The sequence below is a fragment of the Spiroplasma endosymbiont of Virgichneumon dumeticola genome, assembly GCF_964264745.1.
Classification (GTDB): Bacteria; Bacillota_I; Bacilli_A; order Mycoplasmatales; family VBWQ01; genus Spiroplasma_E.
Genome location: NZ_OZ183478.1, coordinates 519,043 through 576,713, shown reverse-complemented (window position 1 = coordinate 576,713; position 57,671 = coordinate 519,043). Strand labels below are relative to the sequence as shown.

Annotated in this window: 60 protein-coding genes, 1 tRNA gene, 1 other RNA gene and 2 pseudogenes (2 of these 64 only partly in view); 17 read left to right on the top strand and 47 right to left on the bottom strand. The window is 27.4% G+C overall.

The features are described from left to right. The 6 genes from ACFEL4_RS03665 to ACFEL4_RS03640 all read left to right on the top strand — a co-directional run. On the top strand, positions 1-365 hold the 3' end of the coding sequence (locus ACFEL4_RS03665; RefSeq protein ID WP_375318158.1) for a phage terminase large subunit. It extends 988 nt beyond the left edge of the window; only the last 365 of its 1,353 coding nucleotides appear in the window; its start codon lies beyond the left edge, outside the window; its stop codon occupies positions 363-365. 3 nt (positions 366-368) lie between these two features. Continuing rightward, complete coding sequence (locus tag ACFEL4_RS03660) at positions 369-584, top strand: hypothetical protein (RefSeq protein WP_375318157.1); 216 nt, start codon at positions 369-371, stop codon at positions 582-584. A 295-nt stretch (positions 585-879) separates the two neighbouring features. Continuing rightward, the gene (locus ACFEL4_RS03655) at positions 880-1,677 is read left to right on the top strand and encodes a hypothetical protein (RefSeq protein WP_375318156.1); all 798 of its coding nucleotides are present in this window, start codon (positions 880-882) and stop codon (positions 1,675-1,677) included. Continuing rightward, the gene (locus ACFEL4_RS03650; protein WP_375318155.1) at positions 1,640-4,504 is read left to right on the top strand and encodes a hypothetical protein; all 2,865 of its coding nucleotides are present in this window, start codon (positions 1,640-1,642) and stop codon (positions 4,502-4,504) included. Before ACFEL4_RS03655 ends, ACFEL4_RS03650 begins: the two co-directional genes overlap by 38 nt. A gap of 18 nt (positions 4,505-4,522) precedes the next feature. Beyond that, positions 4,523-4,969, top strand: coding sequence for a hypothetical protein (locus ACFEL4_RS03645; protein WP_375318154.1), 447 nt, complete (start codon positions 4,523-4,525; stop codon positions 4,967-4,969). A gap of 4 nt (positions 4,970-4,973) precedes the next feature. Next, positions 4,974-5,885, top strand: coding sequence for a hypothetical protein (locus ACFEL4_RS03640; RefSeq protein WP_375318153.1), 912 nt, complete (start codon positions 4,974-4,976; stop codon positions 5,883-5,885). Positions 5,886-5,925: 40 nt separating this feature from the next. Here the strand turns inward: ACFEL4_RS03640 and ACFEL4_RS03635 are convergent, their stop codons facing one another. Next, positions 5,926-6,747, bottom strand: a complete 822-nt coding sequence (locus ACFEL4_RS03635) for an IS1595 family transposase (RefSeq protein WP_375318152.1) — start codon at positions 6,745-6,747, stop codon at positions 5,926-5,928. A gap of 18 nt (positions 6,748-6,765) precedes the next feature. Here ACFEL4_RS03635 and ACFEL4_RS03630 point away from each other — a divergent pair, with 18 nt between their 5' ends. The 4 genes from ACFEL4_RS03630 to ACFEL4_RS03615 all read left to right on the top strand — a co-directional run bounded on the left by ACFEL4_RS03630 (position 6,766) and on the right by ACFEL4_RS03615 (position 10,229). After that, complete coding sequence (locus ACFEL4_RS03630; protein WP_375318151.1) at positions 6,766-7,113, top strand: hypothetical protein; 348 nt, start codon at positions 6,766-6,768, stop codon at positions 7,111-7,113. Between the two features lie 5 nt (positions 7,114-7,118). Next, positions 7,119-7,901 carry a hypothetical protein gene (locus ACFEL4_RS03625; RefSeq protein ID WP_375318150.1) on the top strand — a complete coding sequence of 261 codons (783 nt, stop codon included), beginning with the start codon at positions 7,119-7,121 and terminating at the stop codon, positions 7,899-7,901. Further along, positions 7,885-9,882 carry a hypothetical protein gene (locus ACFEL4_RS03620; RefSeq protein ID WP_375318149.1) on the top strand — a complete coding sequence of 666 codons (1,998 nt, stop codon included), beginning with the start codon at positions 7,885-7,887 and terminating at the stop codon, positions 9,880-9,882. Before ACFEL4_RS03625 ends, ACFEL4_RS03620 begins: the two co-directional genes overlap by 17 nt. A gap of 158 nt (positions 9,883-10,040) precedes the next feature. Beyond that, a complete protein-coding gene (locus ACFEL4_RS03615) occupies positions 10,041-10,229 on the top strand; it encodes a hypothetical protein (protein WP_375317139.1) in 189 nt (62 codons plus the stop codon). Positions 10,230-10,256: 27 nt separating this feature from the next. Here ACFEL4_RS03615 and ACFEL4_RS03610 read toward each other — a convergent pair whose 3' ends face one another. The 9 genes from ACFEL4_RS03610 to ACFEL4_RS03570 all read right to left on the bottom strand — a co-directional run bounded on the left by ACFEL4_RS03610 (position 10,257) and on the right by ACFEL4_RS03570 (position 14,340). Then, complete coding sequence (locus ACFEL4_RS03610) at positions 10,257-11,063, bottom strand: hypothetical protein (RefSeq protein ID WP_375318148.1); 807 nt, start codon at positions 11,061-11,063, stop codon at positions 10,257-10,259. Positions 11,064-11,065: 2 nt separating this feature from the next. Then, complete coding sequence (locus tag ACFEL4_RS03605) at positions 11,066-11,323, bottom strand: hypothetical protein (RefSeq protein ID WP_375318147.1); 258 nt, start codon at positions 11,321-11,323, stop codon at positions 11,066-11,068. 474 nt (positions 11,324-11,797) lie between these two features. Then, positions 11,798-12,313 carry a hypothetical protein gene (locus ACFEL4_RS03600; protein WP_375318146.1) on the bottom strand — a complete coding sequence of 172 codons (516 nt, stop codon included), beginning with the start codon at positions 12,311-12,313 and terminating at the stop codon, positions 11,798-11,800. A 68-nt stretch (positions 12,314-12,381) separates the two neighbouring features. Next, a complete protein-coding gene (locus tag ACFEL4_RS03595) occupies positions 12,382-12,516 on the bottom strand; it encodes a hypothetical protein (RefSeq protein ID WP_375318145.1) in 135 nt (44 codons plus the stop codon). 26 nt (positions 12,517-12,542) lie between these two features. After that, positions 12,543-13,301 carry a recombinase RecT gene (locus ACFEL4_RS03590; RefSeq protein WP_375318144.1) on the bottom strand — a complete coding sequence of 253 codons (759 nt, stop codon included), beginning with the start codon at positions 13,299-13,301 and terminating at the stop codon, positions 12,543-12,545. A gap of 15 nt (positions 13,302-13,316) precedes the next feature. Beyond that, positions 13,317-13,520 carry a hypothetical protein gene (locus tag ACFEL4_RS03585; protein ID WP_375316826.1) on the bottom strand — a complete coding sequence of 68 codons (204 nt, stop codon included), beginning with the start codon at positions 13,518-13,520 and terminating at the stop codon, positions 13,317-13,319. 6 nt (positions 13,521-13,526) lie between these two features. After that, the gene (locus ACFEL4_RS03580; RefSeq protein ID WP_375318143.1) at positions 13,527-13,697 is read right to left on the bottom strand and encodes a hypothetical protein; all 171 of its coding nucleotides are present in this window, start codon (positions 13,695-13,697) and stop codon (positions 13,527-13,529) included. After that, positions 13,684-13,986 carry a PD-(D/E)XK nuclease family protein gene (locus tag ACFEL4_RS03575; protein WP_375318358.1) on the bottom strand — a complete coding sequence of 101 codons (303 nt, stop codon included), beginning with the start codon at positions 13,984-13,986 and terminating at the stop codon, positions 13,684-13,686. Before ACFEL4_RS03575 ends, ACFEL4_RS03580 begins: the two co-directional genes overlap by 14 nt. 33 nt (positions 13,987-14,019) lie before the next feature. Then, positions 14,020-14,340, bottom strand: coding sequence for a hypothetical protein (locus ACFEL4_RS03570; protein ID WP_375318142.1), 321 nt, complete (start codon positions 14,338-14,340; stop codon positions 14,020-14,022). A 127-nt stretch (positions 14,341-14,467) separates the two neighbouring features. Between ACFEL4_RS03570 and ACFEL4_RS03565 the strand changes: the two genes are divergently transcribed. Then, positions 14,468-15,004 carry a hypothetical protein gene (locus ACFEL4_RS03565; protein WP_375317285.1) on the top strand — a complete coding sequence of 179 codons (537 nt, stop codon included), beginning with the start codon at positions 14,468-14,470 and terminating at the stop codon, positions 15,002-15,004. Beyond that, the gene (locus ACFEL4_RS03560) at positions 14,899-15,288 is read left to right on the top strand and encodes an IS1595 family transposase (RefSeq protein WP_375318141.1); all 390 of its coding nucleotides are present in this window, start codon (positions 14,899-14,901) and stop codon (positions 15,286-15,288) included. Before ACFEL4_RS03565 ends, ACFEL4_RS03560 begins: the two co-directional genes overlap by 106 nt. Positions 15,289-15,440: 152 nt before the next feature. On the opposite strand, the gene ACFEL4_RS03555 is transcribed toward ACFEL4_RS03560, so the two are convergent. Next, positions 15,441-15,650, bottom strand: a complete 210-nt coding sequence (locus ACFEL4_RS03555) for a hypothetical protein (protein WP_375318140.1) — start codon at positions 15,648-15,650, stop codon at positions 15,441-15,443. A 574-nt stretch (positions 15,651-16,224) separates the two neighbouring features. Between ACFEL4_RS03555 and ACFEL4_RS03550 the strand changes: the two genes are divergently transcribed. Then, positions 16,225-17,091 carry a hypothetical protein gene (locus tag ACFEL4_RS03550; RefSeq protein ID WP_375318139.1) on the top strand — a complete coding sequence of 289 codons (867 nt, stop codon included), beginning with the start codon at positions 16,225-16,227 and terminating at the stop codon, positions 17,089-17,091. Positions 17,092-17,162: 71 nt separating this feature from the next. Here the strand turns inward: ACFEL4_RS03550 and lon are convergent, their stop codons facing one another. From lon to ACFEL4_RS03515, 7 genes are all read right to left on the bottom strand, one after another. Further along, positions 17,163-19,550 carry an endopeptidase La gene (gene lon, locus ACFEL4_RS03545; protein ID WP_375318138.1) on the bottom strand — a complete coding sequence of 796 codons (2,388 nt, stop codon included), beginning with the start codon at positions 19,548-19,550 and terminating at the stop codon, positions 17,163-17,165. 264 nt (positions 19,551-19,814) lie between these two features. Next, the gene (gene tig, locus ACFEL4_RS03540) at positions 19,815-21,128 is read right to left on the bottom strand and encodes a trigger factor (RefSeq protein ID WP_375318137.1); all 1,314 of its coding nucleotides are present in this window, start codon (positions 21,126-21,128) and stop codon (positions 19,815-19,817) included. Positions 21,129-21,141: 13 nt separating this feature from the next. After that, positions 21,142-21,903, bottom strand: coding sequence for a DUF3196 family protein (locus tag ACFEL4_RS03535; RefSeq protein ID WP_375318136.1), 762 nt, complete (start codon positions 21,901-21,903; stop codon positions 21,142-21,144). 36 nt (positions 21,904-21,939) lie between these two features. Then, positions 21,940-22,015 (bottom strand) — tRNA-Arg (locus ACFEL4_RS03530). Between the two features lie 193 nt (positions 22,016-22,208). Next, positions 22,209-22,382 (bottom strand): hypothetical protein, encoded by a 174-nt coding sequence (locus tag ACFEL4_RS03525; protein WP_375318135.1) that lies wholly within the window; start codon positions 22,380-22,382, stop codon positions 22,209-22,211. Positions 22,383-22,466: 84 nt separating this feature from the next. Beyond that, positions 22,467-22,913 (bottom strand): hypothetical protein, encoded by a 447-nt coding sequence (locus tag ACFEL4_RS03520; protein ID WP_375318134.1) that lies wholly within the window; start codon positions 22,911-22,913, stop codon positions 22,467-22,469. A gap of 460 nt (positions 22,914-23,373) precedes the next feature. Beyond that, positions 23,374-23,610, bottom strand: coding sequence for a hypothetical protein (locus ACFEL4_RS03515; protein WP_375318133.1), 237 nt, complete (start codon positions 23,608-23,610; stop codon positions 23,374-23,376). A 253-nt stretch (positions 23,611-23,863) separates the two neighbouring features. Between ACFEL4_RS03515 and ACFEL4_RS03510 the strand changes: the two genes are divergently transcribed. Further along, positions 23,864-24,175, top strand: a complete 312-nt coding sequence (locus ACFEL4_RS03510; RefSeq protein WP_375318132.1) for a hypothetical protein — start codon at positions 23,864-23,866, stop codon at positions 24,173-24,175. On the opposite strand, the gene ACFEL4_RS03505 is transcribed toward ACFEL4_RS03510, so the two are convergent. The 3 genes from ACFEL4_RS03505 to ACFEL4_RS03495 form a co-directional block, all read right to left on the bottom strand. Continuing rightward, positions 24,172-24,561 carry an IS1595 family transposase gene (locus ACFEL4_RS03505; protein ID WP_375316929.1) on the bottom strand — a complete coding sequence of 130 codons (390 nt, stop codon included), beginning with the start codon at positions 24,559-24,561 and terminating at the stop codon, positions 24,172-24,174. The two genes, ACFEL4_RS03510 and ACFEL4_RS03505, sit on opposite strands and share 4 nt — an antisense overlap. Then, the gene (locus ACFEL4_RS03500; RefSeq protein ID WP_375318131.1) at positions 24,456-25,565 is read right to left on the bottom strand and encodes a hypothetical protein; all 1,110 of its coding nucleotides are present in this window, start codon (positions 25,563-25,565) and stop codon (positions 24,456-24,458) included. The genes ACFEL4_RS03505 and ACFEL4_RS03500 overlap by 106 nt, the downstream gene beginning before the upstream one ends. A 447-nt stretch (positions 25,566-26,012) precedes the next feature. Next, positions 26,013-27,743, bottom strand: coding sequence for a PTS transporter subunit EIIC (locus ACFEL4_RS03495; protein ID WP_375318130.1), 1,731 nt, complete (start codon positions 27,741-27,743; stop codon positions 26,013-26,015). Between the two features lie 75 nt (positions 27,744-27,818). Between ACFEL4_RS03495 and ACFEL4_RS03490 the strand changes: the two genes are divergently transcribed. After that, positions 27,819-28,190 (top strand): hypothetical protein, encoded by a 372-nt coding sequence (locus ACFEL4_RS03490; RefSeq protein WP_375318129.1) that lies wholly within the window; start codon positions 27,819-27,821, stop codon positions 28,188-28,190. A 58-nt stretch (positions 28,191-28,248) separates the two neighbouring features. Further along, a complete protein-coding gene (locus ACFEL4_RS03485; protein ID WP_375318128.1) occupies positions 28,249-28,638 on the top strand; it encodes an IS1595 family transposase in 390 nt (129 codons plus the stop codon). A gap of 115 nt (positions 28,639-28,753) precedes the next feature. Here the strand turns inward: ACFEL4_RS03485 and ACFEL4_RS03480 are convergent, their stop codons facing one another. The 25 genes and pseudogenes from ACFEL4_RS03480 to ACFEL4_RS03360 form a co-directional block, all read right to left on the bottom strand. Continuing rightward, positions 28,754-29,587 carry a glucosamine-6-phosphate deaminase gene (locus tag ACFEL4_RS03480; RefSeq protein WP_375318127.1) on the bottom strand — a complete coding sequence of 278 codons (834 nt, stop codon included), beginning with the start codon at positions 29,585-29,587 and terminating at the stop codon, positions 28,754-28,756. Positions 29,588-29,806: 219 nt separating this feature from the next. Further along, positions 29,807-30,637 carry a class II fructose-bisphosphate aldolase gene (locus ACFEL4_RS03475; protein ID WP_375318126.1) on the bottom strand — a complete coding sequence of 277 codons (831 nt, stop codon included), beginning with the start codon at positions 30,635-30,637 and terminating at the stop codon, positions 29,807-29,809. A 449-nt stretch (positions 30,638-31,086) separates the two neighbouring features. After that, positions 31,087-31,926, bottom strand: coding sequence for a Pr6Pr family membrane protein (locus ACFEL4_RS03470; RefSeq protein WP_375318125.1), 840 nt, complete (start codon positions 31,924-31,926; stop codon positions 31,087-31,089). Between the two features lie 31 nt (positions 31,927-31,957). Further along, positions 31,958-36,307 carry a PolC-type DNA polymerase III gene (locus ACFEL4_RS03465; RefSeq protein WP_375318124.1) on the bottom strand — a complete coding sequence of 1,450 codons (4,350 nt, stop codon included), beginning with the start codon at positions 36,305-36,307 and terminating at the stop codon, positions 31,958-31,960. Between the two features lie 242 nt (positions 36,308-36,549). Continuing rightward, on the bottom strand, positions 36,550-36,951 hold the full coding sequence (locus ACFEL4_RS03460; protein WP_375318123.1) for a GNAT family N-acetyltransferase: 402 nt from the start codon (positions 36,949-36,951) through the stop codon (positions 36,550-36,552). Positions 36,952-37,019: 68 nt separating this feature from the next. Beyond that, positions 37,020-38,147, bottom strand: a complete 1,128-nt coding sequence (locus ACFEL4_RS03455; protein ID WP_375318122.1) for a site-2 protease family protein — start codon at positions 38,145-38,147, stop codon at positions 37,020-37,022. A gap of 34 nt (positions 38,148-38,181) precedes the next feature. Continuing rightward, positions 38,182-39,204 (bottom strand): phosphatidate cytidylyltransferase, encoded by a 1,023-nt coding sequence (locus ACFEL4_RS03450; protein ID WP_375318121.1) that lies wholly within the window; start codon positions 39,202-39,204, stop codon positions 38,182-38,184. A gap of 31 nt (positions 39,205-39,235) precedes the next feature. Continuing rightward, positions 39,236-39,778, bottom strand: a complete 543-nt coding sequence (locus ACFEL4_RS03445; protein ID WP_375318120.1) for a ribosome-recycling factor — start codon at positions 39,776-39,778, stop codon at positions 39,236-39,238. A 769-nt stretch (positions 39,779-40,547) separates the two neighbouring features. Then, a complete protein-coding gene (locus ACFEL4_RS03440; RefSeq protein WP_375318119.1) occupies positions 40,548-41,228 on the bottom strand; it encodes an IS1595 family transposase in 681 nt (226 codons plus the stop codon). Continuing rightward, complete coding sequence (locus ACFEL4_RS03435) at positions 41,206-41,397, bottom strand: hypothetical protein (protein ID WP_375318118.1); 192 nt, start codon at positions 41,395-41,397, stop codon at positions 41,206-41,208. Before ACFEL4_RS03435 ends, ACFEL4_RS03440 begins: the two co-directional genes overlap by 23 nt. Positions 41,398-41,570: 173 nt before the next feature. Further along, positions 41,571-41,930 (bottom strand): hypothetical protein, encoded by a 360-nt coding sequence (locus tag ACFEL4_RS03430; protein ID WP_375318117.1) that lies wholly within the window; start codon positions 41,928-41,930, stop codon positions 41,571-41,573. Between the two features lie 254 nt (positions 41,931-42,184). Beyond that, complete coding sequence (locus tag ACFEL4_RS03425; protein ID WP_375318116.1) at positions 42,185-42,991, bottom strand: SDR family NAD(P)-dependent oxidoreductase; 807 nt, start codon at positions 42,989-42,991, stop codon at positions 42,185-42,187. Between the two features lie 2 nt (positions 42,992-42,993). Continuing rightward, positions 42,994-43,656, bottom strand: coding sequence for a CDP-diacylglycerol--glycerol-3-phosphate 3-phosphatidyltransferase (pgsA, locus tag ACFEL4_RS03420; RefSeq protein WP_375318115.1), 663 nt, complete (start codon positions 43,654-43,656; stop codon positions 42,994-42,996). A 155-nt stretch (positions 43,657-43,811) separates the two neighbouring features. After that, the gene (locus ACFEL4_RS03415) at positions 43,812-45,704 is read right to left on the bottom strand and encodes a VirD4-like conjugal transfer protein, CD1115 family (RefSeq protein WP_375318114.1); all 1,893 of its coding nucleotides are present in this window, start codon (positions 45,702-45,704) and stop codon (positions 43,812-43,814) included. A 32-nt stretch (positions 45,705-45,736) separates the two neighbouring features. Then, positions 45,737-45,865, bottom strand: coding sequence for a hypothetical protein (locus ACFEL4_RS03410; protein ID WP_308150134.1), 129 nt, complete (start codon positions 45,863-45,865; stop codon positions 45,737-45,739). 38 nt (positions 45,866-45,903) lie between these two features. Continuing rightward, a complete protein-coding gene (locus ACFEL4_RS03405; RefSeq protein ID WP_375318113.1) occupies positions 45,904-47,271 on the bottom strand; it encodes an Mbov_0396 family ICE element transmembrane protein in 1,368 nt (455 codons plus the stop codon). A 38-nt stretch (positions 47,272-47,309) separates the two neighbouring features. Continuing rightward, positions 47,310-47,609 (bottom strand): hypothetical protein, encoded by a 300-nt coding sequence (locus ACFEL4_RS03400; RefSeq protein WP_375318112.1) that lies wholly within the window; start codon positions 47,607-47,609, stop codon positions 47,310-47,312. Between the two features lie 214 nt (positions 47,610-47,823). After that, positions 47,824-50,541: an Mbov_0397 family ICE element conjugal transfer ATPase gene (locus ACFEL4_RS03395; protein ID WP_375318111.1), complete on the bottom strand. Its 2,718-nt coding sequence runs from the start codon at positions 50,539-50,541 to the stop codon at positions 47,824-47,826. After that, the gene (locus ACFEL4_RS03390) at positions 50,522-50,773 is read right to left on the bottom strand and encodes a hypothetical protein (protein WP_375318110.1); all 252 of its coding nucleotides are present in this window, start codon (positions 50,771-50,773) and stop codon (positions 50,522-50,524) included. Before ACFEL4_RS03390 ends, ACFEL4_RS03395 begins: the two co-directional genes overlap by 20 nt. A gap of 406 nt (positions 50,774-51,179) precedes the next feature. Then, entirely contained in the window at positions 51,180-52,535 is a 1,356-nt protein-coding gene (ffh, locus tag ACFEL4_RS03385; protein WP_375318109.1) for a signal recognition particle protein, read from the bottom strand. 116 nt (positions 52,536-52,651) lie between these two features. Then, positions 52,652-54,178, bottom strand: a complete 1,527-nt coding sequence (rny, locus tag ACFEL4_RS03380) for a ribonuclease Y (RefSeq protein WP_375318357.1) — start codon at positions 54,176-54,178, stop codon at positions 52,652-52,654. 198 nt (positions 54,179-54,376) lie between these two features. Next, positions 54,377-55,279, bottom strand: a pseudogene (recA, locus tag ACFEL4_RS03375) (recombinase RecA); the annotation flags it as partial. 142 nt (positions 55,280-55,421) lie between these two features. Further along, positions 55,422-55,889, bottom strand: coding sequence for a CinA family protein (locus tag ACFEL4_RS03370; protein ID WP_375318108.1), 468 nt, complete (start codon positions 55,887-55,889; stop codon positions 55,422-55,424). Positions 55,890-55,936: 47 nt separating this feature from the next. Then, an RNA gene (rnpB, locus tag ACFEL4_RS03365) (RNase P RNA component class B) lies at positions 55,937-56,281 on the bottom strand. Between the two features lie 30 nt (positions 56,282-56,311). After that, a complete protein-coding gene (locus ACFEL4_RS03360; RefSeq protein ID WP_375318107.1) occupies positions 56,312-56,629 on the bottom strand; it encodes a DivIVA domain-containing protein in 318 nt (105 codons plus the stop codon). A 78-nt stretch (positions 56,630-56,707) separates the two neighbouring features. Here ACFEL4_RS03360 and ACFEL4_RS03355 point away from each other — a divergent pair, with 78 nt between their 5' ends. Further along, positions 56,708-57,118: a Holliday junction resolvase RecU gene (locus tag ACFEL4_RS03355; protein WP_375318106.1), complete on the top strand. Its 411-nt coding sequence runs from the start codon at positions 56,708-56,710 to the stop codon at positions 57,116-57,118. Between the two features lie 197 nt (positions 57,119-57,315). On the opposite strand, the pseudogene ACFEL4_RS03350 reads toward ACFEL4_RS03355, so the two are convergent. After that, positions 57,316-57,671: pseudogene (locus ACFEL4_RS03350) on the bottom strand (IS256 family transposase); it runs 702 nt beyond the window's last position.

The following is a 57,671-nucleotide window of genomic DNA, read 5'->3' as shown; positions in this document are numbered from 1 at the left end:
TATTATATGAATATGGTTTAACTGTATATTGTGATTTTAGTAATTATACTTTTATTGAAATGTTAAATGATACAGCAATTAAATATAAGGTTCATACATGGCTTTATTTTAAAGATTGTGTGAAATTAAGACTTGAGTTTAGAATTGGTAAAAACATTGCTTTAATGGCAACAGAACGCTTAAATATAAGTATTCAAGCACAATTATTATTAGATGAATTTAGACTTGCTGTTTGAGACCCTAAAAGTATTAAACAAATACCATTAGCAGGGAATGACCATTTACGTGATGCATTTGATTATGCTATTGAACCATATATTAGAAATTTAAGTGCAAATATAAATCCTTATTTTGAAAGGAAATAACATATGAGTAATACAGAAATATTAACATCAAAGTGATGTATGCTTAATTTAACAGAAATGATTGCTAATCATGCTTCTAAATTACTTTGGGGTAATGGTTATACTTTAACAAGTGAACATCAAGAATATAAACAAGCAATTGAAAAATTAAAACAATGAAATAATTTAGATTCATTATTTTATCAAGATTGTCATATTAAATTCTGCTTATGGTTATAGTATTACTCAAATTGATAAAACTAAAACTGGAAGAATATCTTTAAATTTTGCTCAACCATATGCTCAATCAAGAGTAGCAAGAGTATTAGAAACTGAATATAGTGCAAGTACATGGTCAAGATTACAATATGATGACCAAAGTATATATGTTAAAACAACATATACTCAAAATCAAATCATAAGATATTTTACTAGTGATACAGTTACTTTAGATGGTTTACAAGAAAAAATAAGTAAAGATTTACAATTACCATTAATAGAAAATCATAATTTAGGTATTATACCAGTTAAATTTATGCAAAATTTACCTAAAAAGAATTTCTTTGGTGGAGTAGTTGGTGATTATTATCCAGATACAACACCTATTAAAGATTTACAAAAATTATTAAATAAAACCTTTGAAAGTATTGACCATGAACTTGAATTTAATATTACTCGTGTATTTTTAGATATTACTGAACAAGAAATAAATCAATCTAAAACTGCTTTTGATTTAAAGAAATTAATAGGTAAATTTATTTTACAAGCAAATTTAAGAAGTATGGGAAGTACTAGTGGTACACCACCAATAGCAATAATTCAAGGTAATCCAATATTAGATAAATATGGTGAATTTATACAATTTATTATTGATAAAGCATTTGAAGGGGCTGGATATAGTCCAGTAAATGATACTACAAGTCAAAAAACAGAAGCAGAAGTATTAATTACTAATTCAAGAGATATGGAAACTACAAGAATTAAACGTACTTTAAATCAAAGTGATTGAAATGAAATATTTCAAAGATGTTTTTTATTAATGGGATTAGATGGTGATAAATCTAAATGAACATTTGAAATTAAAGAAAATACTATTACAGATAGATTAAAATCATTAGAAATTGATGAAGTAGAATTAAGATTAGGAATTACTAATATTAAACGTATTATTGTAAAAAGATATGGTGTAAGTGAAGAAGAAGCAGAACAAATTATTGATGAAAATAGAAAATATCAAAAAGAAGAAATTAAATTTAATAATCAATTAGTAAAAGATGTTGATGGAGAAACTAAAAATGGGAATGATACCGAAAATAAATCATCAATTAATTAAAACTGTTTGAAAAAGTACAGGTGAAATTGAAAAAGATTTTACACAAAATAAAGATTTACAATTTCGTATATGTCCATTTACTATTATTTTAGGTGCTATAAATTCAACAGAAACAGGTTATAAACCCCCAACTAGTATTCCTAATGACTATACATCATTTAGTAAAATCTTTACTGGTAGAGAAGCAATACAAGCAGTTTGAGACCATTCTTATAAACCAATAAATATAAGTGGTGATATTAAATATAAGCAATTACAAGTTGGTGATGTATTTTATGGGAATATATTATCAGACCAATTAGGTATTACTTATTCAGCAACTCCCGCAAATAATGCATTTATTCAAGAACAAGCAATTAAAAATGTAGTTATTAATATTCCAAATGAAGAAAAGAATTTTGATTTTATTAATAATATTGTTTCAAATTTATATAAATTATATATGATACCAGAAGTTAATAAAGTTAAAAATACTGATAATACTTATAAAGTTGATAGACAATGATATATTCTTGAAGTTGCTAGTAAAACTTATAATAATGAAAATAAAGAACTTGCTTTTATTCAATGTACTTTTAGTTCATTAAATGATAAATTAGCAACAAGTGGTTTAGCAATTAATCAATATGTACAATTAGGCGCACCAGGTGACCCTGTAGCATTACCAACTTTAGATGAAAATAATAATATTATTTTAGATAGTAATTATTTAACACCATTACCAGTTACTCATTGTCAAATCTCTTTTTATGGTTCAGTAAAACCAATTAGTATTGCTTTATGGGGTAGAGATATTGACCATAATCCTGATAATATTAAACAACATAAATTTCAACAATTTCCAACTAAACTATTATTTCCATGACAATATCAATGTTCAACATATGACCCTATAAGTTTTCAAGCATTACCTGAAACAAATTATATATTAACTGTTCAAGGTCAATCAGTTATGGATAGTTATCAAGATTGACAAAAAGTAATTGCTCCAAATTATGATGATGGAGCGCTTAAACATTATGAAGGACATTTAAAAACTAATGTCAATAAAACTAAAAATACTAATAAAGTTGATGTTTCTAAAAGATTAGTAAATTATTGAGATGATAACTTTTTAAATAGTGCAGAAATTGAAGATTATAATTATGCAACAGCAGGTAATCCTTATTTTCAATATTATAATAAAAATACTAAAAAATTTATTGGCAATACTCATTATAATATGAATAATAATAAATTTAAACAATTAAATACTATTAATGCAATGCATTATTTTATATATAATCCTTTAAACGAAATACCTTTAACAGAACGAGAAACAATTAAAATTAATCTTAATACTATACCAATATTTGGGTCATTTATGAATGCTTTTGTGGGTGGTTTAGATATTGGTGCTAAATTATCAAGTAATTTATTAATACCACAATTTCCTTATATTAATGGTTTAATATCTGCTGAATTATATAGTTTTTATACAACTTTACTTTATAGTTCACAAAGTACTAATCCTGCATTAATTCCATTAGATGTATTTAGAAATGATACACCAGATACTATTCAATCAGTATTAGGTACAGCAAGTCATATGACATCATTTACATTTAATTTAACCGATAAAATGACAATGGCAAGGTTTGATATTAATAGTCAATCATTAATCTCTAATATTGACCAAGAAACAGTTAATTTAGGGCAAATAGAACCTATAAATAAAAATTTAATTAATTTACTTCCAATAGCAGATGTTGACAAACCTTTATTACAAGCACCAGATTTTACAAATAAAAATATAGTAAAATGAGCAATTGATATGATTGATATTAAAGTAGTTGGTAAAAGTAATTTTAAAATAACATTTTATTCAATGCCTGATAATAGAAATGGTGCTGTTAATGATAATTTTGCAATTTGAAGTGGTACTTATCAAACAGTAGGTAAAGCAAGTAATAATAGTAGATTAATTCAAAATACATTTTTATTAGCAAATAATACTTTTAAATTTGATACACCTTTTAATTTTCCAAAAGCAATAATTCCACCACCATTAATTGAAAGAGCGCACCCAATATTTATTGATTTAAGTAATCAAAGTAAATATGGAATTGTTAATAATATTAATGGTTCAGCACCAAATGAAGGTCAAGAAAATTTATATGAAATGAGAAAAAGACAAGGTGCAGCTGGTAGTTTTGATAATTTTACTAGAACTATTACAATAGATATTTTAGATTATGGTTATACTTCAATTTTACGTTTTAAAGAAGATTATGAAAGTTTAACTTTTAATTTTTCATTAACAGTAAATGCTATATGACGTTATAATAATGTTCATAGTACTTATACAAATTCTAAAAATTATTTTACACCAATAACAATTTCTTTAAATCAACTTGCTTCAATTAATCCACGTTTAAATGGTTCATTTTTTGATAATAATAATGAATATAATAATAATTCAGGTGGTCATAGTGATGCTAATGATAATTGACTTTTTAATATAAATAATACTATTACTCCAACTTTATTACCAAGTCAAAGCGCAACTTTAAATCCTAGTTCATTAATAAATTTAACTTATGTAAATAATTTAATTTGAACAAATGATAGTCCAACTAGTGGTTATACATTACCAAGTTCAGTTTGATTTAAAATTATTGCATTTAATAATACTACAAATCCAGCACGTCCAAATATTATAACTATTACTTATCAATTTATAGCGACATTTGATATTGAATATACAGATATTGCAAGTCAAATTCATTCTGCTAATTGAAATTTACAAACTAAATCATTGGTAATTAATCCAAAAAGTTCAACATAGAAAGGTGGTGATGAATTTATGTTAAATGAAAATGAAAAGAAAGAAGGTATAGATATGGAAGAAGAAACAAAAAAAGAACAAGAAGAAATTCAGGAACTTAAAGAAGAAGAAAAACCTGAAGTAATTGAAGAAACTAAAGAACCAACTTTAGAAGATAAATATAAAGAATTAGAAACAAAATATAAAGAATTATTTAAAGAAAAAACTGATAAAGATAGAGAAATTAGACATACAGAAAGTTATAAAAAATATGATTTATCGCAAGAAAATATTAATTTATTAAAAAAATATCTTGGTGATAAAGAAGATATTGATGAAGAATTATCAAATTTAAATAAAGATTTTCCACATTTATTTAATAAAACTAAAGATACAAATATTAGTAATTCTTTAAATGTTAAAGATAAATTTAAAGAAGATACATCAAATGAAATTGCAACAAATAAATTAGGAATGGTAGGTTAAAAATATGGCAATTATTACAACACAATCAACAACAATTAATGACCCTAGTACTGTTAGTGGCAAAGCAGATTTAAGTGTTAAATATATTAAAAATTTAAAAGTTTTATTATCAAAAAGAGTATCATTAATTAATGCTACAACCGAAAATAGAGAACAATTAGATTCAGGTACTGCTATTTATAATGTTACAAAACGTAATATTACAGATGATTATTCATCAGGTGCAGGTGCAAATGATGTAACAGCAATTAGAACTGTACAAATTCTTTTAGATAAAAGTAAACAAATTGAATTTGAATATGAAACATTAGACATGAAAAGATATGGTGCAAAATTTGAAGAAGGTGCTATTACTATTGCTGATAGTTATGTTAGTGGCTGAATTGATGGAAAAGCAAAATCAGTAGAGATATATTTAGTTGCTAAATTATTAGCATTAGGAGTTAAAACAGCAAAAGAGAATGGCATTATTAATATTGCTTTACCAAGTAATCCAAAAATAGATGATTATAGAATGTTATTATGATTAAAAATATCAAATACATTAGCAACATTAAAAGCACGTATTAATGATGAATATATTGGTACATATGAAGAAGATTATACTTTATGAGTATCTAGTTTTTTTAAACCATTAGTATTATTAGCAACTACTACATTAGGTAGTGATAGTGCAAGTCAATCATTAAAAGATGGTAAAATTGTAGAAATTGGTGGTATTAAAATTGTAGAATGTCCATGATTAGGTAGAAATTATCCAACAGGAGTAATTGATAAAAAAGAAGGATTTAATTTTTTAGGCTGTGATGCTGTATTAGTACATAAAGAAGCATTAGCATTTCCATTTAATCGTGGTCAAGATAATACTTTTAGGCTTTTCTCCCTTTATGTACTATTTTTAAATTTTATCACATAAATGCTGAGAAAAGCCTATCTACGGACTTCTCCCCACATTTTTAAATTAAACATAGCATTACAGTTTCAAAACTAGGTATGTTATTGAATTTATATGCAGCTTCTTTTGCATATAAATGAATATGATGTTTTGCAACTTTGATATGTGTTTTAAATGTTCTTCGTATATGTTTTCATACTGACTCAATTTGGTTGGTATTTACACCAGTTTTTGAAACATAGCCATCTTGATGGTTAACTGTTTCATGCTTAGTGAAAACCGATTTCAAATCGCGATATCCTTTTCAAGAATCAGTATGTACATCACACTTTGAAGAAATGTGGTTTATTGCAAACTGCAAAAGATTTTTACTGTTTGCGTTTTTCAATACTTTCACAATCAGATTGTTGGTTGTTTTTTCATAAATACCAACAATCAAGGTTTTGTTCAACAAGGATCTTCCTTGTTTTTTAAAACCCATATTTGAAAGATACATTTCATCCATTTGCACTATGCCCTCAACAATGAATTGAGGTTCTTGTTTAGCAATGGCACTTCGGATTTTATGACCCATTCTTCAAGCTGTTTTCAAGGTCACTCCCAATTCTTTTGCAACATCAGTTGATGGAATTCCATGTTTGGTGTTTATTCATCTAAAGATGAGATAAAACCAAGATATTAAAGGTGTTTGTGACTTTGAAAATATAGTGCCCGTGAGAATACTGAATGTTTGATGACATTTCAAACATCTCATTTTTCTTAAATTAGAAGTATTCAAATTAAAACTAGAACACCTAATACATTTGCTTTGTTTCAAACTTGCTATATATGCAAGACATTGTTTTTCAGTTTGAAAAGTATTATTGAACTCATTCAATTTCATTGTTTCCTCCACAAGTACATGTGGGGAGAAGTCCGTACTTTTATTTTACAAACTAATGGTAATGTTAGAAATTATCATAAATTTTTAGTAAGTGAAGGTAAAGCATTAAGACCAGATTTAGTTAAAGGATTTACAGTTACTTCAAGTATTGATATTGCAACAGCAATTGAATTTACTAATTTAGGAAAAATTGATATGGCTGGAGCAACACCAACTGCAGATGAAGTAGAAAAAGCAGTTATTACTAAAAATCCAAATTATGTTAAAGGTAATACTAATTATTCTAATTTAACAGTAACAAGTGCTAATGTAGAAGGTAAAACTTTATATGATGGTTCTTTACAAGTAACATTTACAAAGAAGTAATTTAAATGCCTATTATCTTACTTTTAAGAATAATATTAGAAACTGCTGTTAGTGATGTACAAACTGCTGAATATATAGAAAAACTTAAAAAAAATAGTTCATTATTTAATGCTTTTTTAAAAAATCCAGCCGGAATATTAAAAAATCAATTAATGTCAAAAGTATTAGGACATGGGAAATCACAAAAAGAATTAACTGAATTTCAACAAGGTTTACAAAAATTAACAAATTTACCAGTAATTCATAAAAAAATAATGACACATATTACTAATAATAATATTGCTAAATTACAACATATTCAAAAACAATATTTAAATGGTAAGTCATTAATGGATAAAGGTAAAGAAATAATAATGAATTCTTTAACACAAGAAGATTATGACAGTATGATTGGAGTTTATGTAAATCTTTCAAGTTCTGCTCTTGCTGGTGGTATATTAACACCAGTAGTACAACAACAATCTAGTACTTATGGTATTGCTACATTAACATATAGAACTAATTTAAGTAAATCATATGATTATTTTATGATATCAAAAGAAATGTGAATTGATATGTGTAAAGCAACTGGTGCTTATGGTACTGGGGCTAATTCAGTACTGATAAGACAATATTATCATGGTGGATTAGATAAAGAAGATAAAGAATACTTAGCACGTAGAAATTCTAAAAATATAGGTAAAAAAGTAATTCAACAAAAGAAATATAAATCAGTTATTGGTGTAGTTAATAAATCACAAGCAGTACAAGGATATGAAAGGTATAAAGATTATGGAAAACAAAAATAATTGAAATGTAAATTTAAATTATATTATTAAAGATGATTTAAAAACTATATATGGTTTTATTCCAGATGCAGACCAAACTACAACTGATACTAATAAAACTGATTTAACAGTAATGGCAATTGCTATTAGTAGTGAAAGAATTAATACAATTACTGGTAATCAAATTGAATTAACAGAATTTAAAAATCTTAATGAAACTCAAAAACAATTAGTTAAAAGAGCAACAGCAAGATTAACTATTCATTATTTAACTGATGGAATGGGGTTTTTAAGAAGTTCTGTATCTATTAGTGGTAATGGTTTATCAAGTAGTATTAGTCCACCAAGTGAACCAGATTACGTTTTAATGGAAGTATATAATTTATTACAACAAGCAAATTTACATACACCAAGAAAAGCAATATCTAGTAATATATCATGTAATAAAGATAATTTTAATACACCTAGTATTTTTGATGAAAGTGATACAAGAGTAATTACTTGAGATTCTGGAAATAAAACATTTTTACGAAAACAAGGAATTATTGCTGGTACTGGTATAACAATTCAAGATGTTAGTGATACTATACCTAAATTAAAAATTAATAGTACTGGTGGTGGAAATTTACCTGAATTTAAAAGTCCAAAAGAAACTATTGATATTACTTATGATAAAGAAACTCATATAGTTAATAGTGATATTAGTAATAAAATTGAAGAAAGAATATTTACTAATAAAGATAATCGTGATATTTCACAAATATTAAATGATATTACTAATCAAAATGTTTTATGAAAACATATTGATTATAGATATGTTAGTGAAGTAGACAAACCACATTGAGCATTTAATTTTGAACAATATACTACTGCTACTTTATTACCTAAAAAATATGCAGATGATAAATTACAAAATAAGTTAATTGCTGGTACTAATATAACTATTAATAAAGAAACTAATACTATTAGTGCTACTGGTGGTAAAACTGATTTAACTGATTATTATAAAAAAGAAGAAACAAATAAATTATTAGATAAAAAACAAGATAAAATAGAGAATTTACAAGATAAAATTTTTAATAATAAAGATGATAAAGATAGTACTACAAGATTATTTAATGATGTTATAAATGTTGGAAATAGAACATTAATTTATAAAAATAAAAGTGGTCCTTCAGTAACAGATGATAATGATATTCCAAATAAAAAATATGTTGATGAAAAAATAAAATCTTTAAATGTTATTAAATGAAAAAATGTTGGTACAAAAGAAAGTAACATTAAAATTAATTATGATTTTAAAGTAAATAATTTATATAGAGTTGGTTATTGTTGAAAAAATGTAGAAAAAAGTCCAATTATATATATGCAATTTTTATGACAAGGTGAAGGTGCTGTATTAGCTAGTTTTTTTAAAGGAATTAGTGGTAAAAGAATTACTGAAGCTTATGTTGATTTAGTAGTTATTTCAAATGCTATTGCAATGGATAGATTTAATGATGATGAAGGTAAAATATATTCATTAGAAGAAGAATTAAAAGAAAATACTTATAAAATCACTAGTAATACATTAGATATTACTTCACCAAGTATAATTAATATAGATAAACCAATTAAAATTAATTCAAAAAGTTTAGAAACTAATGAAATAGAAGACAATTGTTGAGATATTGAATTAAAAGATAATCCAACACCAAATCCTCCTAACCCAAGTGTTCCACAATGAAAAGAAGTAGCAGTTAGTACTGATTTAGTAACAATTAATTATAATTTAAAAAATAATAAATATTATCGAGTATTCTATAATGGACTTACTAGAGATTTAATTACTAATATTGGGAAAGGTACACATGAAATAAAAGAATTTTATTATCAAGATAATAAAGATTCTTTTATATTAGGTATTTTTAATATGATGTTATCTGTAATGCCTATGTATATTAAAAATAATGGAGTTAGTTTATATGCTGGAACACCGTGGTGTAATTTATGAAAATTATAAGAATTACAGGAATAATATTATGTTTAAATGACTAAAATTATTATTGAATATTATAAGTGCAATATTAGGTAGTGGTTTTACTATAATAATGTTATTTATAATGATAAAAATATTTTTAATAATCTATCATTATCATATTTAGAAAGGTGGTGATAAAAATGGGAATACATGAAATTTTACAAATTATTGGTGATTGTTTAATGGCTATTGGTGTAATATTAGGTGGACATCATACTCTTAAATCACATTTAAAAGATAAACAAAATAAAATTAAAATGTCTAAAAAAGATAAAAAAGAATTAAAATTAAGACAAAAATTAGAAAAATTAAATACTGTTAATAATTAAAAAAATGCCTATTAAAGGCATTTTTATTTATAAACTCATGTGATTATAATCTCAATTTAATGAATGATTATCAGCATTGTTTAATGGTACTTCACTCATATCACTACCATACTGACTACTTGTTTCACTATTAATTGTAAATCTATTATCATTAATTAATCTTGCAGCTTCATTTGTAAATGATGTTTCTTGCATTTCTCTATCATGATTGGTTTCTATTGGTAATAAACTATGTGTAATTTCACTTGCACCAGCAATAATAGTAGGAATAGCACTTGCATTATCAAAACCATTATTAATACCAATAGCAACACCAGTTGATATTAAACATCCACCATTTGCCATATTTGCTACTTTACGAATAGTTTCAAAACGATTAGGTATTAATTCTGTAATTCCTGCCATAAGATTTGAAATACCATAAGCATTTAATGAAATATAAGTATCTCAATCCATTAAATTATTATCAGTAGTATTATTACTAAATAATAAATCATCTGGAAATGGGTCTACTGTTGTTGTAGTTATTGGATTTTCAGTTGGATTTGGATTGATATTTGTATTAGTAAATTTTGCATAATTTGCTAACCCAATTGTTCCTAAACCTAATAATATTTTTTTAGAACTATTAATTAGTTTAGTTTTAGCAGAAGGTCTTTGATTTAAATTTCATATATCTAAACCTAATTTTTTACCAAATAATAAACTATTAATACTGCCAAGTATTGGATTACCTATTAATTGTCCATAATAAGCACTTGTACCTATCATTGCTGAAATTGGACTAATTCCAGTTCTTATTAATTTAGTTAAAGTATAATTATTTGTTTCCATATTTATTCTCCTTTTATAAATTTAAATTTCATATTTCCAATAGTATCTCTATTATTGCCGCAAATAATTAAATATCCAGTTTGATTATTTTCTAATATTCATGAATAATAAATATCTTGTGGATAAAATTTTGGATATAAATGTAATGCTAATAAATAACATAAAGCATCTTCTTTATTTTTTAATAATCATACTGTAGGACATTTAATAATTTTTGGACTTTCTTCACTATAAAATCATTCAAGTTTAATATTTCTCATTATTTACTCCTTATTTTCTCTTCTTTTATTTCTTTCAATTTTTAATTTATGTTTATGTAATTTTTTATAACCCATTTTCTTTCATTTAATTTTCATTTTTTACTCCTTTTATAAATTTTTTCTTATTAAATTATTAAATAAACTGTAATTTTACTTTTATGAAAATTTTGATGTAACATTGCTCTTCATAAACTAAGATAAACATTATCACAAGAACAAATAAATAAATATTTTTGCATTATTTATTCTCCTTCTACCATTTTATGTTTAATAGACATTGGTAACATTCACATTTATTACCATAGTTATTCATTACAATAGGCAATTTCGCATTCATTACATCAATATACTGTCATTTTATTTCACTTCCTTATTTAAATAATATCAACCAATTAATAAACTATCTGCTTCATCATGATTTGATATTTTTATATTTCAACCTTGTTTAATTATTAATTCATTTGCTAAATGTATTTAAGTATTTTTTATTCATATAAAGTTTTTTTCAAATTGACTAAATGATTTTTTTACATATCATTTTTTTCATTCACTTGGAATTATTAACATATCTTTTGTTATTAATTTATTAAATTGTCCAGCAATAAAACCACGTAAATGTTCTTGAGTTTCATAACCAATACCATTTTTACTATGAAAAGTACCACGTTCAATAACTAAATCTAAATTATTTTTAGAATTAGTTAATTCATTTTTTAATTCTAAAGTACCATATATAACATAATGCATATCTCTATAAAAATTATCAATATAATTTTTTTTAAAACTACAACTACTAATTAATATTGGTGTATGGTGATGACATATTTCTTTACCACATCCACCATGACATCATTTAACATCTCATAAAGTAAATCCAGTATTTTTCATACTTGGGTCTACTGAAAGTAAATAATTAGTCATATTAATGCTTCTTTCCATATGTGTAACAATAATCACATATTCTAATGTAATCACTTTCGCAATTATCATTTTTATAAATTGTAAATCATTTATTAACTTTTTCTTTACAATACTCACAAGTAATTCTTATTTGTTGATTATTCATTATCAAATTCTCCATTTTCTATTTTTTCTAATAAAATATTTAATTCATCAAATAATGATGTATAAGCGCAATTCAAATTTTCATTAATAATTTCATTTAATAATTTAAGTAATTTTTCTTTATTCATAATTAAATTTCAAAATTTTCTATTAATTATTCTTCTTCATTTAATTTATTTAATACTTCTTCATAATTTGTATTAGTATTTGGATTATCAATATATATTTTTTCAGTTTCAGTAATAACTGCTTGGTCATTTTCATAAGCAGTTTGTAATTCAACTGACATAATGCCCCATTTTCTTAATAATTGAGTTAGTACAGTTTTAAGTGCCATTGCTTCAAAACTACTAACAATAAATTTTTTATTTTTTTTATAAGTTTCACTATAAGTATTAAAATGATTTTCTATTTCTTCTTTACTCATATATAAATATTTTTCATAACCATTTTTTAATTTAAAATAAGCAACATAACCAATTACTGGTGCTTTTAAACGTTCTAATTCATTTTGTATTCAAGTAAATTTAATACCTTTTAATCTATCTATTTTTTTAATTTCACCAAGTCTTACATCACTAACATTAATTTCTTTATATTTTTGACTTCTTAATGCTAATTGAATATAACCTTTATAACCCATTTGAAATTGTGCTTTACCTTTAAAAGGTACAACTCAACAATAACCAAAGTTTTTTTCTAATGGTAAATTTAATAATGTTGCTTGATAACAACTTTCTAATATAGTTCCTAAATTAGCATTTACTAAACCTAAATTATTTTTAATTGCTAATACATTACTTTTAAATCTTTGTATTTCTTTTTCATTAATAATACTCCCTTGATTTTTATTAGTAAATCATTGTTCAATAGTTAATTGATTTTTATTAATATTACTTAAATTATTAGTCATTTTCTATTTCTCCTTCTACTTTCATTTTTTAAATTTTTTAAATCTATTATCTAAATGTACTTCAATATTTTTATTTAGATTAATAACTAAATGACTATTAATAATAATTCAATTATTTAGATTACTATCTAATTTTTTAGGTAATTTATCAAATTCAATTGAATTACAAGAATAAATAGTTTTTTCTTTAATTGTTTTTTCAGTAATCATTTTTATCATTCTTTTCTATTCATATTTATTTATCCTTGTTTTTAATAAACTTAATTCATATTTAATTTGTTTTCTAATTTCAAATTCAATTGCTTCATCCTGCGCATATTCTAATAATTCATTTAAATATTTAATTTTTTCTTTAATTTGTTCTATTTCTTCTTTATTTAAATTATTCATTTTCATTTTTAATTTCTCCTTTAAAATATTTTGTTTTTGCATTAAATCATTCAATTAATAATTCATTTGTTATTTCAATTTCTATTTCTTTTTGTTCATTTTTATTTGTTAAATATACATAAGTTTTATTAAATAGACTTATACCATTAGCCAGTAACATACAATAATAAGCAGTTAATTGTAATTTAATTCTTTTTAATTTATCTTTATCAATACAAGCATAAGTTTTATAATCAACTAAATAATACTTATTTTGTAATTTATCTAAATAAACTAAATCTGGTGTTCCGGCAATATTATTATGACTAATTGGTTTTTCAATAATAAATTAAAAATTATTTTTATCTTTAAATTTTTCTTTTAAAAATATTAATGATTTTTCACAATAAGAATAATTTATTTCATTTGTTAAAGGTTTTAATTTTTTTAATAAATCATTAATAATATTTTCTTTATTAATATTAATTAAATATAATTCATTAAGTTTATGAACTCATTTACCACGAACTGCAGCATTTTTTAAAACTTCTGGTGATATATGACTATAACCAAAACCTAAATAATTATCAATAATTCTAGAAACTGATATTAATTCTTTATCTTCTAAAAAATATTGATGTGTATCTTTTTTAAAAATTAAATTATTCATAATTACTTAACCTTTTAAAACATTTATTACATGTTCTATTATTTATAGATGATTTTTTACGACAAATATCACAACTATTAGTAATAATATTACGGACTTCTCCCCACATGTACTTGTGGAGGAAACAATGAAATTGAATGAGTTCAATAATACTTTTCAAACTGAAAAACAATGTCTTGCATATATAGCAAGTTTGAAACAAAGCAAATGTATTAGGTGTTCTAGTTTTAATTTGAATACTTCTAATTTAAGAAAAATGAGATGTTTGAAATGTCATCAAACATTCAGTATTCTCACGGGCACTATATTTTCAAAGTCACAAACACCTTTAATATCTTGGTTTTATCTCATCTTTAGATGAATAAACACCAAACATGGAATTCCATCAACTGATGTTGCAAAAGAATTGGGAGTGACCTTGAAAACAGCTTGAAGAATGGGTCATAAAATCCGAAGTGCCATTGCTAAACAAGAACCTCAATTCATTGTTGAGGGCATAGTGCAAATGGATGAAATGTATCTTTCGCATATGGGTTTAAAAAACAAGGAAGATCCTTGTTGAACAAAACCTTGATTGTTGGTATTTATGAAAAAACAACCAACAATCTGATTGTGAAAGTATTGAAAAACGCAAACAGTAAAAATCTTTTGCAGTTTGCAATAAACCACATTTCTTCAAAGTGTGATGTACATACTGATTCTTGAAAAGGATATCGCGATTTGAAATCGGTTTTCACTAAGCATGAAACAGTTAACCATCAAGATGGCTATGTTTCAAAAACTGGTGTAAATACCAACCAAATTGAGTCAGTATGAAAACATATACGAAGAACATTTAAAACACATATAAAAGTTGCAAAACATCATATTCATTTATATGCAAAAGAATCTGCATATAAATTCAATAACATACCTAGTTTTGAAACTGTAATGCTATGTTTAATTTAAAAATGTGGGGAGAAGTCCGTAGATAGGCTTTTCTCAGCATTTATGTGATAAAATTTAAAAATAGTACATAAAGGGAGAAAAGCCTAATATTATTTAAATAAGTTTTTTTATATTCAAGATTTTCTTTTCATAAATACATATATATTCTCCTTTTAACTATTTATATCTAATTCCATTACTAATATTTCATAATTTGTAATAAATGCTTTTGTAGTAACTATTCTTTCATAAGTATTATCATTTAATATAGGATGTTTATAATTTTTATGAAAATTAATAGCATTTTCAATTTTAGTAAATACTTTATATTTTGTTTCATCTGTATAATTAACTTTATATTTTAATAAATAAGTATATTTCATGTTATTTTTCTCCTTTCTTAATTATTTTTTAATACGTATATGTTTGCGGTTCTTGTTCACTAGTGGTGACAAGACCTAAATAAATTAAATATATATTACTAATTATTTAATTTATGTTAATATATAATTGATAAGGTATGTATGTAATATATAACCCCCTTTATGTGTAATGATTTAAAAATAGAAATAAAACAGGGTTTATGGTTAAACTATTTCCTATGCGCTAATATAAATCAATCTCAATTAGATAATTTAACAATTCTATTAATATTTTAAAATCACGCTTTTATCCTGATATAGAAGTATTTACATTTCGTACTCACAATTTGACTTCTACGACAGTGGATTTAATTCTTAACAAAAAAAGAACGATAGTTATATCGTTCTTTGTTATCCAATTATGAATCTAAGGGTTAAAGTGATGCGCCCACTGAACAAAAACAAATTTAAAAAATTTGCATGTTAACCAAAGTGTTAACCAAAGAAGAAATTAAAGTACTTTCTAGAGAAAAACTTAATGATTATTTACAATATTTTTCTCCAACACAAGTTTCATACTTAGAACCATCTCAAGTTGAAGATAGTAACTATTAGAATTTGGTTTAGACCTGTTATATTACGTTTACTTTCTCCAGAACAAATTCAAGCAATAGAACCAGAATCAATTCGAAAATCTTTGTTTAAAAATAATAAGTTGAATGAAGAAAGTTTAACTAAAAAAGTATTATCATCACTGTCTAATATTCAATTAGGATTTTTGTATGATGAAGGTTTTTTTAACACTATTACTACAGAACAAATTTCATGATTAGAACCCAAACAAATTACATACTTAACTACTGTTAAAAAAATGGAAATTAAAATTGAAGCATTAAGTACAGCTCAAAATCAACGCTTACAAAATTGACTAATTGAAGCATTAACTCCTAAGATATATCCTAGTCTTGAAGAGATGAAAAATAATCAGTATTCACAACCAACTATTAAATCAACAAAATTGGTCACTTCTGAACTTCATTCTCATAAAAACCATAGTGAAGTAGTACCAATAAATAAAGATCATACAGAAATTTGAACTCAAACTCCTGAGTTAAATTCTAAACCTGAAGAAGTGAAAAATAATACACACTTAACACTTCCTACTGAGATAGTAGTTGAAGATAATAAAAACAATAGTCAAACAACATTATTAGTAGATATTACTAACAGTGAAGTAGTACCAATAAATAAAGATCATACAGAAATTTGAACTAAAATCACTAAAAATACTATTAATAATAGTGAAGCAGTAAACATAAGCAGCAAATCAAAACAAAAAGAAAATAAAATTAAAATATCTTCAGAATACCAATTGGAAAAATTAAAAGTTTGTACCGATGAGTTACCAAAGCCATCAAGTTCTAAAGGCACTAAAAAACAAAAACAATTAGTAGCAGCCTAGCAATTAACTTTATAATTCTTAAATACTAAAAAGAGAGTGAACTGTACAGTTCACTCTCTTTAAGTTTCATCCTAACCCTCTTCAGATACTGAAGGCAAAGATTTAACTGAATTAATAGTTGAAGGATTAATTTTAGTTTTATGTTTATTAAAAATAAAATCAAAAACATCAAGATAAAATTCAACAGCAACAATATTAAGTTTTCGTTTTACTTCTTCAGGAATATCTTCTAAGTCCTTTACATTGGCTTTCGGAATTAAAATCGTTTTTAACCCACTACGATTTGCAGAAATTGATTTTTCTTTTAATCCACCAATTGGTAACACATGACCACGAAGCGTAATTTCACCTGTCATGCCAATATCTTTTGAAACTGGCTTTCTTGTAATAGCAGAAATAATAGCTGTTGTTAAAGTAATACCAGCACTTGGACCATCTTTTGGAACTGCACCTTCAGGCACGTGAATATGAATGTCTCGAGTAACAAAGAAAGTATCAGGGATATTAAAGGTAATAGTATTAGCTTTAATATAGTCAAGAGCAATCGAAGCTGATTCTTTCATTACTTCCCCTAGTTTTCCAGTTAAGACTAAGTTACCTTTTCCTTTAAAGTGGTTAACTTCAATCGGTAAGATATCACCACCATATTGCGTATAAGCTAATCCAGTAACAACCCCAACTTGCGATTCGTTTTCTTTTTTTGTATAATCAAAGATTTGTTTTCCTAAATAATCTTTAACAGTGTCAGCAACAACTTCATCAGTAGTGATTTGTTTATTTAAAAGTTTAACGATGAATTTACGAGCAACTTTGTTTAAAAGTCTTTCTAGTTGACGAACACCAGATTCTCTTGTATAGTATTTAATCATTTCTTCAATAGAATTAGGTTTAAACTTTAATAATTTATTAGTTAATCCAGTAATTTCAATCACACGAGGAATTAAATATTTTTTAGCAATTTCTAATTTTTCTAACTCTGTATATGAAGATAGTTCAATAATTTCCATACGGTCTTTTAATGGTTCGGGAATTCCTTCCATATAGTTAGCAGTTGCTAAGAATACAACTTGTGATAAGTCATAATTTTCTTCAATATAATGGTCAGAGAAGTTAGCATTTTGTTCTGGGTCTAAAACTTCTAACATCGCACTAGCAGGGTCACCACGGTAATCAGAAGACATTTTATCAATTTCATCTAGTAAGAATAGTGGGTTAACTACCTTAGCGCGTTTCATACCTTGGATAATTCTCCCTGGCATAGCTCCAATATAAGTCTTACGGTGACCACGAATTTCAGATTCATCTTTAACACCACCAAGTGATACCTTAACAAAAGTACGACCCATGGCTTCGGCAATTGATTTCGCTAAAGATGTTTTACCAACCCCTGGAGGACCTACTAAACAAATAATTTGTCCTGGCATTGATTTCGCCATTTTTTTAACGGCTAGGTATTCAATAATACGCTCTTTAACTTTTTCTAATCCATAATGGTACTTATCAAGAATTTTTTTAGCATTGATTAAATCAAATTTTTCTTTGTTTTTTTCAAATCATGGTAAGTTCATCATTCAGTCGATGTAAGTACGAATGATATTTGACTCACTAGAAGCTTGGGGCATATCTTCATAACGACCAATTTCTTCTTTAACACGAGTTTTAATAGCTTCTGGAAAGTTTTCGGTTTCTAAACGTTCTAAGTAACGTTTCATTTCATTAGACTTACCATCAATTTCACCTAGTTCTTCTTTAATAGCACGCAGTCTTTCACGTAAGTAGTATTCACGTTGTTGTTCATCGATACGGTCTTTAATTTTGGCAGTTAAATCTTTTTCAATAGCTCCCACTTGTTTTTGACCACCAACATCTTTTAGTAACAATTCTAAACGCTTTTGAACATCTTCTTCTTGTAAAATTTCTTGACGTTTATTAATTGTTAGATATGGTAAAAACTGAGCCATTTTATCAATGATTTCACTGGCTTTCATACCATCGGTAATTTGACTAATTACGCCTTGTGGGATTGAGCCATGAACATCTAAGATAAATTGTAAGTTATTAACAATTTTTTGAATTAATTCTTCCTCTAACTCTTGTGATACTTTGGTAATAACTAAAGTTTCAGCATCACCAGTGTAAAAATTAGCATCATTAAATTTAGTTACTTTAACCCGTTGTTGACCATAAAAGGCAACAGTAAGCGTTCCATCAGGATGGGTTTTTCTGATTTCTACTTTACATAACGTTCCATGGTTATAAACTTCACTTAATTGTGGATTGTCAACTTTTGGATCTTTTTGTGAAACTAAAATAATTTGTGAATTAAAATAAGTTTTTGATTCATTAATAGCAGCAACAGATTTATGTCTACCAACTTCTAATTCCACTTCAACTGTGGGGAATACAAAACTTCCTCTTGTTACTAGTACGGGAATATTGTTAAGATTTTTTACTTTCATTGTCTCACCTCGAATAATGTATTAACTGGATTATAATATAAAACGTTAGCACTTGCAATAGTTAATTGCTAAATAATCTTTTTTTGTTTTATACTATACTTATTCAACAGTTATTCCCTCTAATTTATTTAATTCGTACTAATATAATTTTAATATATTTATGTTATTTATGACAATATTTACTTATAGTAGCAATATTTTTATATTTTTATTAAAATAACCTAACTGCTATTTTAAGTAGTTAGGTTATATTTAGTTAATGGACTACGCGCTAGTTTCTACACTAGGGACTGTTCCATTATTGTCTCATAATAAATCAAATGCTTTATTACGTTTTAAAGTTGTAGTAACTAGTGATAAATCTTTAATGTTCTTTTTAACTTCTTCGATAGTTACTTTAAATTGGTTAGCAAATCCCAATAAATGATTTTCAAATTCTGCTTCTGTTACTTCAATTTTTTCTTTTTCAATTACCTCTTTAATAATTAAAAAATTTTGTAATTGTGTGATAGCATCTTTTTCAATTTCTTTTCTAATTTCTTCATGACTAATACCGGTTGCTGCAATGTAGTTTTCAATAGTAAAATTTTGACTAGCTAATTGTTTTTTGAATTCAGCTTCTAAACGATCAGTTTCTATTTTTACAGCATAATTAGGAATGAAAATTTTTGAATTTTTAACAATTTTAGCAATTAATTCTTCCATAAATTGTTCTTTAATAGTCATGGTTTTTTGTAATTCAATTTGTTGTTTAACATTTACTAATAATTGTTCATAAGTTGTAACATCAGGAATATTAACATCTTTTACTAATTCTTCTAAGTTATCATTAATAGTCTTAGTTTTAATTTCATGTAATTCAACTTCAAATTTCACTAATTGCCCTTTTAAAGTAGCAACATGATATTCTTCTGGGAACGTAACTTCAAATGTTTTTTTAGTACCTTTTTTCATACCAACCATTTGTTCTTCAAATCCAGGAATAAATTTTCCAGAACCAATTTCTAGTTCCATACCTTTACTTTCCCCACCAGCAAATTTTTCACCATCTAAAAATCCAGTGAAATCAAAGATAGCCGTATCACCAAGTGCTAAGTCACCGTCTTCTTTAGGAGCAAAGATGGCAAAACGATCTTGTAATAATTTAATTTGTTCATCAACTTCTTCATCTGTGACACTTGGAGTTGGTTTAGCGATTTTAAGGTCGCGATATTGTCCTAATACAATTTCAGATGGTAAATCAAAGAAAAATAATATTTCACATTCTTTATCAGTATTTTTTATAATTTGAACTTCAGGTTGGTTATTGGTAGGCATTAAATCTGGTTTTTGACTTAGAGCAAAATCATAAGCGATACCAACGGCTGATTGAGTGGCCGTTTTAATAATGCTTTCTGGTTTAACATGTTTTTTAGCTAGTTTAGTAGGTACTTTCCCTTTACGAAATCCAGGAATTTCTACTTGATTAATTAGTTTAGTTTCTGCTTTGTCTAATTGTTTTTTTCAAACTTTATCATCAAGAATGACATGTCATTTTCCTTGACCATTTTTTTCATCTTTTATAATTTCTAATTTCATATTTTAACGCTCCTTATGTAATTTTTTGTTGTTTGATAATATTTAAGTACTTCTTAACTAGATTGGTAGTTGTCTGAAACTTATTAGCACTCGTTATTAACGTTACAGTAATGGATTGAAAACTGCAAGCATGAACATATAATGCTGCAGCTAAAGCTGATACTTGATTATTATCAGGTAATTCTGGTAAAAGATTTTCGAGATAACTATTTAATAAAAATAAACAAATATCATAGATACCAGGATTATCAATATGAACTTCATCCTCAAATAACTTCATAACACTAATATAAATTGGTAATTCATGGCATGGCATTAACTGTTTGGGATTAATTTGAAATGTACCATGAGTTTTAACCACTGTTATTGTTTCATCAATCCCTTGATTGCTTAATAAAAATAATAGTTGTGTTTTGTTAATATTATTAAAGTCTTTACTAGCAAGATATTTTTTGATTGCTGGCAAAATTAACCTAACATTATGGCTTTGTAAATAATAAAATGCCACCGGATGAAGTTCTTCATCGAATGGATTCATTAATACTTTTGTGATTTCTGTTAAATTTCATTCATAAACTTGTGGCTTAGAATTTACTCTAATATTAGCAGCGATTTCATGATATAAATCTTGTAAAGTAACTTCGTAGTTGCTGGGAATATAAGGCATTTCTAATTCATTTTTGACCAATTTCATAGCTTGAACTCATTCATTGGCATTAATGTGATGGTTAATTTTACCAATAACGTCTTGGTAATAACTATCATGATTTACCATTTTTAGACCTTCTTAGTATAAACTTTTTAATTGTAATGGTGCCCAAGAGAAGACTCGAACTTCCGACCCTCGCCTTAGAAGGGCGATGCTCTATCCACTGAGCTACTTGGGCTTATTACCATTATTAATATTAACTTGTTTGTGATGAAATTGCAATTGGTAATGGGGTTAGTTTTTAAAATTTTATGGAAAATATAAAATGTTTAGGCTTAAAAATTTCCCAAACCTCGTTTATAATTACTATTTATTAACCTTTACTACTTATTACTCACACTCTAAAGTTAGATATGATTATAAATTTGAATTTATACTCCAAGTCCCTGCCCAATACTATTAACAGTACTTTTAACATCTGTAAATGTTTTATTTAAATCGATTGGTGCAACTAATATTGGATTTTTATCAGTTAAAACTTTATCTTTCTCTTTTTTTCCTACACAAATTCGGGTAGGTCATTCATAAGCAAGAGTAACACCCAATGCAGTAACCTTAACAGCTGATTTTGAAGCTTGATAAATATTTTCATCATTAAGATTTTCAGTATTTTATTGAGTAATTTTAAATTATATAAGTTTTTTAAAATTTTCTTCTTGTTTTTCTGGAATCAAATATTTATGATTCTTTAAAATAGGAATAAAATTATCTTCAGTTATATTATAATGATTTTCAGGTTTTTCATCTTTAATGAATTGCTTTTTAGAAGGTCCTACTTCTACATCTCAATTAACTATATCGTTTGATTTATATAAGTTTTCTAAGTTCAATTTTTTTGTATTTATTTTATCTTTAAGTCCAACGAATTTTTTAAATAGTTCAATATCTAATTTCTCTTCATCTTGTTGAACTGTAAGGCCATCATACTTTCCTTCTTGCTTCTTAACATTTTTTAATAACTCTTCTAACTTAGAAACATTTTCTTTATTTTTAGTTTTAATTTCATGTACTTCATTTTCCAATTGTTTTTCTAAATTTTTAATTTCTTCGTCTAAATTCTTTTTTTTCTTCTTCAATGCTTGTTTTTTTTGAACTAAGTGCTACTTCACTTGTTGCTAATTCTTGATTACTATAAATTTCTGAAATGATTGTTTCCACATTAACTTCAAACCTATTTTCTTTAAAATATTCTTTTACATCAAGTGTATATGCTAATTTTTCTCTAAAAAATGCGCCTCTTTTCTTAATATTTTTTTCAATTGTTTTATTTCATTCATTAATTTTATACTTATATTTATCACTTAAATATTTACCAGGATCAATTTTCTTGTTTTCTTTTTTTAATTCTTTTTTTAATTTAGTTCATTCACGTGATTTATCACGTGAATTTCTTGTAGGAAGTAGTCAAAACGGTAAATTTCTCTCAAAAAAATTTGGTCGTTTTGTTAATAATCCTTTAAGTAAGACAATATTTGAAATTCCAAATTTTTCTTTTAAGTCTAATTTAATTTTTTCTGAAGTTTTATTAAATTTATTTTATTTATCAATTCATTCGCAAATCTTTAATTTTAAATTATTTACAGAAATTTTTTTAATGTTATTATTATAAACTTCAATTTTTTTAAGTCATGTTTCATAAACACCTAATGATTTTTTGCTTTTTTCTTTGCTAACAATTTCTTTCACACATGTTGACCCATCCAATGTATCAGCAGTAGCTGAATCAAATTCCACTAATGAAAAACTTTGTTTTTGAGAATCATTAATAAACACTACTTCAGTTTCTTCTGCAAATTCATCTCTAAATTCTTGACTTAAATAATGTATTTTTTTTGAATTATGTCTAAATCATTGGTTATATCATTTTTAATTTTAATTGTTTGATAATTAATTCCTTTACGACGTTTTTTAAGTTTTTTTGCCATTATTCTAACCCTTTCTGTATCTAATCTTGGATTGACAATAATTTATAAAATTTATTAACCTTCAAAATATAAAAAAAATAACTTTTATCGAAAAAACGATAATGATTTATTTAAAACATACTATGAAAAGAGATAATACAACAAGATTAGTTAATGATATTATTAAAACTAATGTTGGTGGTAAAACTTTAATTTATAGAAATAATCCAGTTATAACTGATGATTTAGATATTCCAAATAAAAAATATGTTGATGAAAGAATAAAATATTTAAATGTTATTAAATGAAAAAATGTTGGTACAAAAGAAAGTAATATTAAAATTAAGGCTTTTCTCCCTTTATGTACTATTTTTAAATTTTATCACATAAATGCTGAGAAAAGCCTATCTACGGACTTCTCCCCACATTTTTAAATTAAACATAGCATTACAGTTTCAAAACTAGGTATGTTATTGAATTTATATGCAGCTTCTTTTGCATATAAATGAATATGATGTTTTGCAACTTTGATATGTGTTTTAAATGTTCTTCGTATATGTTTTCATACTGACTCAATTTGGTTGGTATTTACACCAGTTTTTGAAACATAGCCATCTTGATGGTTAACTGTTTCATGCTTAGTGAAAACCGATTTCAAATCGCGATATCCTTTTCAAGAATCAGTATGTACATCACACTTTGAAGAAATGTGGTTTATTGCAAACTGCAAAAGATTTTTACTGTTTGCGTTTTTCAATACTTTCACAATCAGATTGTTGGTTGTTTTTTCATAAATACCAACAATCAAGGTTTTGTTCAACAAGGATCTTCCTTGTTTTTTAAACCCATATGTGAAAGATACATTTCATCCATTCGCACTATGCCCTCAACAATGAATTGAGGTTCTTGTTTAGCAATGGCACTTCGGATTTTATGACCCATTCTTCAAGCTGTTTTCAAGGTCACTCCCAATGCTTTTGCAAAATCAGTTGATGGAATTCCATGTTTGGTGTTTATTCATCTAAAGATGAGATAAAACCAAGATATTAAAGGTGTTTGTGACTTTGAAAATATAGTGCCCGTGAGAATACTGAATGTTTGATGACATTTCAAACATCTCATTTTTCTTAAATTAGAAGTATTCAAATTAAAACTAGAACACCTAATACATTTGCTTTGTTTCAAACTTGCTATATATGCAAGACATTGTTTTTCAGTTTGAAAAGTATTATTGAACTCATTCAATTTCATTGTTTCCTCCACAAGTACATGTAGGGAGAAGTCCGATTTTTTATTTTCTATAATAATATTTTCTAATTTATTTTCTGCCATAAGTTGGTCAATATTATCATATTCACCAATTGCTTCACTTACTGTCATAGTACCATTATTTAATCTTGAATTAATAATTTGGTCTTGTATAATTTGGTCAGTCATTGCTATAGGTATAAATTTAAATGAATAAGGTATTTCACCAATACCATTTCATAAATTTTCACTAATAAGAAGTAAATCAAATATACGATAAAAATAAGCACTATAAAATGCTATTTTAATTTCTGTTGTTTCCATATCAAATTTATTATTAAACATACTTTGTGTTTTATTAGTATAAACATCATTACCATGTTCATCATAATCATAACCTGCACCATTAAATATGGCTTTAGCAGTACCATTATAATCTAATCAATATTCACTAAATTTAGGGTCACCTTGAATAATTTGCATACCACCATTACCATTTTTATCATACTCTGCACTACCAACATTAACAAACATATCTTTTTTAGGATTTTCTGCAATATTACCATTTTCTTGCATTTCTTTAATTACATCATTAGGTAATGAAGCAAATGAAGTAGTAACATTTAATTCTCTTTCTAATCTTTTTTGTCTAATAACACGATTTAAATCATATATTAAATCTCATACTGCTGTACAATCTGGATAAGCATTTAAAGTAGTTTTATTACCATATAAATTAATAATTGGTAAATTAGTTATTTCAAAAATAGGAATATAATTAAATGGATTTTTAATTTCATAAGTTTTTAATGGTGTTATATTTGGTTTTAATTTAGTTCTTGTAGAACCTAAAGTAATATCTTCATTATTATCTTTATATGTTTCATATTTAACTTTTCCATTTTGTATTGTTACTTATGTTAAAGTAGCACTATCTGCTTGTTCATTAATAAAATAAGGCTTTTCTCAGCATTTATGTGATAAAATTAAAAATAGTACATAAAGGGAGAAAAGCCTTAATTATTAAGTTTTAGTATCTGTTATTTTAGTTTTTATAGTTTTAACATCAGGATTTTCTTTTGTTTGTACAATTAAATCTTTCATCCGATCTGCTACGTGCTCGACATCATTTCCGATCACAATTTGCGTAGCATGGGTATTTAATTTAATTATATTATAAGCACCTGCTGCTTTAATACGTTGCTCATCAATTTTAGTATTATCTAATAAATCCATACGTAAACGCGTTGTACAATTCCCTAATTCACGAATATTATCAACACCAATGGCGCTAATAATTTCCGTTGCTAGTAAATCATACTTAGCATTACCTTTCAATTTAGTATTTGCTAATTGCGTTTTTACTTCATCGTCATTACGACCAGGGGTCATAATATTGAATTTATTAATTAATAGTGTGAACGTTCCAAAGTAAGTACCAAAGGCAGCAATCGCTAATGGAAACACTCATAATGGATTAGCCAATCATGTTGGTGCTCATGACACTTTAGCTGAATAAGTTGCCATTTGTCAACTACGATAAAATGAAATCGCATAATCAATAAATCCAGCTGAAAAACCAAATCCTAGTTTAATTCCCATAGCCACAGTAATACCTGAAATAATTCCAGTAAAAATAGCATGGACAACTCATAGCAGTGGTGCTGCAAAAATAAAGGCAAATGCTAACGGTTCATCAATTCCTGTTAAAAATGCCACAAAAGCAACTCCTGCTAAGAAAACAAATGTTTCTTTACGCTTAATTTTTTTCGCACAATATCACATCGCAGCAGCAGTACCTGGCAATCCTCCTAAGAACATTGGGAAAAATCCAGATTGTCAAATTCCAGAACCAACAATTCCTTGTGCAAAAGCATTAATATCACCATTAACCATTTGGTTAGGTGCACCATCATATCCAAATTGCGAAATATCTGTTAAACTCTTACCATTAATTGGTAATTGGAATCATAAAAAAGTATTTAAAATATGGTGCAATCCAAATGGTTGTAAAATTCGATTAACAACACCATATAAAGTAGCTGCAGCTGGGGCAGCACCTTTAGTACCACCAATTCAAGTTCCCATTTCTGATAGACCAAATTGACATCATGGTCATACCACAGCAAATAAGAAGGCAACAGGAACCATTACTAATCCTACTATCATTGGCACAAATCTTCTTCCCCCAAAGAAAGCAAGATAATCTGGTAATATAATACTACTAAATTTGTTATAACAAACAGCAGATAAAATTCCGACAGTAATGCCACCAAATACTCCAGTATCTAGTTGATAAGCAAGACTAGTTGTTCCTTTTGTTCCATCATATGAGGTTTTCAAAATATATAATAATCTTGAAAATAGATCTGAATCAACCAATCCACCAGTAGCAGGGTCTGTTACTCTACCTGTCGTTGTTAAAACATTACGGTACATTAATCAGGAAATTCCTTTATCACCTAAAAAGACAGATAAAATTAAAAATGCCAATGTTCCCACGAGGGCAGCTTCACCGCGATTATCTTTTGCCAAACCAAAGGCCACACCCACAGCAAAAATTAGTGGTAAGTTATTAAACACAGCAGCACCTGGAGCATTAATAACAAAACCAATTCAATAACCAACAGAATATTGGGTAGCAATCGTTGGGTCTAAGCCAATGGCACCTAAACGATTTAATATCGCAGCAAATGGTAATACGGCAATTGGAAAGATTAGTACTTTTCCTAAACGCTGTAATTGATTAAGCATATTATTTTCTTCCTTTCTAAACTATTTAATAAAAATAAAACGGACTTCTCCCCACATGTACTTGCGGAGGAAACAATGAAATTGAATGAGTTCAATAATACTTTTCAAACTGAAAAACAATGTCTTGCATATATAGCAAGTTTGAAACAAAGCAAATGTATTAGGTGTTCTAGTTTTAATTTGAATACTTCTAATTTAAGAAAAATGAGATGTTTGAAATGTCATCAAACATTCAGTATTCTCACGGGCACTATATTTTCAAAGTCACAAACACCTTTAATATCTTGGTTTTATCTCATCTTTAGATGAATAAACACCAAACATGGAATTCCATCAACTGATGTTGCAAAAGCATTGGGAGTGACCTTGAAAACAGCTTGAAGAATGGGTCATAAATCCGAAGTGCCATTGCTAAACAAGAACCTCAATTCATTGTTGAGGGCATAGTGCGAATGGATGAAATGTATCTTTCACATATGGGTTTAAAAAACAAGGAAGATCCTTGTTGAACAAAACCTTGATTGTTGGTATTTATGAAAAAACAACCAACAATCTGATTGTGAAAGTATTGAAAAACGCAAACAGTAAAAATCTTTTGCAGTTTGCAATAAACCACATTTCTTCAAAGTGTGATGTACATACTGATTCTTGAAAAGGATATCGCGATTTGAAATCGGTTTTCACTAAGCATGAAACAGTTAACCATCAAGATGGCTATGTTCCAAAAACTGGTGTAAATACCAACCAAATTGAGTCAGTATGAAAACATATACGAAGAACATTTAAAACACATATCAAAGTTGCAAAACATCATATTCATTTATATGCAAAAGAAGCTGCATATAAATTCAATAACATACCTAGTTTTGAAACTGTAATGCTATGTTTAATTTAAAAATGTGAGGAGAAGTCCGTAGATAGGCTTTTCTCAGCATTTATGTGATAAAATTTAAAAATAGTACATAAAGGGAGAAAAGCCAAATAAAAAATGGTATGTTATAATAGAAAAACTAGTCCATATGGATTAATTCTATGTTTTTACCATTTAGTTTACTTGCTGCATCTTTGTCTAGAACAAAAATACAATTTTTATGGTTTTGTAAAGCAGAAGCAGTAACTTCAGAGTTTACTGGTCCTTCAATCATTAGTCTTGTCATCTCGGCTTTTGATTTCCCAAAAGAAACCATGATAACTTCGTTCATTTTTTCTAAAATAGTTTTAACTCCGACTGTTAAAGCAGAAGTTGGAGTTGTTTCTAAACTATCAAATTTCTTTTGTGCAACTAGTTTTCTTCTTGTTTCAGGTGTTAATTTTGCTTCATGTGTTCAAGAATCTAATGGTGTCCCTGGTTCGTTGTATGCCATATGGCCATTAATACCTAATGAGATTAATTGTAATTCAATGTTTCCATTCTTAGTAATTTCATCTTCATACTTTTGGGCAGCTAATTTAATATCAATAGCATTACCATCAGGGAAGTGAATATTTCCTGATGGTAAATTAAGGTCTTTAAATAAATGTTCTTGCATATAGTTAAAAAATAATTCACGATGGTCTTTAGCGACACCGACAAATTCATCTAAGTTAAAGGTAATGACATTTTCTCATGAAACAGGATTTTTTAAATCAACAGATTGGTTATTTAAAAAATTTGTTTCAGATTTAAAAGTGCCTTTATTTAACTGAATTAAATATTTATACATTAATAACGGTGTAACACCAGTTGCAAATCCTAAAATAGTTTTTTTATTTAAACTATTATTTTTTGCAATCTTAGCAGCGAAAGTAATAGCCAAGTATTCTGAGGCTGATTGTTCGCTTTTAAAGACTAAAACTTTTTGCACAATTGTGCCCTCCTTTTCAAAAATGATTTCCCACTCATTTAAACAATAATCCCACTGATATTCTAACACTAAAAAATAAAAATTAGTATTTTTTATCTATTTTATAAAAAATTTTGGAGAAAATATTAATATTGGTTTTTTATTTAGGATTAATGTTAAAAATAGTATTTGTTTATATATAAACAAATACTATTTAATAAAATGACAATATACTTAAAATTATTTAGCTTTGTTATTAGCAAAACAAGCAATGATTTTAGTTCGTGCTACAATTGCTACAGCTTCAATTGCAGTTTGACCAAAGATTCTGGCATCAAATAATTTCGGGTCGTTTTTAAAACTATCTTTTAAACTTTGTGCATAAGCAATTTTTAAATCAGTTCCCATATTAACTTTGCAAATGCCAGCGTTAATAGCTAATGCTAACTGCTCATCATCAACACCTGAAGCACCATGTAGTACTAGTGGAATTTCTGGCATTTTGCTAGCAATTTGTTTAATTAAATCAATTTGTAATACTGGTTTACCTTGGTATTCACCGTGTTGGGTACCAACAGAAATGGCAAGAGCATTAATATTAGTTTTATTTCTAAAGAGGATTGCTTCATCAATATTTGTATAAATATTTGTATCACTGTTCATATCGTCTTCTTTGCCACCGACATGGCCAATTTCTGATTCAACAGCAATTCCTAAAGGAGCTGCAAATTGCACAATTTCTTTGGTTTTTTCAATGTTTTCTTTTAGAGAGTATTTAGATCAGTCTAGCATTACTGAGCCAAAAGCAGTAGTGACTTTGGTTTTAATAAAGTGGGGGTCAAAACAATGGTCTAAATGTAAGACCACAGGGACTGTGGCTGTGTTAATGGCATTATTGGCAATGGCTAATGTATAGTCTAAGCCCATGAATTTAATGGCACTAGCAGTGGCCATAATAATTACTGGTGAGTGTTCTTGTTCAGCAGCAAGGATAATACCTTTTAAAATTTCTAAGTTATCAAAGTTAAAAGCAGGGACAGCGTATTTGTTGTCTTGGGCGTGTTTTAACATTTTTATGAAGTTACCTTTCAGTTGAATCACCTATTCTATGAGTTAATAATTTAATTATATAACGAAAAAAGTAATTGGATTAACTTTTCAATGATTTTAGGGGAAAACATTTTAGATTTTATTGAGCGTATTAAATTTAGATTAATTTGTTTGTTAATTATACTTTCGAATATAAAATTCTCAACAACTTTATAAGAAACTACACTAACTACAAATACATATAAGATATTTTCATTAATTTCTTTAATCTAACCCTAAATGCAATACGTTCACATGTTTTCTTTTCAAAAAATAAAAAACCCCTAATAGCAACATCTAGTTACTACAAAGATTTTTCAATCACATAATTTAATTATCAAATGTTTATAATCTATAACACTTAATAATTAAATTATAATCTAAAAGTTCAAAAAGTAAACACTTATTTTTGTTATTTTATAAAAAAATATCTACTTTTTATTATCCTCTTTACTATGTTTATTCTTACTTTTTTTATCAAGTTTTCGTAATACCTTTTGGTAAAAATCATGAAGACGATGTTCACGGCTTTGATAACGTTTATACATTAAATTGTTAACTCAAATATAAAAATATTGCAAACCAAAACACAAACCAAACACAACAACCACAGTTGCTGCTGCCAATAATCATCCATCTGGTTCAACAGAATAATCAAAAAAGAAATATGGATATCACGTATCACGTGGGGGATGTGGAAAGACATCGCCTCGAGCAATGCTGTCCATATAGTCTAAATAACGTAAATGACCACGAATTAAAATCACGATACAATAAATAGCTGGATAAAGCACAATTAATCATAAATCAATTTTATGTTGCTTCTTTAAACTAACAAAATTATGACCACAAGTTAACACAAAACTAGTAATCATGGTTATGGGCATAATTAAATGTAAAATAACGGTTGATACTCAATTATAAAAACTATACTGCTTAGGGTCTTGTTCTGCAGTAAAAATTCCTAACCAGAACACTAACATCGTAATAGTAATATAAACTGTTACTGCTAATCGCGTTTGAAAACTAGGTTTCGTTCCTCGAAAATGAGCATCAAATAAATACAAACAAAAATATATTACGACCATATAATTACTTTCAGTTGTAAAATAAGAATAGTAACTTCCTACTCGCTCACTATAACCTAAATCTTTAAATTTATCCATGGGGAAATAAATGGCCGAAATCAAATCAATAATTAAAAATAAAATCAACATAATTAACGCCGACAAACGCATGTAAAAATTGGATTTATTACTTAATTTATACATAAATACACCTACACTTCTAAATTAGTTGTTACTATAATTCTAACATTAATTGATTATTTTCATCTAAATGTTCTAATACACCTAATGTTAACAATAATTGATAATTAGTTTTAGTAAGTCCTGTTCGTAATTGTAAATCATTTTTCGAAGCTATCGGTTTTTCATTACGAGCGTTAATAATTGAATTAGCCACAATTTCTCCTAAGCCATCTAAAGCAATGAAGGGTGGTAAAATTTGTTTTTCACCATCAATGGTTATTAATTGAAAACTTTTTGCTGCAGAATGTTCAATACTAATATTACTAAATTTAATATTACGTGCATGCATTTCTAATGCTACTTCTAATAGTGGAATTAGTTCTCGTTCTTTACTAGTAATAGCGGTTTTTTGATTAGTACTATTTTTTAATCGTTCATTAATGGATTTTAATTTATTAGTAATAGCACCAATTCCTTGTAACATTGTTTCAATATCAAAACCATCACATCTGGTTGTAAAGTAAGTAGCATAATATTCATGAGGATAATAAACTTTGTATCAAGCTACCCGTCATGCCATTAAAACATAAGCTGTAGCATGAGCTTTCGGAAACATGTATTTAATCTTTTTACAAGATTGAATGTATCAATTAGGTACTTTTTTTTCTTGCATCACAGTTTCATATTCTGGCTTTATTCCTTTACCTTTTCGCACATCTTCCATAATACTAAAGGCCATTTTGGCAGGTAAACCTTGATATACTAAGTAAGTCATAATGTCATCACGACAACCAATTACATCTTTTAATTTTAATCCTTGCTTACTAATTAATTCATCGGCATTATTTAATCAGACATCAGTCCCATGAGAAAGGCCAGAAATTTGCACTAATTCAGCAAATGAAGTTGGTAGCGTATCACTTAGCATTTTCCGAACAAAAGTAGTACCAAATTCAGGAATTCCAATTGCTCCGGTTGTTTCACCAAGCAAATCGTGTTTAGTAATATTTAAGGCACTTAAATTAGAAAATAATGATAATACTTTTGCGTCTTGATTAGGAATTGTTTTTGGATCAACTTCTGTTAAGTTTTCTAACATTTTTAAAGCTGTCGGGTCGACATGACCTAAAATATCTAGCTTTAATAAATTATCATGGATGGCGTTAAAATCAAAATGGGTAGTTTTTCAAGTAGAACTAGTATCATCAGCTGGATAATTAATCGGTGTAAAATCGGTAATATCATATGCTTTTGGTAGGACAATAATTCCGCCTGGGTGTTGGCCAGTTGTTCTTTTAATTCCAACACAACCTTGACTTAACATTTCTATTTTTGCTATGCGCATATCCGTTTGTCCAATTTTTTCAGCATAGGCTTTAACATAACCAAAGGCAGTTTTATTAGCAATCGTAGAAATAGTTCCAGCACGAAAAACATAGTTTTCGCCAAACATTTCTTTGGTAAAATCATGAGCTTGCATTTGGTATTCACCTGAAAAGTTTAAATCAATATCAGGGGTTTTATCGCCATCAAATCCTAAAAAGGTTTCAAAGGGAATGTCATGACCATCACTAATCATATTAACATTACACTTTAAACAAACTTGTTGTGGTAAATCATAGCCACATTTCACTGCCCCATTACTAATGAACTGACTGACTTTACATTGGGGGCATAAATAATGTGGTTGTAAGGGATTAACTTCCGTAATATTAGCAAATGTTGCTACTAATGAAGAACCAACCGAACCACGCGAACCAACTAAATAACCATCTTGCAATGACTTTGCTACTAACTTGTGAGCAATTCAATAAACCACAGCAAAACCATGCGTAATAATCGCATCTAATTCACGTGTTAAACGGTTTTCAACAATCGTTGGTAAGGGATTACCATATTTTTTTCATGCTTCTTCATAACAAAGATTCCGTAATTTTTGGTCAACATTATCAATATTTGGTGTAAATAATCCTTCTTTAATTGGTTTAACCATGGTAAATTGCTTGCTTAATTGTTGAGTATTGTTAATAACAATATCATTAATTAAATCGGGATTATCTAAAAAACTAAATTCTTTCAACATTTGACTTGTCGTACGGACATATTGGTCAGGGTATGAAGTAACTTTCCCTCTTCGATCATATAGTGGATGCAATACTCCGCCAATCCCTTTGCTATTAATAATAACATCACGGTACATTTTTTCATGAGGATATAAATAATGAGCATCACTAGTGGCAATCACTAATTTATTTAGTTTCATGGCAGTATCAATAATTTTTTTAATAATATCATGGAGTTGTTCTTGGGTAATATTACCCATTTGGACTAAGTTTTGATAAACCGAAGGTGGTTGTACTTCAATGAAATCAAATCATTGCATAATCGTTGTTAATTGTTCATCACTTTTATTCATAGCAGTTTCAAAAACTGCACCATTAACACAACTACTACCAATTAATAAGTCTTTTCGTAAATCATCAATCGCTTTCGTAACAATTTTTGGTGATTTATAAAAATATTGCGTGTGTGATAATGAAACTAATTGATAAAGACTTTTTAAACCTGTTTGGTTTTTAGCAAAAACAGTAATATGTTCACCACGAAGTTTATTGTTAATATCAGCAGAAATTAACTTATTAACATCGCTTAATAATAAACAATTAAATTCATCACGCAGTTGTTTTAACATTTTCCCAAACACTTGTGCTAGCACATTAGCATCATAGTCAGCCCTATGGGCAGTATCATCATCATATTTAATTCCATAAACGCGACAAATCGCACCTAAACGGTAATATTTTAATTGTGATTGCATGACACGTGATAATTGTAAAGTGTCTATCACGGGATTAGTTAATAAAGGAAGATTATGGTTTTTCATGGCAGCTTGTAAAAAGCCAAAATCAAAGTTAGCATTATGGGCAACAATTGTTCGGTCACCAATTAATTCAACAATGGTTGGTAACACTGTTGCTAGTTGTGGTTTATCTTTTAACATCACATTAGTGATATTAGTAAATTCAGTAATGTGTTCTGGTACTAACTCGTTAGGTTTAATGAGAATTGTATCTTGTTTAATAACGACATTATTTCTCATAATTACATATCCAAATTCAATAATTTCATGAAAGTTAACAGATAGGCCGGTTGTTTCTAAGTCAAGTACGATGTATTCAAGGTTTGCTATTTCTTCGTTTACAACATTTTTAACAATTCTAATATCATTAGGAATTAAATCCATTTCCACACCGTACATAACTTTTAAATTAGGATGTTTTTTAGCAGTACTAACAATATCAGGATAGGCTTGCACGTTTAAGTGATCAGTAAAACCAATAGCTTGGTGGCCTCATTTGACAATTTGATTAATATAATCTTGTGGCGAAGTAATGCCATCCATGGCGCTCATCTTGGTATGGATATGAAATTCAATTCGTTTTGAAACAGCATCATCATTAGCAATAATATTTAATGATTGGTCAACAATAATATCATCAATCCATAAAACTTGTTCTTTACTAAAGTTATCATAACGACTATTGCCAAAAATTTTAATTCAATCATCAACTTTAATACTATCTAATTTTTCATCAGGTTGGTCGCTATTAACAAACGATTTACAAGTGATAGCGTCAGTATCAGCAGCAATGGAAAATGAATAAAATCATTTTTGCGTTTTAGTTAAGAATTTATTAATTTTAAAAACTTTACCTGTCACAATAATGTTAGGTTCATCGTTAAGAATATCTTTAATTTGGTGTGTGTAATTAGTAGTTTCTAAGTTCACTTTGGATTTTTTGCGATAAGTACCATAGGTTGGTTTTGGTGGAGTAATAGTATTAGTAATTGGTTTTGCTTTTAAGGCTTCTGCTATTTTTTGCACTTGTGCTTTTGTTTCACTTTCGTAACTAGAAAATGGTTGTTGATTTGGATTAATGACAGTTGTAATTTGCAAACTAAGAAAACCATATTGATGAAAATAACTAATAAATTGTGTTAATTCATTTTTAACTAATTTTTCTTCAACACTATTGTGAATAGTAATAGTAAGCATGTTATTAGTATAACTAAGAGCAGATACTGGTAATGAATAATAAATACCAGCTAGTAAATGAAGTTTGTAGGTTTTAATGTATTCAAAATATATTAATACTAATTGTTCATCAAAATTGTTATTAACAGTAAAGTAAATATTAAGATTAGATACTCCTAGTTGTTTGAAGTGTTGTTCAAAGCGTTTTAGGGTAGTAATTGGTAAGAAGTTAGGTAAATTAATAGTGATGTTGGCTTGTTGATTATGATGAAAGTATTGAACACTATGGACAGTAGCGTTAGTAAAATCATTATCAAAATCATCAAATCCGATTTCATGGAAAAGTTTTTGTAAATCTTGGTTCATTGGTTTTATGTTTCCTTTCATCATAATTAGTGGGTTAATTATATCGTAATTTATGATAGATGTTTTAATTTTATTGTTGAATTGTTAATTGATATATTATTATTTTTATTAATATGTTCTACAATATCATTTGTAAATGGTTTTAATTCTTCAGTCATTTCTAAAGTTTTTTTTGAATTAGTTGGCGTTAAAATTTTAATATGTTACTATTATACTGTTAAAGGGAGTAAGCCCTCAAATTCCTAATCAAAAATGATTAGGAATTTTTTATTTTCTAATCCTGATATTTTTTCATATATGTTATAATATAATTGTAATCACATATAGTCATTTTCTAAACAATGACTTTCTATTCTTTTTAGAATTTCTGAAGCAATACCTTGCCTTTGAAATTTGTTTGCAACACATATTCAATTTAAACATGAACTACCAATTTCAAAATTATTTATTAATAAAGCAACACCTAATATTTTGTCATTATTTTCATAAACAAATTGAAATATTCTACTACCTTTATTTACCTTAAAACTATTTTGCTTAAGAAAAACTTCAAATTTAATTCTGCATTGTCCTTGTACTAATGGTTTATATACAGGTCATAATTCTTTTTTTAATATATTCTTCAGTCAAAAATAAATAATCATAAACCTTGACTGGCATATTATTTATTCCTTTCTTTCAACATTATTACTATAGGAGATAATTACTACTATTAAAAGAATATATCTTTAATCGTAATCGCAACAAAGATAATTAAAAATAGTAAGGCTCCTGCTATTGTCACAATTGTTTTATATTTAGTATTAAGTTTTTTTCTAGTGGCAGCTTCTACTGCATTCTCAACAAACTTATAACCATCCAGTGGTGGGATTGGTAACATATTTAATAAAAACAAGTTAGAAGACAGTAAGGCAGCTCAACGAAAATAAGTACTTGCCCCTTGGGTCGCTGACAAGTCAGGATTTAAAAAAATATTTGTGGATTTAACAATACCGACAGGTCCAGATATATTTTGTCAATGGAAAGTAACTAGTTGGCCTAACGCTTGTAATAAACTATAACTGTCTTTAAATGCATCAATGATACCTTCGCTAAAAACAGAACCTGAACTTAAATGATCACTACGTTGACTAACACCAATAAATAAGGTACCTTTTTGGTCTTCTGGTTTGAAGGTAACTAGTTTATTAACTTTATCATTGTCGAAGAAGGTAATTTGATAATCAGAAATAACATCATTGTATTTTTTATTATAACTATTCAATCATTTTTGTAAATCATAGTAAGATTTAATGTTTTTATCTGAACTGTGGTCACCATCACCAGTATTTCAAATATGAGTAATCTCAGAACTACTTAAAATCGGTATCGTTGTATTAGCCAAATTATATTTTTCCACAGCATCAGCTAATGGTCCTTTACTAGCATAAGTTGGTAGTAAATTAGGATCATATTTGTAAGGATAAATTCCATACCCAACCATCAGTAAAATAAATGCTAATAATAAGTTCATCAAAGCCCCAGCACTAATAAAAATTGCTTTTTTACCACGATGAAGATTTTCCATCATGCGCTTAGGATCAACAACTTCTGCTTCACGACCTTTAGGAGCATCAGCAATTTCCGATGCTACTGATACATAACCACCTAACGGTAATAGACGCAATGTATAACGAGTTTCTTTTTTTCCCCACTGGAGAATCTTGGGACCCATGCCAATGGCAAATTCATAAACATACGCACCAGATAATTTCGCAATTACAAAGTGAGCAAATTCATGAAGGGTAATTAAAAATAATATTGTAAATAAACCAATTAAAATGACTAAAAAGATATACATAACTTCATCCTTAATAATATTTTTTTATTAATTATTAAATGACACTTAAAAACAATAGTGCCACAATAAATCCGGCAATCGCAACCCCAGAAAATGAATCTAAACGATCTAACAATCCCCCATGACCAGGGAAGATATTAGAAAAATCTTTAACACCATAATTACGTTTTAAGTATGAAAACAATAAATCACCCATTTGACTAATCAGTGATAAAATAAAAACTACAGCAACATAAGCAATATAAATTGGCGCTTTACCAATTGAACCTTCATAGAAAGGTAACAGATTGTAATTACTTGTTTGTAAGAAAACAATAACTGTTATCATACTTAATACCATCGCAACTCCTATTCCAGTAATTGCTCCTTCTCAAGTTTTATTGGGTGAAACACGAGGTGCTAACTTATTTTTACCATAAATAACGCCACCGATAAAAGCACCAATATCATTCGACATGACAATTACAAATAAGAATAATAATGTTGGTCAACCTAATTTTTGAACAGAATTAATTTGTGATAACATCAAAAAGTTAACGGCTTTAAACGCTAATACTAAATAAATAACTCATAAAAACACAAATAACACATCACCTAATTGAAAGGTTTTAGCACGATAAGCGATTAAAAGAAAAATAGCAATAAATCCAAATAATACTATCATTGACATTCATGTTTCAAATCATAAATGATTATAAAGATATGGACCAAAAGTTTCTTTACCAATCGGAAATCATAAAAAGATAATTCCCATCGTAATAATTAATAGTTTTAAGACTAACGGTCATTTTGCTGCTTGTTTTAAATTAATGATTTCTCACAGACATCCAATTAAGATTAAAGTATTAATCACCATGAATGTATATACAGACCATAAAGGTTTGACACCAAATATTGGTTCTAAATACACAGCACCAATAAACATTCACACTGATACGGCCATAATTAGCACGATGCTAGTAATAATCCGTTGTTGATATTTTTTAAAAAAACAAGAATTATCTTTTAATACCTTGTTATCTTCATTTTGTGTTGAAGAATTTGCTTTTACTGTCACAATCTTAACCACCTAATTTACCTCTTCTGATTTAAATTTTCATTAATTCGGTAATTTTATTTTTTTCTACTTTCATTAATTCAGTAATTTTAATATCAGTTAATTTTTGAATTATTTCTTCACCTTTTTTATTTTGGTCTTCTGGTAACTCTTGTTTTTTAAGACTATGAATAGCATCACGTCTAACATTACGAATTTTAATTTTGTAATCTTCAGTAATCTTTGCTAAATCTTTTACTAGACTCTTACGAATTTCTTCTGTTAATTGGGGGAAAATTAAACGAACAGCATCAGCTTCAGTTTTAATTTGTAAACGTAAATCAGCAGCGGTAATAGCTTCGGTAATAGACTTAACTAAACTACGATCATGAGGACGTACTACTAATTGATGGGCACCTTCTACATTAATACGGGCATTATGACTTAGACGGTCCATGCTCCCATAACATCTAATGTTAATAGCATCTAAAATTGCTGGATTAGCTCTTCCAGTTCTAATTTTATTAATTTCTTGTTTATAATGTGAAATTACATTATCCATTTCTTTTGTTGTTGTTAAAACAATAATTTCCATTGTTTACCTCCAGTTACTTGATTAGTATTATGTTTTTTAAATCAAACTATAAAAATTATATAATACTTTTTTACAAAACCAATGGAAATTATTATAAACTACAAAAATAGCAGAATTATTCTATAATTCTGCTATCACGATTAATGCTTGTTGTTTTATTATTTAAATCAACAAGCATTAAGATGCCTCCAATAATACCTAGTAATGCTCCAAAAATAATTCCTAAAATTGCTAAAGCAATTTTTTTCTCTTCAGTTGCTTGGCCTTTATTTACTTTTTAGTACAAAATAAAACTAGGAATGGTTCAAAATAATGGAATAATAAAAATTGATTCAATAATAAAAATAATGAGAATTAAAATGCTTCCTGCTTTTGTCATAAATATAGTACCTGCTTTCATTGTTGTTAAATTAAATGTTTTTTATATGCTACCATTTTTATATAGTTTCTACAATAAGTTTCTTCATAATACTTTTTTATAAATCTCACCTTCATCTGTTCTAGCATAAACTGTTCCTTTACTATCAGTAGTTAAACTTAAAATGGCTTTTCTCCCTTTATGTACTATTTTTAAATTTTATCACATAAATGCTGAGAAAAGCCTATCTACGGACTTCTCCCCACATTTTTAAATTAAACATAGCATTACAGTTTCAAAACTAGGTATGTTATTGAATTTATATGCAGCTTCTTTTGCATATAAATGAATATGATGTTTTGCAACTTTGATATGTGTTTTGAATGTTCTTCGTATATGTTTTCATACTGACTAAATTTGGTTGGTATTTACACCAGTTTTTGAAACATAGCCATCTTGATGGTTAACTGTTTCATGCTTAGTGAAAACCGATTTCAAATCGCGATATCCTTTTCAAGAATCAGTATGTACATCACACTTTGAAGAAATGTGGTTTATTGCAAACTGCAAAAGATTTTTACTGTTTGCGTTTTTCAATACTTTCACAATCAGATTGTTGGTTGTTTTTTCATAAATACCAACAATCAAGGTTTTGTTCAACAAGGATCTTCCTTGTTTTTTAAAACCCATATGTGAAAGATACATTTCATCCATTTGCACTATGCCCTCAACAATGAATTGAGGTTCTTGTTTAGCAATGGCACTTCGGATTTTATGACCCATTCTTCAAGCTGTTTTCAAGGTCACTCCCAATTCTTTTGCAACATAAGTTGATGGAATTCCATGTTTGGTGTTTATTCATCTAAAGATGAGATAAAACCAAGATATTAAAGGTGTTTGTGACTTTGAAAATATAGTGCCCGTGATAATACTGAATGTTTGATGACATTTCAAACATATCATTTTTCTTAAATTAGAAGTATTCAAATTAAAACTAGAACATATAATACATTTGCTTTGTTTCAAACTTGCTATATATGCAAGACATTGTTTTTCAGTTTGAAAAGTATTATTGAACTCATTCAATTTCATTGTTTCCTCCACAAGTACATGTGGGGAGAAGTCCGCTTAAAATTTCATCTCGTAAATCCGGTTGTTTTGAAATTATTAAGTTTTTTTGACTAGTTTCACAACCAATAACATTAATAGTTGTTGTTGTGAATAAAGTTAAAACTGTTAAAAGATTTACTATTTTTTTCATATTTCAATAACCTCCAATTAACTTCTATCAATCAATAGATTTGAGATTATATTTTATATTATTTTTAAATAAAATTATAACTATCTATACATTTCAACCCATCAATGGCTTTATCTTAACGATGCATAATCAAAATTATGATGTTATATTTTAAATATTTTTGATTTAAAAAACTAGTTGAAAAACATTAAAGTTATTGTTCCGATATATAAATCATTACCAAAAATGTATAATCTATTAATTCAACCATTCGCTTCTTGTCAATTATTTACCAGAGTAACTGTCGTACCATCAAACTTAAATAATTTACCTTTATGATTACTAGTTTCTGTTCAAATATACAAATCATTACCAAACGTTGTTAAACTCGAAACATAACCATTTGTTTCTTGTCAACCAAATAATTGATTAAAAGAAGTGCTTATTTTTTGATTAGTGCAACTAAATTTAAAAATAATAACAAATATAATACCGCTAGCAATTAATATTGATGATAAAAAAATAGATAATCAAACCTTTTGCTTTTTTCTCATACAATCATCCCTTTCTAAAAATATGGAAATGCTAGTATTTATTCTTTTAGGTTTGTTAAATAATTAGTTTCATACATTATTAATTAGATTCCTTGCATAACTTAAATCATTTAAAACTTTTTATTAATAAAATCAAAACAATATTTAGTCTAATTTGGAGTTATGTTATACAAGAAATTTAATATACTCATAGTATCATTAATTAATAATTAAGATATTTAAAAGCAATATTATCCTTTTTTAAGTTGGACATTTTAACGTTTACTTTGATAATTGTAAACCATTTTTAATACTATTCTAAATGGTAAAATTTTCATAATCAATTTTGTGATTTTGTTAGAAACACCTACTACCAAAAATCCTTTTCTTTTTACTTTTAAAGCTTTTTTTAAAGACTTATCGGCATAACTTTGCGTATCTAAAACTGGTAATAATGAACTATAATGTTCTTTGCTACCTTTGCCATTACTACTGCGATTTCAAAAATCAGTTTCTAATGGACCAGGGCAAATAGTAATAACACGAACTTTGCTTTTAGCGCGAATTAATTCATAATTAATTGCTACTCCTAAATTTCAGACATAAGCTTTAGATGCATAGTAACTAGTAAAAGCAGGACCTGGCGTAAATGATGCCATGCTCCCAACATTAATAACACGCCCAAAATTATTTTCAGTAAAACGTTGCACAAATAGTTTCGTTAAAATATGCAAAGTAGCAATATTTAAATTAATCATATTTAATTCTTGGTCTAAAGAACTTGCTTGAAATTTACCTCATACTCCATAGCCAGCATTATTAATAACTACTGTAACATTTAATGTTTTGGCAAATTCAAATAACTGATAAGCATTTTTAATATCTGATAAATCGCAATCATAATTTTTAACTTGTAAATGGGGATATTGCTTAACTAAGTCTAAAATATTTTTACTATTACGAGAAACACCTAAGACATGATAACCTTGAGATAATAAAAATTGACAATAAAAATATCCAAGACCTTTAGAAGCACCCGTGACAACTGCTCATTGATTTAATACGCTGACTTTGTTTTTCATAATTAATACTCCTTTTTTTTATTTTTTTCCACACTAAATAAATTTTTAGCATTAAGATAAATATAATTATAAGCACTAAAAATACTTAAAATAGTAGCAATATACATTGGTAGTAATACTAATTGGTTAATTATACCATACTGATCATTGATACTGTTACCACTAGAAGAACCACTTAAGAAGCGAAAATTAACAAACAATAAGATTGTGATTCCTACCATTTGTACTGCTGCTTTGACACGACCATAATTGTCAGCAGCCATAATCGTACCTTTGCTTGCTAAAATTTGACGGACAACATCAATAATAAAATCACGTAATACTAAAATAACTGCCATTCAAATCGGAACAATAGTAGCACAAGCCATAACAATTATGACACCATTAGTTAGTAATTTATCAGCAATTGAATCAAAAAACTTACCAAAGACAGTTACTTGATTAAATTTTCGTGCTCACCATCCATCAATAAAATCACTAATGGAAGCAATAATAAATAAGATACCTGCTATTAACCAACTAATAGGTAATTGATAGTTTCTAAGACTAATAGTAGCATTTCATAAATAATAGAAGTTATCATTAACAGGTGCAATTATCATTAAAAATATAATCACTGGTACTAATAATAGTCTGAATAATGATATTGAATTAGGAACGTTCATGGACAAAATCCTTTCGTATAAGTTTACTTATCTATTATACTATATACTACAGTTTGTATAAAGAAGTTTGGAGTTTAACTTAAAATTTAAAAAACTTTTTTATTAGCATTAATTTGCTATTACTAATAAAAAAGTTTTCTTTAGTTAAATTATTTTTATTCTTTAGTTTCTGCTTCTTTCTTTTCACGATTAGCAGCAGCTTCAGGATTTTTCCGTTTTTCAATATAATAAAAGAGACCAATATAACTTAAATAGTAATCTTTATTAAAATCAATTAATCGTGAAGCATTAGTAACAGTGGCCATTCCTGTCGGTTTAACACCTCATTCATAAAAAGGAATTAATCTTGTTTTGGCAGGGTTATGTTTAGCTAAGAAAATAACAGCAGTATTGAAATCTAATTTCATCAATTCACTACCAGTAATTAATTTCTTACCTTGCAATGAAGAGTTAATGTTATCAGCCTTTTTATCTTTATTGCCAGAATGACTATAGTTAATAATAGTTTTTTCACCGAACATATCAGAATATTTATTAGCAGTTTGTAAATCCATGGTTTGTAAAAACGTATGTAAAATACAGTTATTAAAAATAGTTTCTGCTGTTTCTTTACCATATTTTTGTGTTAGTTGTTGCAAATCTTGCATAATCATCATGAAGAAAATATTACGACTTCGAGCTACGGTAATCATTTGTGCCATATTAGCAATCGTTGGGATATTTCCAAACTCATCAAAAATGAAATATAAAGGACGCGGTAACTTTAAATCAGGTAAAGTACTAGCATAACGAATAGTGTTCTTATATAACTGAGCAATAAACATTGAGACAAAGGCATTACGTTCATTAGATTCATCAGGAACAACTAAGAAAACAGCACTTGGTTTTTTCACAACATCATCTAAATTAATATCATTGCTACAACTAATATTTCTCGTAACAGGGTCAGTAAATAAACGTAATCCATTGGCTACCATTTGACTAATTGAACCTGCAGTTTCTTCAGCTCCTTCTAAAACTCCTAATCCAATTTGTCGCGCTAAACTTTGGGTTGGCATCTTCTTTAGAATTTCAACAAAGCGTTGACGATTAGTAGCGACAATAGCTGCATTAGACATACTAAAGTATTTTAATGGCACATCAGGTTGGTCTTCTAATTGTTCAAGCATAAATAACATAATCGCTTTCACAACTTGCATCGCTGATTGATTTCAAAACTTTTGTTTCGGGTCTGATTCAGGAAATAATGCTTCAACAATATCATTAATTCACGATAACGCCATTGATTCATAAGTAATAGAATCGTTTAACGGATTATTTTCTTTTTTTAAGCGCATTGATTCCACATAGAAATCATAAACTTTAACAAAAGGATTTCAAGAATTAGAAACTGAAGTATCACGTAAATTAATAACATAAACATCATAACCATTATTTTTTAAAATCTTAGAATGATTTTGAAATAGTTCTCCCTTCGGGTCAGTAACAACCATTGATGGTTTAACTTTTGATTGGGCATTTAAATACAAAGTAGGAATAACTAATTTTTGGGTTTTACCAGAACCAGTTCCTCCAATTACAATGTTGTGGGCATCAGGTTTAATATTAAATTGAACACCACCAATTTTGGTTTTTGATGTTTGGACAACAATTCCATAATCATCCTTGGCTGTTTTTGATAAAGGGAAAATATTAGCAATTTCATTAGTTGTTAGTCATGCTGCCGAACCATAAACTTTATTTTTAGAATCACGAAGAAAACGACTTTTATTATGTGTTTCACGATGAATTTTATATTTATGCATCATTAAGTAAAATAATAAAACACTAATTTCAATTACCCATAAAACTAAAAACATTAATCAATGACTTTTAATATCTTGCGTTAAATGCTGTAAAGTAAATGATTGTCCTTGTTTAACATTATTAAACATACCACTAACGAAAATAATAGCATAAACACCTAAAGTATTAATAACAATTAAAAATGGAATTGCTATCAATAAAATAATTGGTAATACTCATTTTTTTGTGCGTAAAAATTTCATATTTTGCTCCTAAATTTTAATAAAGTTGAATATTAACCATAAGTGGCAATTGCTCCAGCAATTGTACAAACAATAAGCATACAAATACCAATTGCGACATTACGACGAAAACGATAACTTTTCTTCTTTTTAAATTCGTTATTTTTGTCTCTTTGTTTCATAATAAACTCCTAATTTATACATTTATTAAAAAATAATTTTAGTCCATTTGATCGTAATTAGGACTACCATATCTACCTTCACCATAAACATTACTTAATGCATCGCGAGCACTGCTAAGAGAATTGCTTATAGCATTATATGGTCTTGTAACTGGGCTTGCAACTACACTTCCAAAATCTTTGAGTTTAGTACCATCAGCATGGGACTTACCAATTCTTCCAGCAATGTTAGCTGCACCTTTAGCACCTTTACCAAGATAGCCAGTTAATCCATTTTTCAATAGACCATTGGCAGAATTAGTACTTCCATCAGGGTTTTTACCATCCTTGGCGCCACCAATCAGCATTTGTTTTCCAAGTTTTAATGCACCTGCTCCGCCAGCAGCAAGACTTGCAAAACCACGCGCTTTACCAGCTATACTACTTGCAATACCAGCACCGTTAGAATCAATAGCACTTTGTACTCCCAAATTTTGAGTTACTAAATGGTTAATGAATTTTTGAGTTTTTAAACAACTAATAGCACCTGCTGTACAGAATAAGGCATATAGAATTTGTCTTTCTATTCAAATATCACCACTAGAACCACTAAATGTTTTACTAATATCAGCAATCGCTTCAGGTAATACTTGCATAAAAATATAAATTGGTAACATCGTACCAGGGCCGATAATAAATTTACCAATCACCATTTCTTTTCAAACACCTAATCTTTTTCCTTGGTCAACAGGCATCATAGAAGCCACAATTGGCGAAATTGAAAATAAAAGAATTAAATCAATAATTCGTTCTACTAAAGTCATGGCTGCTACAAATAATACATATAAGGTAAATCAAATTGCAACAAGTTCTAAAATGAAATTTCAAGACATTGTTAAATTTGTTGGTGGCATACCATAATTTTTAGGAATATCGCTTGCACTTTGCGCATCAGGGGCGCCAATTCCTCATAACCTATCTGCTAAATCAGTAAACTTACCTTCAGCAGTAATTTTCAAAACCACTAACAATCCTGTTACTAAATAGTTAATTAAACTAAAAAATAAAGGAATAAATATAATAACTAAGACTGCTAAAAAAGTATTTTTAATGGCCTTACCTAGTTTTTCACGAATGGTATGAGTTTCGGTAAATTGAATAATTATCAATTGCATAATAAACATAATAACAATTAAGCCAATAGCAACAATAGAAAGTGCTAAAAAGAATAATGGTAAATGTTTGATATTAAATGGGTCATCAATAAAGCTGCCAAAAATTAAATTAGTTAAAGCATCAGTTGTTAAGTAGTAAAATATACCATGCGGTGATAATAGTAAATGAATTATTTCTAATGGACCAGAAACAAATATCATTCATGGAAGGAGTAATAGTATATGCAATAGCCCATTTCATAGTCAATCCATATGTTCTCACCTCGTTTCATAAATTATTTTATTTAAAACTAATTACCAAGCACGTTTCCACTACCTGCTTTAAAAACATTGACAAAAATCATCATTGTACCTGAAGCAGCAACACCAATGATTGGAGCAATTAATGTATACATAAAGGCTTTTTTAATCTCACTTCTTCTTTGTGGGTCATCACCTGCAGCAGCTAAATCTTTTGCTAAAATAACGATTTTGAAAACACTAAAAGCAACTAAAGCAGCAATTAAAAGTAGTGTTACTGCTGTTACATAAGGTTTTATGGCATCAATAATTTTGTTTGTATCAAAATCATCTAAAAAATTAAGATTCATATTTTGGTTCTCCTTTGATTTGAACATTACAAAAAAATATCATTAATCAAAATTGTTTATAAAGCATGAATTTTTTTATTAAGACTACAAAAAGTCCTGTTTTACTTGTAATAAGTAAATTAGGACTAAGAGTCAAAATTCATATGTTATAAATAATATTGATACAATTTAATTATAGTTACTTTTGAAATAAAGTAAACAATATTTAACAATATTATTTATTAATTTCAATAATATTATTAGTTTCATTTTCATACGAAGTACTAATTCCTTTAATCGCATTAGTTTCTCCAACACTAACATTAATAGTTAAACACATACGATATAAACTAGAAATAGCAAATAAACACTCTCCGACTTTGGCGCGAGCAATAAAGTCAGTTTCATTAGGGGAAATTCCGCCATAAGAAGTATACAGTTCATTCAATTCTGCTAAGTCATGGGGTTGAAGATTTAGAACTTTCAAATATTGACTAGAATTAATAATGGCAGTTGTGTATTTTTTAATTTCCTCAGAACCTAGAAAATCATTAATATTTTGAGTAATAATATTAATCATCCCTGTATACTTTCTAATTCGTTTTACAATTTGGTACATGAATAATAATGCCGCAGGAAATTCTTTATCAATTAATAAATGCGCTTCATCAATGGTAATAGAAATTCATTGTTCTTTTTTGCTGATTTCATTATCGTTTTTATTTTTTCGCACTTCATTTTCAATGTATTTTAAAATTAAAAACATTTGAGCATTAACTAATCGCTTATTACCAGATTGTGTTAAAGTATATAAATCATAAACTTGTACTAAACTATTAGTATCATTCAGATTAGTATGGGCATTTCATAAGTTGGCATCGGTTCCTCCGCTCACAAATCTTGATAAAATAATTAATAAATTTTTTAAGTCATTTTTACTACGCACATCAGTTTCTTTTACCATATCATTTTCAATGATATGGTATAAGTCTTGAAAAATGGGGAATTCATGTGGTTGTAATAAATGAATTTTAGTTCTTGTTGTAATGCCAGCGTTTTCATACATTAAACGCACATAAATCATAAGTAAACTTGATTCATTGCGAGTTAAACCACCAGAAGCAACATTTAAAAATTGTTCTAAAAATTGCATATGGGGTGCTAGAATATCACGACCATTGTTATCATTATTACCATCATCACTTAACGCTAAAGTAACTTGAAAGGGGTTAATGTTTCCTGAAGAACCATCACCAACATCAATTCAACTTCCATCATGATAGTAACATAAATCACGATATTCGCGTTCTGGATCAATAACAATCACTTTATGACCGAGCATAATTTGATAATTAACTTCTTTTTTAGAAGTATAAGATTTACCAGAACCACTAGTTCCAATAATTAATTGATTATGGTTCTTTCTGGTACTATTTTTTGTTCGTTGATCAAAGAAAACTTTATTACCACTTTCATTAAATCCTAAAAATAACCCTTGTTTATCATTTAATTCTTGATTTAAAAATGGAAAACTAGCAGCAATCGTTAAACAAGGTATTTCATGACCAGTAATTTTAAATCAGTCAGCACTATCGGGCATGATTGATAAAAATGCTTCTAACTGACGATAATATAATTTATCAAATTTCATACCATTATTTTTAATTTCATATTCTGCTGTACTCATATTCTTTTTCAAATCTTTACGATCAGAACCAGAAATCATTAAATATAAATTGGTATTAAAAATTTTTTCACCACCGCCAGAAATTTGATTTAATAACTCGTTAAGTGATTCATAGTGATAATCATAATCTCTTCGTTCTGAAACTGATTTGGTCATATAATTTAAAGTTGCTAAATTTTGCATAGATTTATTTAATTGTTTTTTAGCACTTTCTTCACTAATACTATTAAAAGTAAAAATTAAACTGGAATTAGGAATAGTAACAAGATTAGCTAATCAAACTGCTGATACTTCAAAAGGATAATCATATATGTTATAAATAGTTTGAAAGCAGTTAGCAAATTCTAAATTATTTTTATGAACCAGTAATTCTTTGATAGCTAAATCATTAGTTAAATCTTTACTTTTCATAGTTTTATCTAAATTAGTAGTGAACATGTCATTTAAAATAGCATTTTCATTTGTGTTAATTAGTTTGCTATAAACGACCATCATTTCCAAAACACTAACGTCAGTAGCCTTGACACCACTACGACTAATATAATTTTTAAAGGCATTCACTTCTTCACGAAGTTTGTCTTGATTAGAACTGTAAAAAAATAAATAAAAGAATGGTTGAGTCATTTCACTTTCATTTTGAATTTCATTATTAACAGCAATTGCTGTTAATAATTGTTCTATTCGTGCTTTTTTGGCTTTAACACTAATATTTTCTAAATCCACTTGCTCTAATTGAGTTTGGTAAAAACTAGTTTGAGCACTAATATCTAATGGCATATCAATCTTTATTAGTGACATTGAAATATTAATAATTTTAAAAGCAGCAGCTAAATCTTTAATCTTATTAGATGCTTCCTCATTTGATAGTAACGTAATATTAAAACCTTCTAATAATAACGCACGCGCATAATTGGTGTTTTTAACATTTAATTGCATCACATTTTTACTAATAACTTTTTTAAAAGGTACTAATGCTTGTGAAGTTTTATCAGATTTATAATAACGACTTTTACTATGAAATTTAAATCATAAAATAATTATTTCTCAACCTTTTTTTCTTGGTTGTCAAGAAAAAGTTAATGGAATTGTTGCAATAGCTACTAAAGAAACAGATAATAATTTTAAGATGATACTAATATTTAACAATAAAATTATAATTGAAGCAAAACCAATAACCATTAAGATAATTAGTAAATCAACCAAACCAACACTTCTTCAAATTTGTAATTTAACAAATTTAATAGTTTTAGGTATTAAGAATTTCATTTTTTTCCTCAGTTAATAACTCATTATGTTTCGAGTTTGATTTAATATTATTCTCTTTTTTTTCAATTTTCATGGTTACAACGCGCTTTTTAAAACCACATCGATTACAGTTAACTTGAATATTTATGCCCTCTAAGTAATCTGCTATTAGAATTACTCTTCCGCAACGATAGCAGGAAAATGAATTTTGTGGTTTTTGAGATAAGCGAACTGATGCAAATGTATCTTTCATAATTATTGTCTCCTAACTGAATTTAATTTAACTACCAAACTCAAGAAAAAGTCTTCTGATTTGCCCAAACTTTTTAAGCATTCGAGCGTAGAAAATTTGTACTTCCTAGTTCTTTTTAATTTAAACTCAATACAACCCATTTTAAGACAATATTTATAAAACTCAAGAAAATCAAAGAATTTTCAACAAATTTCTTGAGTTGAATAAATTTTAACAAATTAATTTAAAATAACAAATCTTTTTTATAATTTGCTAACCTTTACAATTGACATATTTTATGACTTTTAATTTAAATATCTATTACCTATATGTATATTTAAATTAAAAACGTATTAAAAATTAAGTTATAAAATTATATAAATTGTTTTTTTAAAACATTTTTTAACATTATTCGTTGAAATAATCACTATTTTTTCATAAGTTCTTCCATACCAGGAATGCTTGGCATTTCACCGCGTTTAATTTGACCAGCAATTTGATCCATGACTTTTTTGGTTTTTTCAAATTGATTTAAAACTTTATTTAATTCTTTTTCACTACGGCCAGAGCCCTTTAAAACTCGTGTTTTACGAGTTGGATAACGTAAGATTTGTGGTTTTTCACGTTCTTGTGCGGTTGTTGACGCAATAATGTATTCCGTAATTTTTAAATCAGCTTCGGCATCACTAATCTTACTATCACTAATCTTAGCAGACATACCAGGAATCATTTTTACTAACGAACCTAATTTACCCATTTTTTTAATTTGTTTCATTTGATTAACAAGATCGTTTAAATCAAATTGTCCTAACATCATGCGATTCATAGTTTCTTCAACATCGCGAGAGGAAACAGTACTTTGGGCTTTTTCCATTAATGTGGCAATATCACCCATACCTAAAATCCGTTCTGCCATTCGTTCAGGATAAAAAGTTTCTAAATCCGTAACTTTTTCACCCATACCTAAAAACTTAACAGGAATTTTAGTTAAATAAGCAATTGAAAGAGCAGAACCACCTTTGGCTGTTCCATCTAATTTAGTAATAATGCTTCCTGTAATAGGAATAGCATTATTAAATTCAATAGCAACATTAATAATATCTTGACCAGCCATTCCATCACAAACTAATAAGATTTCTTGTGGTTGAGTAATTTTTTTAATATCTGCTAACTCATTCATCAACTTTTCATCGATGTGTAATCTTCCTGCTGTATCAATTAAGACAGTATCAAATTTATTTTTATCAGCATATGCTTGGGCATTTTTAACGATTGTTTGTGGTGTTTCATTTTCTAATGAAAATACTTCAATGTGTAGATTTTTTCCTAAAACTTTTAATTGTTCAACTGCAGCAGGACGATAAATATCGCCTGCAACTAATAAGCATCGTTTTTTATATTTATCAGTTATTAACTTAGCTAATTTAGCAATCGTTGTGGTTTTTCCTGAACCTTGTAAACCTACAACCATAATCACTGTTGGATTACTAGATAGGTTAAGCTCAATATTTTTAGCACCCATAATTTTTGTTAATTCTTCATGCATGATTTTAACTAGCATTTCTTTTTGGTCTAAACCTTCTTTAATAAATTCACCTTTTGCTTTAGCAGTAATTTCATTAATTAAAGTTTTAACAACACGAAAGTTAACGTCAGCTTCTAGTAAAATTAATCTGAACTCTTTAATCGTATCTTCCATGTTCTCCAATGTTAATGTTTTTTTATTTAAATTTTTTTCTAAAGTTTTTTGAACTTTTTTTGACATCATATCAGCAAAACTCATATTTGTTATTCACCTCTTGTTTTTTTAAGACACACTTAATTTTAACATTAAATTTATCTTAAACATCAAAAATATAAGCACCTAACAACTTATATTTTTGATTTATATTTCAAATTTTAACTAATTAATTCTGTAGCACGAACTTCACGAATCACAGTAATATGAATATCACCAGGAATAGTAATAATACGTTGTAATTTTTCTTTTAACGTGCGAGCCAATGTGTGAGCATCAATGTCATTAATAACATTAGGATCAACAATAACCCTTATTTGACGTCCTGCTTGCACAGCGTAGGCTTTGTCAACGCCTTTAATTGTTTTACATAAATCTTCAATTTCTTTAATTCTTGTAATAAATTCTTCTAATGAATTATTACGAGCACCAGGTCGTGCTGCTGATAATGTATCGGCTGCTGACACTAAGCAAGAATAAATATTATTTTTAGGAACATCACCATGGTGAGAATGAATAGCATTAATAATAATATCATCTTCACCATACTTTTTAGCTAGGATAACACCGTTATAAACATGCGAACCTTCTAATTCATAATCAACTGCTTTTCCAATATCATGTAGTAAACCAGCACGTTTAGCTAGATTAATATCTAGTCCTAATTCAGCGGCCATACTACCTGCTAATTTAGCAACTTCATAGGAATGTAATAAGACATTTTGACCATAACTAGTACGATATTTTAAACGGCCAATATAATTAACTAATTCTGGTTCAAAATTGGTTAATTTTAATTCATCAATTATTTTTTTACCATCAATTTTAAAGTTTTCATTTAATTCTTGTTCATGAAATTTTAAAACTTCTTCAATTCTAATGGGATGAATACGTCCATCTTTAACCAAATCTTCTAACGCTCTAGTGGCAATTTCTCTTCTAATAGGATTAAAAGATGAAATTTGAATAGTTTCTGGTGTGTCATCAATAATAATATCAACACCAGCAGTTAATTCAAATAATTTAATGTTACGACCTTCTTTTCCAATAATTCGTCCTTTCATTTCATCATTTGGCAGTTTAACATAAGCAACTGATTTATCAACTACAAAGTTACTAGCATAACGTTCAATGGCTTCGCTTATGATATTATTAGCAAGTTCTTTTGCTTGTAGTTTAGTGTTGTATTCATGATTTTTAATCATCTTATTAAAATCTAATGACAAGTGTTCTTCTAATTTTTTAAATAGTTCTTCTTTCGCTTCATGTTTACTCATACCAGAGTTTTTTTCTAATTCTACAATAATTTGATCAATTTTGTGATGATAGTCTAATTTAACATTTTTAATAATTTCACGTTGATGATAAAGATTTTGAGTTTGTGTTTCAATTATTTCTTCTCTTTCAGTTAACTTGCGTTCACGTTTATTTAATATTTTTTCATAATCTAAATTTTGTTCTTTGCGAAAATCAATTTCAGCGTATAAGTCTTTTTTTAATTTTGCAATTTCAACTTTAGCATCAGCTTTTGTAGTTTGAATTAGTTTTTGTGCTTCTTTTTCCTTCTGTTTAATGTTATCCAAACTTTTTTCTTCTTGTTTCTTTAAATAAAATTTTCTAACGAAAACACCTGCTATTATCCCTACAGTCAATGTTATCGATATTATTATACTCAAGTATATTCCCATTTGTCCACTAGTTATATTTATTAATAATGTTGTTATACTAATTTTCATAATCTATCCTCTCCTTGATTTATAGCAAGGAAAAAGAAGCCTTAAAATTGAAAAAATTAAAATTCAATAATAAAAGTTTTTTTCTAATCATAACACAAATACGTAGGATTATTATCCTTCCTTAATTTTAACATTTTTTAGTTGTAAAAATTAAAAATTGATTTGTGACTTAATTTCAGTTAAAAGTGTAGTATTTAACTCTAAACTTTCTTTTTCTTTTCCTTGACCTAATTTTATTTCTCCATAATTATATCATCCACCTGATTTATTAATAATTCCCTTTTCAACGGCAATATCAATAATTTCACTTTGCTGTGAAAACCCCTGCGCAAAATAGAAATCAATAACTGCATTTTTAAAAGGGGGTGCTACTTTATTTTTTACGACCTTAATTTTTATTTTATGTCCAATGATTTGACTATTTTTTAGTAATTGTTCACCTTTACGTACTTCTAATCTAATACTACTATAGAATCGTAAAGCCTTACCGCCTGGTGTTATCTCAGGATTACCATATATAATACCAACTTTTTCACGAATTTGATTAATAAATATAACAATACAATTTGTTTTAGCAATACTTCCACTTAGTTTTCGTAAGGCTTTGGACATTAATCGCGCTTGAGCGCCAATTGTTTGTTCGTTCATATCACAATCAAGTTCCACTTGTGGCACCAATGCTGCTACTGAATCAACGATAATCATATCTAATGCTTGCGACTTAACTAAAATATCTAAGATTTCTAAAGCTTGTTCACCAGAGTCTGGTTGTGATACTAATAAACCATTAATATCAACTCCCAGTTTTTGACTATACTGACGATCTAAAGCATGTTCAGCATCAATAAAAGCTATTTTACCATTTATTTTTTGAGCTTGTGCTAAAGCCATTAATGCTAATGTAGTTTTACCAGCAGATTCAGGGCCATAAATTTCAATAATTCGGCCTTTAGGAAAACCTTTAATTCCTAAAATATCGTCTAATAACATACTACCCGAACTAATCACTTCTATATCAGTAATAATACTACTATCAGTTAATAGCATGATAGCACCTTTACCAAATTATTTTTCAATTTGTTTCATAGTTATTGAAACCAAATCTTCTTTACTTTTAATATCTGTTTGCAAATTTTTTTCTTGCATTAAAATCACCTCGTAAACAATTAACATGCAAACGAGGTGATACCTTTTTTTATTTTTTAAAATTTAATAAAATCTTTTTTAAAATAATTATTGCTTGTTCTACAACTTGAGTTCTAATTTCATTTCTGTTACCAACAAATTGAAAAGTTTCACACCAAGTTTTATCATTTATAACAATGCCCACGTAAACTAAACCAATTGGTTTATTTTCCATAGTTTTTGGTCCAGCATTACCAGTAAAACTAATAGCAATTTCTGTTTTAAACATGTTTTGACTATTAACTGCCATTTCTAATGCACATTCTTTACTAACTGCACCATATTTTTCAATTGTTTGTTTTTTAATTTTTGTAATATTTATTTTAGCTTCATCACTGTATGCTACAATACCTCCATTAAAGTATTGTGAAGCACCAGCAATACTAGTAAGTTCTTGGGCAAAAAGACCACCCGTAATACTTTCGCAAGAGCTAATTTTAAAATTTAATCTTTGTAATAATTCTATAAGTTCATTCATCTTTTAAACCTTCAATCAAATATTTTAAAAGAAAAAAAGAATAAAAAAATCATAAGCCACGTTCTGTTCTTGCATTTGCAAGTGCTAACCATTTATCTACCATTGTTGTCAATAGTTCAGTTTATTGTTTGATTCCAATAAACCAATGCCCCTACCTAAATTTGGGTTTCTCGCTTGTGGGGTTTACCTCGTTCCATACTTTAGGTTTCCCTAAAACTCGTCTCTATGACACTTTTATAGACGCCAACCTTATTATTTAAACTTAGGTTCTTGTCAGCCGTCAGGATTACTGCTTAGAGTTATTGTTTCCTCTAACACAAACATTACTTTCATCACAGAAAGTGCGAGCGTGGACTTTCCTCTACATATTACTGCAGCGATTAGCTCATTTTTTATTCTTTTAGGATAAAATTATATCATACTTATTCTTCATGTACAATACTTTCTAGTTTACTTAATCTAGTAATAATATCAATGTTCTCTACACCTTTTGCTTCTAATTTTTGTTTTTGTTGTTTTAAAATTACTAACTGTGTCTTTAAACTATCATTTTCTAACAACATTTTATTATTATCTGTTTCTAAAATTTCATTTTGTTTTTTTAGTTTAGTAACATACTCTTCTAACAATTCAAAATTAGTAGCTACTAAATCTAAAAATAAGTCTACTTCTTGTGCGTTATAACCTTTATAGTCAACACTAAATTCTTTATTAATTATATCTTTTTTATTGATATTCATAATTAAACCTCACTTTATTTGTAAATTAAAAAGGAAAGTTATTTGCAATTTATTAGTTATCATTAGGAGTTGATAATTATGTTTTATGCAAATCGTGGCATGTTTTTGGAAGCCATAATTAATTATACTATTGAAATAATAAATAATGAAAAACGAGCATTAATTTTTAAACACAATCCTCTAACTATGAATAATAAACATGGTAAGTTTATGGAAAAAAGTAATGTTGACTATCATGGTATTTACAAAGGTAAATATTTATGTTTTGAAGCTAAAAGTACTAAAAGTTTAACGCTACCTTGAAATAATTTTAAAATTCATCAATTGGAATATCTAGAAAATGTTTTTAATCTTGGTGGGATTATTTTTATTATCATTTATTTTTGGCAATACGATGAATATTTTTTAGTTTTTTGGGTTAAGTCCCGAATCTTGTGTAAATTTATTTTTACAGAGCAATATTTCTCATATCAAATAAATTTAGTTTAATTTATTGTACCATACTTACAAGTTGGTAGGTTAATCTTATATAAAATTAATTTTAAAATTCTTATAGTTAATAATTTTACAAAGTTTATAGGTTTATAAATTATTTTTTTCTAAATAATCACAACAAAAAGTCATTTTAAAGAAATGCAGTTATTTATAAAGAATAAAATTTTAATACAAAGTAGTTAAGCAATAATTTAAGCCTTTTCAATTTTAAAATTATTATATTCGTCCATATTAATATGAACACGATTTATCATTCATTTTTCATTAAATTCCATTAAAATTGAACCTATTATTCGATATACACTATCAACTCCATGAAATATGGTAACAACACCTTCTCTTCTTCGAATTTCACGGTTTAGGCGTTCAATGTGTTACTAGTTCTTAATTTTTTATGGTAATACAGTGGAAAGCTTAAAATTTCTAAAGCATCATCGAATCCATTTTCAAGAATTCGTAATGCCGAGTCTAAAAGATGGGAATAATTATCTTTCATTTCTTTAAGAATCATTCTAGCCATTTTAATACTACTAACGTTGAAAATGGC